This window comes from Actinomadura rayongensis, assembly GCF_009831215.1.
Classification (GTDB): domain Bacteria; phylum Actinomycetota; class Actinomycetes; order Streptosporangiales; family Streptosporangiaceae; genus Spirillospora; species Spirillospora rayongensis.
In genome coordinates this window covers 284,336-342,006 of the sequence record NZ_WUTW01000001.1, presented here as the reverse complement: position 1 = coordinate 342,006, position 57,671 = coordinate 284,336, and the positions used below count along the sequence as shown (strand labels likewise).

49 protein-coding genes (2 of these 49 running past the window's edge) are annotated in these 57,671 nt (G+C 73.3%); 18 read left to right on the top strand and 31 right to left on the bottom strand.

Translation table 11 applies throughout. The features are described 5' to 3' along the window. The 7 genes from GQ466_RS32570 to GQ466_RS01595 all read right to left on the bottom strand — a co-directional run. Positions 1–3,494 carry the 5' portion of a CDP-glycerol glycerophosphotransferase family protein gene (locus tag GQ466_RS32570; protein ID WP_161100979.1) on the bottom strand. The gene continues 1 nt to the left of window position 1, outside the view, so the window shows 3,494 of its 3,495 coding nt (coding positions 1–3,494); its start codon is at positions 3,492–3,494; its stop codon straddles the left edge of the window (only 2 of its three bases are visible, at positions 1–2). 211 nt (positions 3,495–3,705) lie between these two features. Beyond that, positions 3,706–7,209 carry a bifunctional glycosyltransferase/CDP-glycerol:glycerophosphate glycerophosphotransferase gene (locus tag GQ466_RS01620; RefSeq protein ID WP_161100978.1) on the bottom strand — a complete coding sequence of 1,168 codons (3,504 nt, stop codon included), beginning with the start codon at positions 7,207–7,209 and terminating at the stop codon, positions 3,706–3,708. A 223-nt stretch (positions 7,210–7,432) separates the two neighbouring features. Continuing rightward, a complete protein-coding gene (locus tag GQ466_RS01615) occupies positions 7,433–8,332 on the bottom strand; it encodes a hydrogen peroxide-inducible genes activator (RefSeq protein WP_202419920.1) in 900 nt (299 codons plus the stop codon). A gap of 83 nt (positions 8,333–8,415) precedes the next feature. Next, positions 8,416–9,042, bottom strand: coding sequence for a sulfotransferase family protein (locus GQ466_RS01610; protein WP_161100977.1), 627 nt, complete (start codon positions 9,040–9,042; stop codon positions 8,416–8,418). 147 nt (positions 9,043–9,189) lie between these two features. Further along, positions 9,190–9,612, bottom strand: a complete 423-nt coding sequence (locus GQ466_RS01605; protein ID WP_161100976.1) for a nitroreductase family deazaflavin-dependent oxidoreductase — start codon at positions 9,610–9,612, stop codon at positions 9,190–9,192. A gap of 15 nt (positions 9,613–9,627) precedes the next feature. Further along, on the bottom strand, positions 9,628–10,176 hold the full coding sequence (locus GQ466_RS01600) for a TetR/AcrR family transcriptional regulator (protein ID WP_161100975.1): 549 nt from the start codon (positions 10,174–10,176) through the stop codon (positions 9,628–9,630). Between the two features lie 14 nt (positions 10,177–10,190). After that, a complete protein-coding gene (locus tag GQ466_RS01595) occupies positions 10,191–11,033 on the bottom strand; it encodes an SDR family NAD(P)-dependent oxidoreductase (protein WP_161100974.1) in 843 nt (280 codons plus the stop codon). Positions 11,034–11,163: 130 nt separating this feature from the next. Between GQ466_RS01595 and GQ466_RS01590 the strand changes: the two genes are divergently transcribed. Then, positions 11,164–12,120 carry a hypothetical protein gene (locus GQ466_RS01590; RefSeq protein ID WP_161100973.1) on the top strand — a complete coding sequence of 319 codons (957 nt, stop codon included), beginning with the start codon at positions 11,164–11,166 and terminating at the stop codon, positions 12,118–12,120. On the opposite strand, the gene GQ466_RS01585 is transcribed toward GQ466_RS01590, so the two are convergent. Together GQ466_RS01585 and GQ466_RS01580 are read right to left on the bottom strand one after the other, a co-directional pair. Further along, a complete protein-coding gene (locus tag GQ466_RS01585; protein ID WP_337193271.1) occupies positions 12,092–12,823 on the bottom strand; it encodes a FadR/GntR family transcriptional regulator in 732 nt (243 codons plus the stop codon). The two genes, GQ466_RS01590 and GQ466_RS01585, sit on opposite strands and share 29 nt — an antisense overlap. Before the next feature lie 76 nt (positions 12,824–12,899). Continuing rightward, complete coding sequence (locus GQ466_RS01580) at positions 12,900–13,481, bottom strand: EF-hand domain-containing protein (protein ID WP_161100972.1); 582 nt, start codon at positions 13,479–13,481, stop codon at positions 12,900–12,902. 224 nt (positions 13,482–13,705) lie between these two features. Here GQ466_RS01580 and GQ466_RS01575 point away from each other — a divergent pair, with 224 nt between their 5' ends. The 4 genes from GQ466_RS01575 to GQ466_RS01560 all read left to right on the top strand — a co-directional run bounded on the left by GQ466_RS01575 (position 13,706) and on the right by GQ466_RS01560 (position 17,231). Beyond that, positions 13,706–14,740 (top strand): alpha/beta hydrolase, encoded by a 1,035-nt coding sequence (locus GQ466_RS01575; protein WP_161100971.1) that lies wholly within the window; start codon positions 13,706–13,708, stop codon positions 14,738–14,740. 69 nt (positions 14,741–14,809) lie between these two features. Next, the gene (locus GQ466_RS32565) at positions 14,810–15,976 is read left to right on the top strand and encodes a histidine kinase (RefSeq protein ID WP_161100970.1); all 1,167 of its coding nucleotides are present in this window, start codon (positions 14,810–14,812) and stop codon (positions 15,974–15,976) included. After that, a complete protein-coding gene (locus tag GQ466_RS01565) occupies positions 15,973–16,623 on the top strand; it encodes a response regulator (protein WP_161100969.1) in 651 nt (216 codons plus the stop codon). Before GQ466_RS32565 ends, GQ466_RS01565 begins: the two co-directional genes overlap by 4 nt. A 98-nt stretch (positions 16,624–16,721) precedes the next feature. Further along, positions 16,722–17,231 carry a hypothetical protein gene (locus GQ466_RS01560; protein ID WP_161100968.1) on the top strand — a complete coding sequence of 170 codons (510 nt, stop codon included), beginning with the start codon at positions 16,722–16,724 and terminating at the stop codon, positions 17,229–17,231. On the opposite strand, the gene GQ466_RS01555 is transcribed toward GQ466_RS01560, so the two are convergent. Then, on the bottom strand, positions 17,198–19,903 hold the full coding sequence (locus GQ466_RS01555) for a LuxR C-terminal-related transcriptional regulator (protein WP_161100967.1): 2,706 nt from the start codon (positions 19,901–19,903) through the stop codon (positions 17,198–17,200). The two genes, GQ466_RS01560 and GQ466_RS01555, sit on opposite strands and share 34 nt — an antisense overlap. 98 nt (positions 19,904–20,001) lie before the next feature. Between GQ466_RS01555 and GQ466_RS01550 the strand changes: the two genes are divergently transcribed. Beyond that, the gene (locus tag GQ466_RS01550) at positions 20,002–20,442 is read left to right on the top strand and encodes an iron chaperone (RefSeq protein WP_161100966.1); all 441 of its coding nucleotides are present in this window, start codon (positions 20,002–20,004) and stop codon (positions 20,440–20,442) included. Positions 20,443–20,566: 124 nt separating this feature from the next. After that, positions 20,567–21,439: a poly(ethylene terephthalate) hydrolase family protein gene (locus tag GQ466_RS01545; protein WP_161100965.1), complete on the top strand. Its 873-nt coding sequence runs from the start codon at positions 20,567–20,569 to the stop codon at positions 21,437–21,439. Positions 21,440–21,535: 96 nt separating this feature from the next. Here GQ466_RS01545 and GQ466_RS01540 read toward each other — a convergent pair whose 3' ends face one another. Continuing rightward, entirely contained in the window at positions 21,536–22,327 is a 792-nt protein-coding gene (locus GQ466_RS01540) for a formylglycine-generating enzyme family protein (protein WP_202420079.1), read from the bottom strand. A 217-nt stretch (positions 22,328–22,544) separates the two neighbouring features. Between GQ466_RS01540 and GQ466_RS01535 the strand changes: the two genes are divergently transcribed. The 3 genes from GQ466_RS01535 to GQ466_RS01525 all read left to right on the top strand — a co-directional run bounded on the left by GQ466_RS01535 (position 22,545) and on the right by GQ466_RS01525 (position 25,936). Then, the gene (locus GQ466_RS01535; protein ID WP_202419919.1) at positions 22,545–24,425 is read left to right on the top strand and encodes a sulfatase-like hydrolase/transferase; all 1,881 of its coding nucleotides are present in this window, start codon (positions 22,545–22,547) and stop codon (positions 24,423–24,425) included. Positions 24,426–24,765: 340 nt separating this feature from the next. After that, complete coding sequence (locus GQ466_RS01530) at positions 24,766–25,320, top strand: redoxin domain-containing protein (protein ID WP_161100962.1); 555 nt, start codon at positions 24,766–24,768, stop codon at positions 25,318–25,320. A gap of 73 nt (positions 25,321–25,393) precedes the next feature. Continuing rightward, on the top strand, positions 25,394–25,936 hold the full coding sequence (locus tag GQ466_RS01525) for an alkylhydroperoxidase, AhpD family (protein ID WP_161100961.1): 543 nt from the start codon (positions 25,394–25,396) through the stop codon (positions 25,934–25,936). Positions 25,937–26,008: 72 nt separating this feature from the next. On the opposite strand, the gene guaA is transcribed toward GQ466_RS01525, so the two are convergent. Continuing rightward, positions 26,009–27,580: a glutamine-hydrolyzing GMP synthase gene (gene guaA / locus GQ466_RS01520; RefSeq protein WP_202419918.1), complete on the bottom strand. Its 1,572-nt coding sequence runs from the start codon at positions 27,578–27,580 to the stop codon at positions 26,009–26,011. A 201-nt stretch (positions 27,581–27,781) separates the two neighbouring features. Between guaA and GQ466_RS01515 the strand changes: the two genes are divergently transcribed. Further along, positions 27,782–28,681 carry a M43 family zinc metalloprotease gene (locus tag GQ466_RS01515; protein ID WP_161100960.1) on the top strand — a complete coding sequence of 300 codons (900 nt, stop codon included), beginning with the start codon at positions 27,782–27,784 and terminating at the stop codon, positions 28,679–28,681. 3 nt (positions 28,682–28,684) lie between these two features. Here GQ466_RS01515 and GQ466_RS01510 read toward each other — a convergent pair whose 3' ends face one another. After that, positions 28,685–30,430, bottom strand: coding sequence for a GMC oxidoreductase (locus tag GQ466_RS01510; protein ID WP_161100959.1), 1,746 nt, complete (start codon positions 30,428–30,430; stop codon positions 28,685–28,687). A gap of 5 nt (positions 30,431–30,435) precedes the next feature. After that, positions 30,436–32,016, bottom strand: a complete 1,581-nt coding sequence (locus GQ466_RS01505) for a succinic semialdehyde dehydrogenase (RefSeq protein WP_161100958.1) — start codon at positions 32,014–32,016, stop codon at positions 30,436–30,438. Positions 32,017–32,278: 262 nt separating this feature from the next. Between GQ466_RS01505 and GQ466_RS01500 the strand changes: the two genes are divergently transcribed. Further along, entirely contained in the window at positions 32,279–32,914 is a 636-nt protein-coding gene (locus tag GQ466_RS01500) for a TetR/AcrR family transcriptional regulator (RefSeq protein WP_161100957.1), read from the top strand. Positions 32,915–32,922: 8 nt separating this feature from the next. On the opposite strand, the gene GQ466_RS01495 is transcribed toward GQ466_RS01500, so the two are convergent. Further along, positions 32,923–34,233 carry an alpha/beta hydrolase gene (locus GQ466_RS01495; RefSeq protein ID WP_161100956.1) on the bottom strand — a complete coding sequence of 437 codons (1,311 nt, stop codon included), beginning with the start codon at positions 34,231–34,233 and terminating at the stop codon, positions 32,923–32,925. A gap of 85 nt (positions 34,234–34,318) precedes the next feature. Here GQ466_RS01495 and GQ466_RS01490 point away from each other — a divergent pair, with 85 nt between their 5' ends. After that, positions 34,319–34,756, top strand: coding sequence for a MarR family transcriptional regulator (locus tag GQ466_RS01490; RefSeq protein WP_161100955.1), 438 nt, complete (start codon positions 34,319–34,321; stop codon positions 34,754–34,756). A 209-nt stretch (positions 34,757–34,965) separates the two neighbouring features. On the opposite strand, the gene GQ466_RS01485 is transcribed toward GQ466_RS01490, so the two are convergent. Together GQ466_RS01485 and GQ466_RS01480 are read right to left on the bottom strand one after the other, a co-directional pair. Beyond that, positions 34,966–36,339 (bottom strand): phospholipase D-like domain-containing protein, encoded by a 1,374-nt coding sequence (locus tag GQ466_RS01485; protein ID WP_161100954.1) that lies wholly within the window; start codon positions 36,337–36,339, stop codon positions 34,966–34,968. A gap of 163 nt (positions 36,340–36,502) precedes the next feature. Next, positions 36,503–38,239 (bottom strand): glycerol-3-phosphate dehydrogenase/oxidase, encoded by a 1,737-nt coding sequence (locus GQ466_RS01480; RefSeq protein ID WP_161100953.1) that lies wholly within the window; start codon positions 38,237–38,239, stop codon positions 36,503–36,505. A 142-nt stretch (positions 38,240–38,381) separates the two neighbouring features. Here GQ466_RS01480 and GQ466_RS30570 point away from each other — a divergent pair, with 142 nt between their 5' ends. Then, positions 38,382–40,223 (top strand): protein kinase domain-containing protein, encoded by a 1,842-nt coding sequence (locus GQ466_RS30570; protein ID WP_202419917.1) that lies wholly within the window; start codon positions 38,382–38,384, stop codon positions 40,221–40,223. On the opposite strand, the gene GQ466_RS01470 is transcribed toward GQ466_RS30570, so the two are convergent. Further along, on the bottom strand, positions 40,220–41,323 hold the full coding sequence (locus GQ466_RS01470) for a GuaB3 family IMP dehydrogenase-related protein (RefSeq protein ID WP_161102327.1): 1,104 nt from the start codon (positions 41,321–41,323) through the stop codon (positions 40,220–40,222). The two genes, GQ466_RS30570 and GQ466_RS01470, sit on opposite strands and share 4 nt — an antisense overlap. A gap of 103 nt (positions 41,324–41,426) precedes the next feature. Further along, on the bottom strand, positions 41,427–42,926 hold the full coding sequence (gene guaB, locus GQ466_RS01465; RefSeq protein ID WP_161100952.1) for an IMP dehydrogenase: 1,500 nt from the start codon (positions 42,924–42,926) through the stop codon (positions 41,427–41,429). A 318-nt stretch (positions 42,927–43,244) separates the two neighbouring features. Here guaB and GQ466_RS01460 point away from each other — a divergent pair, with 318 nt between their 5' ends. Beyond that, entirely contained in the window at positions 43,245–43,634 is a 390-nt protein-coding gene (locus tag GQ466_RS01460) for a DUF5319 domain-containing protein (RefSeq protein ID WP_103564334.1), read from the top strand. Positions 43,635–43,804: 170 nt separating this feature from the next. Here GQ466_RS01460 and GQ466_RS01455 read toward each other — a convergent pair whose 3' ends face one another. The 4 genes from GQ466_RS01455 to groES all read right to left on the bottom strand — a co-directional run bounded on the left by GQ466_RS01455 (position 43,805) and on the right by groES (position 47,698). Further along, on the bottom strand, positions 43,805–44,692 hold the full coding sequence (locus GQ466_RS01455) for a hypothetical protein (RefSeq protein WP_161100951.1): 888 nt from the start codon (positions 44,690–44,692) through the stop codon (positions 43,805–43,807). Between the two features lie 83 nt (positions 44,693–44,775). Beyond that, a complete protein-coding gene (locus tag GQ466_RS01450; protein ID WP_272917930.1) occupies positions 44,776–45,366 on the bottom strand; it encodes a sigma-70 family RNA polymerase sigma factor in 591 nt (196 codons plus the stop codon). A 297-nt stretch (positions 45,367–45,663) separates the two neighbouring features. After that, positions 45,664–47,289, bottom strand: a complete 1,626-nt coding sequence (gene groL, locus GQ466_RS01445) for a chaperonin GroEL (protein WP_161100950.1) — start codon at positions 47,287–47,289, stop codon at positions 45,664–45,666. A 100-nt stretch (positions 47,290–47,389) separates the two neighbouring features. Further along, positions 47,390–47,698, bottom strand: coding sequence for a co-chaperone GroES (gene groES / locus GQ466_RS01440; protein WP_019632552.1), 309 nt, complete (start codon positions 47,696–47,698; stop codon positions 47,390–47,392). 200 nt (positions 47,699–47,898) lie between these two features. Here groES and GQ466_RS01435 point away from each other — a divergent pair, with 200 nt between their 5' ends. The 3 genes from GQ466_RS01435 (at position 47,899) to GQ466_RS01425 (ending at position 51,091) form a co-directional block, all read left to right on the top strand. Further along, on the top strand, positions 47,899–49,107 hold the full coding sequence (locus GQ466_RS01435; RefSeq protein ID WP_161100949.1) for a THUMP-like domain-containing protein: 1,209 nt from the start codon (positions 47,899–47,901) through the stop codon (positions 49,105–49,107). A 220-nt stretch (positions 49,108–49,327) separates the two neighbouring features. Next, on the top strand, positions 49,328–50,008 hold the full coding sequence (locus GQ466_RS01430; RefSeq protein WP_202419915.1) for a hypothetical protein: 681 nt from the start codon (positions 49,328–49,330) through the stop codon (positions 50,006–50,008). 156 nt (positions 50,009–50,164) lie between these two features. Next, positions 50,165–51,091, top strand: coding sequence for a phosphotransferase (locus GQ466_RS01425; protein WP_161100948.1), 927 nt, complete (start codon positions 50,165–50,167; stop codon positions 51,089–51,091). Here the strand turns inward: GQ466_RS01425 and tsaD are convergent. The 8 genes from tsaD to GQ466_RS01385 form a co-directional block, all read right to left on the bottom strand. After that, positions 51,081–52,118, bottom strand: coding sequence for a tRNA (adenosine(37)-N6)-threonylcarbamoyltransferase complex transferase subunit TsaD (gene tsaD, locus GQ466_RS01420; protein ID WP_161100947.1), 1,038 nt, complete (start codon positions 52,116–52,118; stop codon positions 51,081–51,083). The genes GQ466_RS01425 and tsaD overlap by 11 nt on opposite strands. Further along, positions 52,115–52,582 carry a ribosomal protein S18-alanine N-acetyltransferase gene (gene rimI / locus GQ466_RS01415; protein WP_161102325.1) on the bottom strand — a complete coding sequence of 156 codons (468 nt, stop codon included), beginning with the start codon at positions 52,580–52,582 and terminating at the stop codon, positions 52,115–52,117. The genes tsaD and rimI overlap by 4 nt, the downstream gene beginning before the upstream one ends. A gap of 17 nt (positions 52,583–52,599) precedes the next feature. Beyond that, complete coding sequence (tsaB, locus tag GQ466_RS01410) at positions 52,600–53,283, bottom strand: tRNA (adenosine(37)-N6)-threonylcarbamoyltransferase complex dimerization subunit type 1 TsaB (RefSeq protein ID WP_161100946.1); 684 nt, start codon at positions 53,281–53,283, stop codon at positions 52,600–52,602. A 42-nt stretch (positions 53,284–53,325) separates the two neighbouring features. Then, a complete protein-coding gene (locus GQ466_RS01405) occupies positions 53,326–54,228 on the bottom strand; it encodes a hypothetical protein (RefSeq protein ID WP_161100945.1) in 903 nt (300 codons plus the stop codon). 125 nt (positions 54,229–54,353) lie between these two features. Continuing rightward, on the bottom strand, positions 54,354–54,827 hold the full coding sequence (gene tsaE, locus GQ466_RS01400; protein ID WP_161102324.1) for a tRNA (adenosine(37)-N6)-threonylcarbamoyltransferase complex ATPase subunit type 1 TsaE: 474 nt from the start codon (positions 54,825–54,827) through the stop codon (positions 54,354–54,356). A 1-nt stretch (position 54,828) separates the two neighbouring features. Beyond that, the gene (locus tag GQ466_RS01395) at positions 54,829–55,920 is read right to left on the bottom strand and encodes an alpha/beta fold hydrolase (RefSeq protein ID WP_161100944.1); all 1,092 of its coding nucleotides are present in this window, start codon (positions 55,918–55,920) and stop codon (positions 54,829–54,831) included. After that, positions 55,913–57,043: an alanine racemase gene (gene alr / locus GQ466_RS01390; protein WP_161100943.1), complete on the bottom strand. Its 1,131-nt coding sequence runs from the start codon at positions 57,041–57,043 to the stop codon at positions 55,913–55,915. The genes GQ466_RS01395 and alr overlap by 8 nt, the downstream gene beginning before the upstream one ends. Before the next feature lie 57 nt (positions 57,044–57,100). Beyond that, positions 57,101–57,671, bottom strand: the end of a protein-coding gene (locus tag GQ466_RS01385; protein WP_161100942.1) for an NAD(P)H-hydrate dehydratase. Its footprint extends 902 nt past the window's final position; the window shows 571 of its 1,473 coding nt (coding positions 903–1,473); its start codon lies off the right edge, out of view; the stop codon is at positions 57,101–57,103.

Sequence of the window (57,671 nt, the reverse complement as noted above, 5' to 3'; positions counted from 1 at the left end):
CAGGCGGGGATCTCCACCTCCTCGCGGTCGGGGAGGACGCGGGCGAGGACGCGCGCGGCGGCCCGCCCGTCGTCGGACGGGCAGAAGCGGCGGCGGAACGCCCGGTAGGCCGGGGCGGAGCGGCGCGCCACCGCGTCCAGGTCCCGCAGCGCGTCGATCACCTCGTCGGACGTGTCGAGCAGCGGCCCCGGCGCGACCTCGGCGAGGTCGAAGTAGAAGCCGCGCACGTGGTCGCGGTAGCGCTCCAGGTCGTAGGTGTAGAACAGCATCGGCTTGCCCGTCACCGCGAAGTCGAACATCGAGGACGAGTAGTCCGTCACGAGCACGTCCGCGACGAGGTACAGCTCCGCGATGTCCGGATAGTCCGACACGTCGATGACGAACGGGTTCTCGCCCGGCTTCGGCTTGTCGGTGACGAGGTAGTGCGTCCGCAGCAGCAGCACATGGTCGTCGCCGAGCGCGGCGGACGCCCGGTCGAGGTCCAGTTCGAGCTGGAACGCGCGCTTGCCGATCGCGAAGTGGAAGTCGTCGCGCCACGTCGGCGCGTACATCACCACCTTCTTGCCGGCCGGGATCCCGAGGCGTTCGCGCACGCGCAGCGCGATCGCGTGCCGCTCCGGACGGTTCAGCAGGTCGTTGCGCGGATGGCCCGTGTCGAGCACCGGGCCGTCGTACCGGAACGCGCTGCGCAGGAACGGCACGACGTACGGGGTCTGCGCGAGCAGCAGGTCCCACTGGGGGACGTCGCGGCGCATCCAGTCCGCGCCCTCGGTCCGCTTGTAGGGCATCGCGCGCAGGTCGTAGCCGACCTTCTTCAGCGGCGTCCCGTGCCAGCACTGCACGTACGTCTGGCCCTCGCGCTTGTCGAACCAGTCGGGCTGGCGCCAGTTCCCGACGACGAGCCGCGCCCGCGCCAGCGCCTCGTAGTGCTCCCGGCTCCCCGACAGGACGGTCCGCGCGCCGTCCGGCGGCGGGAACTGCCCGTCCGCCGTGACCCAGACGCACTCGAAGCCAGGATCGCTGCGGCGCAGCTCCTCGAAGATCGCGCGCGGGTTGTCGGAGAACTGCCGTCCGTTGAAGCTGTCGAACACCGCCAGGTCGAGCAGGGGACGGGTGCGGTAGCGCGGGTAGTCGGCCGTCCGGAGCCGGGCCTGCGCGTGGCCGCCGCGCTCGGCGACGGGGAGCCCGACCTTGACGCGGAGCTGGAGCCGGTCCTCCTTGGCGGCGTGCGGCTCGATCTCGTGGAACCCCACGACGCGCGGCACGGGCAGCCCGCTCGCCGCGTCGCGGGCCACCACGACCGGGGTCTCGTCCAGGCCGAACGGGCACAGAATGTTCCACCGCCCCTTGCCGAGCGGAAGCTCGACCCCGAACCGCGGCATCCGGGACGGCCGGAACGCCGCCGTGAACCGATCCCCGCGCCACCGCACCGGCACGCGGTGCTGCTGCCCGGACCGTTCGCGCCGCACGACGAACGCGGCCGGACGCTCGGCGCCCGCGAACGTCCCGGTCAGGACGAGCCGGTCGTCGTCCTCCCACGCGACGCGCGTGACGACCGGCGCGGCGGGCCGGACCACCGCGCACAGTTCACCGCCCCGGGTGCGGGTCACGACGGCCTCGGTGCGGTCGCGGCCGGAGATCCGGTGGCAGGCGTCGGCGGTGGCGTCCACGTCGTCCAGATGGAGCGCGAGGCCGCCGCTCAGCGTGAACGTCCAGGTCAGGACGGGTGCGGCGTCGGCGGGGGCGAGGTCGGCCAGCGGCACCCGCGCCCAGAACGACCAGCCGCCGCCGGGCTGCGCGGCGACCTCCGCCGGGACCTTCACCGACGTCCCGGCACCGGCGCGCGCGACGAGCCGCAGTCCCTCGGCGGGCTCGCGGGCGAGCAGGCCCTCGATCTCCAGCGCGTCCCCGGCGCGGCGGTGCGCGGTGACCAGCGCGTCCGGACGGCGGACGCGCAGCCGGAACCCGCCGGTGCCGAGCGCCCACACCCGCGTGCCGTCGGGCAGGGCGACCGGGACGGGCCAGCGGTGCCGGGCCGAGCGCGGCGCCTGCACCCCCGCGCGCCGCCGCACGCCCCGCGCGGACACCTCGGCGGCGAGCCGCCAGTCCACCTGGCGGCGGCGGCCGAGGACCTTGAGGTCGGCCGGGTCGATCTCGGCGACGAAGCCCGTCCCGTCGCAGGAGACCGCCGCCTGCGCCGACGCGGCCGTGACGTCGGGCCGGGTCACGCGGGTGATCGGGACGCGCCGCAGCCCGAGCTTGTCCTGCGCGACGAGCCACAGCCGCAGCCGCATGTCGCCCGGGGACGCCGCGCCGATCCGGTCGACGTAGGCGTGACCCTCGACGCGCAGCCGCCCGTCCGCCCAGGTCACCGCGTCGACGCGGGCGACGGCGCGCAGTTCGTCGGTGACGTCGTAGAGCCCGGCGGGCAGGTCGCGGCCGGCGTCGTCGAAGAACGGGTAGCCCGCGTACCAGCGGGGCCGCAGCCCGCCGCGCTTGACGACGGGCGCGCTCTTGGGCCCGCCGTCGCGGACGAACGCCAGCACCTCCAGCAGGTCGTCCAGGCGGCGGTGTTCCAGCAGGTGGAGCTGGAGGCGCAGCAGCGCGGGCAGTTTCTCCCGGACGGCCGCGCCGGTGCGCCGGACGGCGTCGGATCCGAGTTCGACCAGGGCCGCGCGGTCGTCGTCGGGGACGCGCGGCAGCCCTTCCAACAGGACCCGGACGTCCACGTCGATCAGCGAGTGCTCGTCGAAGGCGGGCAGCAGGGCGGGCGCGCCGCGTTCGATGCGCTCCCGCAGCGCGAGGGCCATGCCCACGCGCTGGGCGAAGTTCTCACGGTCGAACCGGCCCTCGGTGATCGAGCCGGACCGTTTGCGCCATCGGTACACGACGTCATCCAACACGTCGATGCCGGACGCGGCCAGATGCGCGCCGAGCGCGACCGGCACGTCCTCGTAGAGCCCGTCGGGGAAGGTGAGGCCCTGGTCGTCCCAGAACCCGCGCCGGAACACCTTGTTCCAGACGCAGCGGTCCCGTACGAGCAGCGGACGCTCCCCGAACCTGACCCCGGCGCCCGGACGGGAGAACACCCCGTCGTGCATCCAGGACCGCCAGGCGCGCTCGCCGTCGATCCGCTCGACCCCGCCGGTCGCGAGGTCGGAGCCGCTGCGCTCCAGCGAGCCGACCATGCGCCGGTAGGCGTGCGGCGGGACGACGTCGTCGGCGTCGGCGAACGCCAGGTAGCGGCCGGTGGCGCGGCGGATCCCGGCGTTGCGCGCGGGGCCGGGGCCCTGGTGGCGCTCGTGGACGACGCGGAACCGGTCGTCGCCCGCGGCGAACCGGCGCGCGATGGCGGCCGAGCCGTCGGACGAGCCGTCGTCCACGACGATGACCTCCAGGTCGCGCAGGGTCTGCCCCGCGAGCGAGCCCAGGCACGCGCGGACGTGCTCCTCGACATTGTGCACGGGCACGACGACGCTGAGTTTCGGGGACACTTCGCAAACCTCCCGTCGGGCCGCCGGGTCGGGGGTCTCCCGACGGCGCTGACGATGCTAACGGCACGTGACGAGCCGAGCGCAAGTTGCGACGAACTTGTGGATAACTTCGTCCGCGCAGACGCCGAGGGCGCGCCCGCCGATGGCGGACGCGCCCTCTCTGACCTGCGTTTTCCGTTCGTTGGTGCCCGTCGGCCGCCCGCGCGGCGGCTCAGCGGCTGAGCAGGTAGTCCACGACCCGCTCGGCGGCGTGCCCGTCGTCGAACGGGCAGAAGTCCTTCGCGAACAGCGCGAGCTGGTCGGCGGACTCCGCCGCCACCGCGTCGAACTCCCGGAGCGCCTCGATCACCTCGTCCGACGTCCGCAGGATCGGCCCGGGAGCGTGCTCGACGATGTCGAGCGTGAATCCCCGGATGTCGTTGCGGTAGGCCTCCAGGTCCGGCGTGAACAGCATGATCGGCTTGCCGAGACCCGCGTAGTCGCACATGGCGGACGAGTAATCGGTGATCATCGCGTCGGACGCGATGAACAGTTCCGTGATGTCGGGATAATCGGTGACGTCCACCACGAACGAGTTGAGCCCGGACGGAAGCTGCGCGTTCAGCATGTGGTGCATGCGCAACAGCAGCACCGTGTCGTGGCCGAGGGCCGCGGCGGCGCGCTCGATGTCCAGGCCGAGCTGGTGGCGCGCCAATCCCTCGCCGGTGCTGCGCAGATTGTCGCGCCACGTCGGCGCGAACAGCACGGCGCGCTTCCACGGGGGAATTCCCAGTTCCTCGCGGAGCCGGGTCCGGATCGCCTCCGCGCCGGGCTGATGGGCAATGTCGTTGCGCGGATATCCGCTTTCGAGAATTTCGCCGTCATACCGGAACGCCCGCCGCATGACCTTGGTGGACATCGGGTTCTGGCTGAGCAGCAGCCCCCAGCGGGAGATGTCGTCGGCCAGTTCCCGCTGCCGCTGGTCGCGCCGCTCCATCTTGTCCCAGAGCATGTCGAAGCCGATCGTCTTGATCGGCGTTCCGTGCCAGGTCTGGACGTAGAGCTGGCCGTCGCGCGGCCGGTAGCACGTCGGCTGCGCGGCGTTGTTGACGACGAACCGCGCGGCGGCGGTCAGTTCGTAGTACTCGCGGGAGAAGCGCTGGACGGTCCGGCCGCCGTCCGGGACGTTGAAATGCCGCTCGCCCTTCACCCACACGAGTTCGTACCCGGTGTCGCGGCGCCGGAACTCCTCGTAAATGGCCTTCGGATTGCAGGAGTACTGCCAGCCGAAGTAGCTCTCGAACGTCACGAGATCGCGCACGGGATTGCGGCGGAACGCCGGGTACTCGCGCTCCTGGAGCATCCGGCGGGCGTACGGGCCGCGTTCGTCGTCGGGCCGCGCGACCTGCGAGGACAGGTACAGGCCGAGACCGCGCGACGGCCACATCCGGTAACGGAACCCGTTGTGGTCCGCATAGTTCGGCAGCGCGTCGAAACACGAGCGCCCCGCGAGCAGCGCGACGCGGGAGCCCGTTCCGTCGAGCGCCCACATGTCCCAGCGGCCGGTGTGCATCGCGACGAGTTCCGCGTGATGCCGCATGAAGCCCGGCCGGAAGGCGATCTCGAAACGCTCGCCGTCCCAGGCGATCGGCACCTCGTAGCGCTCGCCGCCGCGCCGCCGGCGCAGGACCAGCGTCTCGGGGCGCGCGACGTACGCCGCGTCGCCGGCGAAGACGCCCGTCAGCACCAGTTCGTCGTCGCGCCACACGACGTCGCTGACGAGAAGCTGCGGAATTCCGACCGTGAGCGTGAAATTGCCGAAGCGGGTGCGGCCGATCACGACCGCCTTGTCCGCCCAGCTGTAGGCGGTCTCGGTGAAGTCGTCGGGCACCGAGAGACGGACGCGCTTTCCGCGCACCCGCAGCGAAAGGTCGTGGTTCAGGTTCTCCACCGCGTCGTCCGCGCGGGCGCCGATCAGTTCGAGCGGAACCGCCAGCGAGAACGGCGTCCGGCCGTCGGCCGCCGCGCCGTAGGACAGCGGGAGTTCGTGCTCGGTCCCGCGTTCGCGGCAGGCCACCAGGGCGATGTCGGCGTTCTCGGTGTTGCCGCGGACCCACCCGGTGAAGACGATGGACTCGTCGGTCCACGTCTGCCCGGTCACCATTGCCACGGGCCGCCGGAACCGCACCCGCACGCCGTTCTCCCCGGCGCGCACGCACTGGACGCGAACGCCGCCGGGAAGGTCCCGATAGCGCGGCCACTGCGCGGCCGGGCCGTTCTCCATGATGCGGCCCGAACGCACCAATCGGTCGCGGCCGGAACCGACGCGCACCTTCGCGTGCAACTGCCAGTCGGCGTCCGCGCCCTTGTGGCCGTTCTTGAGTTCGGCCGGGTCGAGTTCGATGACGAATCCGGAACCGTCATAGCAGGCGCTCGCCTGCTTGGACAGCGCGGTGACCTCGGGAACGGCGACGCGCCGCAGCGCGGGCCGGTGTTCGCGGCCCGACTTGACGTGCCGGAGCCACACCGTGATCTCGTCGTCGAGACTCATGTCGATGCCGGGAACATAGGCGTGGCCGGTGATGCGCAGCTTGTCCCCGACCCACGTAATCGTGTCGGCCTGGGCGTGGAAACCGAGTTCGTCGGTCACGTCGTAGACGGATTCGGGAATGGCGCGCTCGGGGTCGTCGCGGAAGGGGTAACCGGCGTACCAGCGCTTGCGCAGCAGGCCGCGCGAGACGGTCGGAACGGCGGGCAGGCCGGTGCGCTCGTATTCGTGGACGACGGCCAGGTCGTCGCCGCGCCCGGCGAGCAGCAGGTGGTACTTGAGCCGCTGGAGCGCCGGAAGGCGGTCCACCAGGCCCGGCCGCATCGTGCCGACGTACGCGCCGATCTGCTCGCAGAGGCGCGCGCGGTATTCGTCGTCGCCGTTCTCGACCGCGTCGATGAAAATCATCAGATCGTCGTCGAGCGTGGCGAGGTCGTAGACGTCCTTCAGCTCCGGCGACTCCTTCGCCAGGAACCGGGAGACCTTGGCGCAGGACTCGATGCGGCTCTGCAGGTTCGACGCCTCGGTGCGCCGCTGCGTGATCGACAGCTCGCCGCCCTCGCGCTGGCGGTAGCTGTAGACGATGTCCCGCAGGACGTCCACCGACCGCGCCTGGACGTGGGCCGGAATCGTCACGGGAATGTCCTCGTACGCCCCGGGCGGGAACGCGTAGGAATACCGGTCCCAGAAGGAGCGGCGGAAGACCTTGTTCCACGCCGTCCGGTCGCGCAGGAGCAGGTGGTCGCGGCTCACATGCGTCCGGGCGCGCGCGGTGCGGAACGTGTCCTGGAGGAACTTCGCGGGCAGCACGCGCTCGGAGTCGAAGCGCTCGACGCCGCCGCAGCAGAGGTCCGACCCGGTCTCCTCCAGCGAATTGACCATCTTCTCGTAGGCGTAGGACGGCACCCGGTCGTCGCTGTCCACGAAGGCGAGATATTCGCCGGTCGCGTGCTCCGTGCCGGTGTTGCGCGCCGGACCGAGCCCGCCGTTCTCCTTGCGGACGAGCCGGAAGCGCGGGTCCCGGTCCGCGAACGCCTGGGCGATCCGTGCGCTGCCGTCGGGGGACCCGTCGTCCACCATGATCACCTCAAGGTCGCGCAGCGTCTGCGCGGCGATCGACTCGAGGCATTCAGCCAGGTAGTCCTCCACGTTGTACATGGGGACCACGACGCTGAGCTTGGTGGACATTCGTACCCTCCAGAAGGTCCTCGGCGGGGGGACGGCCACGCGACCGGGCCGTGCGGAGGTCCGTTCCGGGCGCCGGCGGGGACGCGGCGGCACACACGACGACACAGGGACGACGCGCAGCGAATGACAGGAGATTACCCGACCTTTGGCCACAACCGTGAGCAGACGGCACCTTTGACAACACTCGGGAAATACGCAGCAAACGATCGTGACGTGCCGTGATTCACCCGGGCACGCGCACCTCCGGGATCTGCGCGGCGACCGCCGCGCGCACCGCGCCGGCGAGCACGCCGAACTCGTCCGCGCGCGGCGACGTCGAGCGGAACGCCAGGCCGACGCGCCGGTAGGGGGCCGGGGCGGCGAAGCGGTGCGGGACGAGGCCGGGCGCCGCGCGGGTCTCGACGGCGAGCGCCGTCTCCGGGACGAGCGTGACGCCGAACCCGCCCGACACGAGCTGCACCAGCGTCGCGAGGCTCGTCGCGTAGGTCGAGGCGGCGGCGCGGGCGCCCGCCTCCCGGCACACGTCCAGCGCCTGGTCGCGCAGGCAGTGGCCCTCGTTGAGCAGGATGACGTCCAGGTCGGCGAGCGCGGAGCGGGGCAGCGGCCCGGCGGGCAGCGCGGCGGCGCCGGACGCGACGAGCACGAAGTCCTCGTCGTAGAGGGTGAGTTCCGTCACGCCGGTCGCGGGGACGGGCAGCGCGAGCAGCACGACGTCCAGGCGCCCGGCGAGCAGTTCGGCGACGATCTGCTCGGTCTGCTCCTCGTGGACCGACAGCTCCAGGTCGGGGTAGTCGGCGGCCAGGCGCGGCAGGACGATCGGCAGCAGGTACGGCGCGACGGTCGGGATGACGCCGACGCGCAGCGGGCCGACGAGCGGGCCCCGGACGGCGTTCACCTCCTCCTCCAGCCGGTCCAGCTCGGCCATGATCGACTCGGCGCGGCGGGCGGCGCGCTCCCCCGCCGGCGTCAGCAGGACGCGCCGCGTGGTGCGTTCCACGAGCCGGGTGTCGAGCGTCTCCTCCAGCGCGGCGACGGCCCCCGACAGGGCGGGTTGGCTCATCCGCAGCGCGGCGGCGGCGTCGCGGAAGTGCAGGTGCTCGGCGAGGGCGAGGAACGCGCGCAACTGGGCGATCGTGGGCCTGCTGATAACCGTCTCCTATGGGACGCCGGGGTACCGATCACTTTCACGGTACCCGGCGTCCGTTTTCAGGAGCCCTCGGCCATCCCGGCGACCCGGGCGAGGATCGCGGCGCGGTCGTTGAGGTGCGGATACGGCTCCTCGGGGATGGGCAGACCGAGGAACGAACACAGCGGCTCCCACCCGTCCCCGGCGCGGTAGACGAGCAGGCGGTCTTTCGGGACCTCCCTCTTCACGGTCTCGTTGCTGCGCAGGAACACCTCGATGGCGTAGTCGCGGTCCTCGAAACGACCGCCGAAGACGCCGTCCCAGACGACCGCGTTCACCAGCGTGTAGGCGTCGTCGCCGACCGCGCCCGGCTTCTCCCGCGAGATGCGGTAGATCGTGTTGAGCGTGCTCTCGTACCAGGCGTCCGGGTCGCGCTCGGTGAGGACGATCTTCGCCGCCGGGTGGCGCGCCGCCAGCTCGCGCCAGAACCGGGCGGCGGGCCAGTCGACGGTGGAGCGGTAGCCGCGCAGCAGGGCGTCCCAGTCGGCGGGGCCGCCGAGCGCCGCGCGGGTCCAGCCCGCGATCTGGCCGGGTCGCTCCAGCACCTCGGTCATGTGGTGGCAGGGGCCGAGCCCGAGGGTCTCCAGCGCGGCCTTGAGCGAGGCCGTGCCCGTCCTGCCGAAGCCTGCGCCGATCACGTTGAGCATGGGAGCTCCCGATTCCGGAATTGCGTTCCATCACGGACGGGCCCCACGTAATCACCCGGGAAAAGTCTTCCGACATCACCAGTCAGCCACATTTACAAAACGCTTGAAGTCGATCGTGAATGTCGGTTGAGTCGGCAAAATAGGGAATTACTCCAGGACCAGGATGGGGATCTCCCGGGGTGCCGCATTCGCGCGATACGTCGGGAAATCAGGCCATATTGCGTCCGCGATCGCCCACAGGCGTTCTTTTTCGTCGCCCTCCGCCTCGCGCGCCCGGACGTGCCGGACGGTCGGGCCGTCCTGGACGCGCGCCTCCGGGTCGGCCTTCAGGTTGCGGTACCAGGCCGGGTGGACGTCCGCGCCGCCGTACGACGCCACCACCACGTACGCTCCGGCATGCTCGATCCGGAGCAGCGGCGTCTTGCGCAGCTTGCCGGTCGCGGCGCCCCGGCTGGTCAGGATGACGACCGGACGGCCCTCCAGCGTCCCGCCCTCCGCGCCGTCCGTGGCCTCGTAGAGCGCCACCTGCTCGCGGACGGACGGGAACGGGCTCGGTGCGTAGTCGGACATGGCTCCTCCGGGGGTTCAGGAGCGTCCGGACGCTCCGATCAGGTCGGTGACGAGGAATTCCAGCAGGTCGAGGCGGTCACCGGTCGTCCTCGGCTGGACGAGCAGGCCCTCCACGAACACGATGACGGTCGTCGTGACGCGGTCGAGCCGGTCCGCCGCGACGTGCGGCGCGAGCAGCGCCCGCAGCCGCGTGCACAGCCCCTCCTGGAACGCCGCCTCCAGCTCGGCGGCGGCCGGGGAGTGCCGCGCGCGCTCGTGCAGGGCGTGGGTGAGGGGTTGCAGCGCGGTGAGCCGTTCGACGGCCCACCGCAGCCGGGCCATGACGTCGCCGTCGGCGGGCGGCGTGCCGAGGTCGGCGACGTAGATGTCGGCGAGGGCGGCGGCGAACAGATCGTCCTTGGTCGCGAAGTACCAGGTGACGGCGGTCCGCGCGAGGCCCAGCTCCTTGGCGACCGCGCTGTGCGACAGCGCCGGGTAGCCGCCCGCGCGCAGCAGGCCGACGGCGGCCTCCCGGATCTCGGCGATCTTGGCGTCCCGGTCGACGTCGTGTCTGTTGCGCGGCATGCCCGGACGGTATCTCAGCGGCTGCGCTCCCACGCGTCCTTGGCGTCCCGGACGAGCGGGTGGTCGGGGCCGACGACCAGGTCGCCCGTCGTCCCGGCCCGCTCCCGCGCGGCCGTCGCGAGCGCCGCCCGGGTGCCCACCGGATCGTCGTAGGCGCCCGCGACGGCGGACGGGTACAGGACGCGGTCGTGCCCGTCCCGCACCGCCGTGACGATCTCCGCCGCCAGGTCCTCCGGCGTGCCCGTGCCGAACAGGCCGTCCAGCAGTTCCACGAAGCCGGGCAACAGCAGGCTCGCACCGAGCGCCGCCGTTTCGACCGGGCCCGGAATGACCTCGACGACACCGACGCCGGTGCCGTCCAGTTCCATCCGCAGCGTCTCGGTCGCCTGCGCCAGCGCGGCCTTCGCGGCGGCGCTGTGCCCGAGGCCCGGCCACGCCACGACCTGCCGGATCGACGTCACGTTGACGACCGCGCCGGCGCCGCGCGCGACCATGCCGGGGACGAGCGCGGCGATCAGCGCGAGCGGCGCCCACAGGTCGACCTCGAACATCTGCCGCGCCTCGCGCCGGTCGCCGACCGCCCACACCGCTCCCCCGGCCTCGCTCCCGGCGTTGTTGACGAGGACGTCGATCGTCCCGGCCGCGGCGGCGACGCGCTCCACCGCGCCGGGCTCGGCGAGGTCGGCGACGAGGACGGTCGCGGCGCCGTCCAGCAGGTCCTCCAGCACGGCCAGCCGCTCGCGGCGCCGCGCCACCGCCACGACCTCGGCGCCCGCCGCCGCGAACGCCCGCGCGGCCTCCCAGCCGATGCCGCTCGACGCGCCCGTCACGAGCACGCGTCGTCCCTTGATCTCCATGAGCCCTCCTCTTGTCGTTGCGACAAGACCGTACTCCCAGTCTTGTCACTATGACAAGAGAACTTTGGTCGGCGGACGGTCGACCAAAGGCCGAAGCGGACGCCCGGGCGCGATCCGTAGCGTCCGGAACATGAGACGCGCGCTGCCCGCGATCGGGCTGTTCTTCCTCGCCCCGGCCGTCGGCGAGCTGCTGCTCGGCGCGACGTCGCTCGACGCGATCGCGCTGCTGCCCGTCATGGCGCTGCTCTACGGGGGCGGGGCGCTGCTCATCCGGGAGAGCGTGCGCCGGACCGGACGCGGCTGGTGGTCGATCCTGCTGCTCGGCGCGGCGTACGCGCTGGTCGAGGAGGGGCTGCTCGACCAGATGCTGTTCAACACGCACTACTCCGACCACTACGACATGGTGTCGGTGACGTACGTGCCGTTCCTCGGGACCGGGGCGTACGGGCTGCTGTCGACCTTGGCAGTCCATGCCGTCTGGAGCATCACGGTACCGATCGCGCTCGTTGAGGCATTGGTACCGAGCCGCGCACGGGAGCCGTGGCTCGGGGGTCTCGGCCTGCCGGTGGTCGTCGCGCTGTTCCTACTGGGGACGGTGGTCGTGGGGTGGGGCACCTACGAAGAGCAACATTTCATGGCGTCGGCCTCGCGGCTGATCGGTACGTCGCTGGCCATCGTCGGGCTCATCGTCGCCGCCTTCCGCATCCGGCGGCCCGGGCCGGGGCGCGCGGGCCGTACGGCGCCGCGTCCGCTGGTCGCCGGGGTTGCGTCTTTGGCGTTGACCGCTGCGTTCATGGCGGTCCTGCAGCCGAACTGGTGGGGCGTCGTCTGCGCGCTGTCGATCGCCGCGACGGCCGTCGCGCTCGGCGTCCACTGGTCCCGCGCGCACGGCTGGGACCGGCGGCACGTCCTCGCCCTCGCGGCGGGCGCGACGCTCACCTACGCGGGCGTCGGCTTCACCCAGCCGCCCGATTCGGGGTCGTCCGGGCCGGTGAACCTGGTCGGGCACATCGTGTTCGCCGCCGGGGCGGTGGCGCTGCTGTGGGTCGCCGCGCGGCTCAGTTCCCGGTGTTATGCGCCGCGATGAGCGCGAGGGCGCGGTCGCGGTCGCGGGCGTCCAGGGCGTCCACCAGATCGGCGTGCAGGCGGTGCCGCTCGGCGATGTAGTCGGGCAGCGGACGGTCGGCGGACGGCAGCACCGACAGCGTGTGCGTCTCGATGACCTCCAGCAGCCCGTGGTAGAGCGACGCCAGCAGCCGGTTCGGGCTGATCGCGGCGATCCGGGCGTGCAGCCGCCAGTTGGCGTGGACGAACGCGACCGGGTCGCTCGACTTCGCCGCGTCCGCCATGACGTCCAGGTGCTCGCGCAGCCCGGCGATGTCGGCGGGCGAGGCGTGCCACAGGGCGTCCTCGATGAGCAGCGGGTCGAGGGCGTCGCGGATGCGGATGGCCTCGGCGACGTCGGCGGTGTCGGCGTCCAGCGCGAGGACGGAGTTGCCGAGCCGCACCATCGGCGACTGCTCCGCCGCGAACAGCCCCCCGCCCGGCCCCGGCCGCACCGCCACCAGGCCGCGCGCCTGCAGCAGCCGCAGCGTCTCGTTGAACGTGCCGACCGAGACGCCGAGCCGCGTCCGCAGCTCCTCCTTCGTGCCGAGCCGCTCGCCCGGACGCGCCGCCGCCACGAGGTCCGCGACGCGCTCGGCGGCCTGCTGGGCGCGTCCGGCCGGACTCGACCGGTCCCAGTCGGCACGCCGCAGCGCGGGGCCGCCGGCCTCGTCGTCGTACCTCACGGGCGCCTCCTCGAAATGATTATGACGAATAGCATCCCATTCGTCGGCGCCCGCGGCAACGCTCCCCCGGCGCCCGCTAGGCCGGGGGCGGGCCGAACATCCAGTTGCCGGGGGCGTCCGGGTCGGTGCCCGTGTAGTAGTCCAGGACGCACCGGGTCAGCTCGGCGTGGTCGATCGCGCCGTCGCCGTCCAGGTCGAGCCGGGCGAACGCCGCCGTGATCTGCTCGTCGGGCAGGCCCGGGGCGTGGCCGTGGATGAAAGCCGTGTACTCCGGCAGGCTGATCGTGCCCGAGCCGTCGCGGTCGGCCACGGCCAGCACCGCGTCGGCCAGCTCGCCGAGCGTGCGCCGGGCCAGGTCGGCGTCCCGGGTCAGGGCGGTGCAGGCGGTGATGAACTCGTCCCGGGCGAGCCGTCCGTCGCCGTCGGCGTCCAGCGGCGCGTGCAGGCGCCGCCAGATGTTGACGTAGGCGTCGATCATGTCCTGCTCGGCGGCGCCGCCCGGCTCGTGCCCGAGCGCGCTCGCGGCGCGGCGGCCCATCTGGACGTGGTCGGCCTCGGTGAAGGCGCCGTCGCCGTCGGCGTCCAGCCAGCGGAAGGCCGCCTCGAACTTGGCCAGCACGAACGGATCCACGTCGGCCCACGCGGCGTTGTCGGGCATCGTCGTTCCTCTCCCACGGCGGCACTGAACAGGCGAACAGTACGGACGGGAACGAAGCGAACGCGGACCGTGCCCCCCATTTCCACCCCCAAACTCACCCGCCCGTCACATTCCACCCGGCGCGGCCGGTCCCCCGCGCGGGGGACCCTCGTCCCTCCGGCCTGGGACGACTTGGCGGGGCGGGTTCTCTAGCTTTCGAGGTTCCCGGCCTTGAGGAGCCTTCGATGCCTCGCGTTCTGTCCACGCTGACCGTGGCGGCGTGTCTCGTTCTCGGGTTCGCGGTGGCGCCCGCGCGCGCCGAGAGCTATGTGCCCGCCGACGACGGCGGGCGGATCGTGGACGTGCGGAAGGTGGACGACCAGACCCTCGACCTGACGATCGATACGCCGCTGGTGGATACGTCCAAGCCCCGGATCAGGCTGTACACGCCCGCCGGATGGAGCCGCGACGCGGACCGGACGTGGCCGATCGTCTACGCGTACGGCGGCGGGCCGGGCGACTACACCGAATGGGCCGGCGCGGAGGGCTTTCCGGAGACGGCCAAGCGCAGCGGCGCGCTCGTCGCCCTCGTGGACGGCGGAAAGCGGCAGGGATTCACCGACTGGTACAACGGCGGGAAAGGCGGGAATCCGCGCTGGGAGACCTTCCACACCACCGAGGTCCCGCAATTGCTGGAGCGGAATTTCCGGGCGTCGCAGAAGCGGGCCGCGATGGGGATCTCGTCCGGCGGCCAAGGGGCGATCACCTACGCCGCACGGCATCCCGGGCTGTTCGCGTACGTTTCCTGCTTCAGCGGTGTCCTGCACCTGACCGGCGCGGGCGTTCCGCTGGCGTTGATGTTCACCGATTACGCCACGCCCGAGCCGACCGTCCCCGACCCGCTCGCCAAATGGGGGAACCCGGTCTTCGACGCGAAGAACTGGGCCGACCACGACCCGTACGTCCGGGCCGAGGGGCTGCGCGGCACCGGCCTGTTCCTCTCGGCGGGCGACGGCACGCAGGGCCCGCTGGACGACGACCTCGCCACCGACGTCGCGCGCGACGGGTTGCTGAACGGCGTCCAGCTCTACCTCGCCGGCGCGGCGGGCGAGGCGGTCGTCGGCGCCACGACGCGCGACCTCGCCGAACGGCTCGCCCGGCTCGCAATCCCCGCCACGACCGATCTCTACGGGCCCGGATTCCACCAGTGGGAGTACTGGATCCGCGAGTACAAGAAGGCGTGGCCGCTGATGATGAACGCGATCGGCGCGCACCCGTGAGCAGCGAACGAGGCCGCTTTGTCACTGCCGCGCGGAGGATTCCCGCCGCCGTTCTGCCACATTGGCGTGGTGGACGAGAACAGCAGGGCGAGAACCTGGCAGACGTGGTCGATGGCCGGGGCGTGCCTGGCCGTGGACCTGTTCGCGCTCGTCTTCATCAACGCGGCCGGGGCCGGCGGCTGGCGCGTCGCGGTGCTCGTCCTGAGCACCGCGGTCGCCGATCTCGCGCTCGCCGGGCCGCCGAAGCACGCCGAACTCGTCGCGGTCCTGCGGGCGGGCGTGGTCGTGCTCGTCCCGCTGCTGCTGCGGCAGCCGTACCTGTTCGAGATCCCGATCACGCCGGGGCAGATGGTCGCCGGCTACCGCGCCGGCGCCTGGCTGCCGTTCCCCGCCGCGCTGCGGGCGCTCGGGGCGCTGGCCGGGGCGGTCCTCGGCTACGCCCTGGTCCGCGGCGGCTGGTGGCTCGACCATCTCTGGGCGGCCGGGTTCATCGCGCTCGGCATCGCGTTCGTTCCGTGGATGGTGGGACGGTCCAACACGTCCCAGCTGGCGCACCTGTCGCGGCTGGAGCTGATGGCCGAGCGCCGCGCCGCCGCCGTGGCGCGCGCGGTCGCCGAGGAGCGCAGCGCCATCGCCCGTGACCTGCACGACGTCATCTCCCACCACGTCAGCGCGATCAGCATGCACGCGGGCGTCGCGCGGATGGAGCTGGCCGGCGGCCCCGGGTCGGCCGCGCGGCGCTCGGTGTCGCAGGTGGAGGCCGCGAGCCGGTCCGCGATGGCCGACCTGCGGCGGCTGCTGGACGTCCTGCACGGCCAGGACCCCTCGCCCGACCGGCGCCAGCCCGGCCTCGGCGACATCGACGAGCTGCTGGACCGGGTGCGCGCCGCCGGGCCGCCGGTCCATCTGACGGTCGCGGGCGACCTCGGCCGGCTGCCCGCGGCGCTGGACCTCGCCGCGTACCGGATCCTCCAGGAGGCCCTGACCAACGCGCTCCGGCACGGCGACGGCGGACAGGTCACCGTCGCGCTCGGCCGCGCGGACGGCGACCTCGCCCTGGACGTCGCCAACACGCTCGGCGCCCCGCCCCGCCGGGACTGCGCGTCCCCCGGCCGGGGGCTGGCCGGGGTGCGCCAGCGCGTCGCCCTGCACGGCGGCGCGTTCCGGTGCGGGCCGTCCGCCGACGGACGCGGCTGGCGGCTCGCCGTGCGGCTCCCGGTGGAGGACGAGGCATGACGCTGCGGATCCTGCTCGCCGACGACCACGCGATGTTCCGCTCCGGCATGCGGGCCGCGCTGGAGACCCAGCCGGACCTGGAGTGCGTCGCCGAGGCCGCCGACGGACGCGCGGCGGTCGCCCGGACGGCCGAGTTACGGCCCGACGTCGCCGTCCTCGACATCCGGATGCCGAAGCTGGACGGTCTCGCCGCCGCCCGCGCGATCCTGTCCGCGCCGGGGAACGTCACGCGCGTGCTCGTCCTGACGACGTACGACCTCGACGACTACGTCCGCCAGGCGCTCCAGGCGGGCGTCGGGTTCGTGCTCAAGAGCCTGCCGCCGGAGGAACTGGTCCAGGCCGTCCGGGTCGTGGCGCGCGGGGACGCGCTGATCGACCCGTCGGTGACGCGGCGGCTGGCCGGGCGCCTCGCCGCCGGGATCGCGCCCGCCGCACGTCCGCGCGAGCTGTCCCGGCTGACGGCCCGCGAGGGCGAGGTGCTGCTGCTGATCGCCGACGGGCTCAGCAACGGGGAGATCGCCGCGACGCTCGGCGTCGGCGAGGAGACCGTCAAGACGCACGTGTCCCGGGTGTTCGCCAAGCTGGGCCTGCGGGACCGGCTCCAGGCGGTCGTGTACGCCCATCGGCATCGCCTCGTGGAGCACTGAGTACGCCGGACGAGGTAGGCGCGAAGCCGCTCGGGGGCGGATGCCGGCGGGGGCGCCGTCCGGGGACGCTGGCGGTCACCCGATCCGAGGAGCCGGCCATGAAGCTCTCCCGTCCCGCGCGGCGCGCGCTGCTCGTCCTGCACCTGGTGTCGGCGGGCGCGTGGATCGGCATCGACGTGATGGTCGCCGTGCTGGTCCTGACGGGCCGGTTCGCCGCCGACGTCGCGCTCCGCAGCCTCGCCTACCGCGCGCTGGCGGCGTTCGTGACGCTCCCGATGCTCGTCTCCGGGCTGGTGTGCCTCGCGACGGGCGTGGTGCTCGGCCTCGGCACGAAATGGGGGCTCGTGCGCTACTGGTGGGTGGCGGTCAAGCTCGTGCTGAACGTCGTCCTGTGCGCGCTCATCCTCGTCGTGCTCCAGCCGGGCATGGACGAGGTCGGGGCCTACGGCGAGGACCTGCTGACCGGGAACCCGCCGGCCGGCCGGGTGAGCGACCTGTTCTTCCCGCCCGCCGTGTCGCTCACCTGCCTGACGTTCGCGACCGTCCTGTCCGTCGCCAAGCCGTGGGGGCGCCGTCAGCGGACGCCGAGGCCCGCGAAGGCCGCCTGACCTGCGGCGGCGTGCTCGCCCCCGGCCAGGGTCAGCGTGCGCGCCGCCTGGTACGGACAGCCCGCCGCAGTGAACGCCCGCGCGGCGGCGAGCAGGCGCGGGACGTCCCCGTCCAGCAGCGCCGCCGCCCGCTCCACCTGGGCCGACGCGACCGGGTTCCCGGCGACGGTGGCGCGGGCGGACGCGACGCGCGCCGAGGCGTCCGGATGCCCGGCCAGCACCGCAGCCTCCGCCCGCACCGCCACGTACCAGTGCAGCCAGACCCAGCAGACCCACTTCCAGACCTCGTCCGGCTCCGGCGCGACGCGGTCGAGCGCGGCTTCGGCGTCCCCCCGGTGGAGCAGGACGACGGCGTCGCAGATCGCGCCGTAGCCGAGGTCGTGCTGGGGGGCGGTGTCGGCCCGCCGGACGATCGCGAGCCAGTCCGTCCGGGCGTCCTCGTCGCCGCGCAGGCCGTGGACCATCGCGACCGACGCGGCCGTCGCGCCCAGGGTCAGCGAGCGGGGGCGTCCGCTGCGCTCCCACGCGTCCCGGAACCGCGCGGCCCCGGCGAGCACCGCGCCGGTGTCGCCCGCGAACGCGTCCGCGACGAGCAGCCAGGACGTGGCGTGGTGGCCCGCCTCGGCCAGCAGCGGATGCCCGGCGAGCCGCCGTCCGTGCCGGCGGGCCTCGGCCAGCGCGCCCACGCCGAGCGCGGTCCCGGCGGCGACGGTGAGGGCGTCGATCAGCTCGTGCGTCCCGGCGGGCGTGGCGGGGACCGCCGCGAGGACGTCGAGGCGCCGCCGGGCCGCGTCCGCGACGGCGAACGCGTCGCCGGTCCAGCTCAGCGCGCCCGACAGCGCGTCCAGCGCGGCGGACTCGGCCAGCGGGTCCCCGGCGAGCGCGACGGCCCGTTCGGCGGACGCGACCGTCTCCCGCGCGGTGAGGCCGGTGTCGCCCTGGAGCGCTCCGAACGCGTCGGCGAGCACGGCCGCCTCCGCCAGCGCGACGGCCGCGTCGGCGTCGCCCGCCAGGTCGCGGGCCTCGGTGAGCAGGGCGGACGCCTCGTCCCCGGACGGCAGGCGCGTGAACGACGTGGAGAACCGGTACGCGGCGGTCACGGCGACCGCGAGATCCCGGCCGGCGGCGGCGGTGTCCCCGGCGCGGCGGGCGGCGTCGGCGGCGGCGCGGTGCAGCCGGAACACGTCGTCCCCGATCCGGCGGCACCCGGCGACGGCGGCGGCCTGCCGCAGGGCCGCCGCGCCGGACGCGTCGTCCGGCGCGAGCCCGGCCGCCTGCTCGAACCGCTGCTGCGCCTCGCCGAGCAGGGTGCGCTCGAACGTCAGCCCGGCCAGGGACAGCGCGAGGCGGTGGGCGTCCGCGCGGCGCTCCGGACGGCCGGCGGCCCAGGCGAGGGCGGCCCGCAGGTCCGGCGCGACCTCGTCGAACCGGTCGGACGTGACGGCCGAGCACCACGCCAGATGCCGGTCCCGGACGTCGGTCAGCTCGCCCGCGTCGGCGAGCCGTTCCGTCCCGTACTGCCGGACGGTCTCCAGCGCGCGGTACCGCGTCCCGGTCGCGGACGGCGTCGCCGCGAGCAGGCTCTGCTCGGCAAGGCGGCCGAGCCCGTCGGCGACGGCCGCCGCGTCCAGTCCCGCGACCTCGGCGGCGTCGCCGGGCGTGAACGGCGCGACGAACACCGCGACGCGGCGCAGCAGCGCCCGGTCGGCCGGGTCCAGGAGGTCGTGGCTCCAGTCCAGGACGGCGCGCACCGATCGGTGCCGGTCGTTCGCGCGGGATCCGCCGGTGAGGATCCGGAGCTGGTCGTCGAGTCCGGCGGTGAGACCGTCCAGGCCGAGCGTGGGCCAGCGGGCGGCGGCCAGCTCGATCGCGAGCGCCATGCCGTCCAGCCGGTCGCACAGCGCCGCGATCCGGTCGCGGACCATCGGGTCGGGCGTCCAGCCGACCGCCGCCGCCCGCTCCACGAACAGCGTCGCCGCCTCCGACGCGTCGCCGCCCTCCCGCGACAGCGGCGGGACGGCGTAGACGCGCTCGAACGGCACGAGCAGCCGGGCGCGGCTCGTCACCAGCGCCCTGACCCGCGGGCACGCCGTCAGCAGCCGCTCCAGGAACGGCGCGGCGCCGGCGCGCACCTGCTCGCAGTTGTCGAGGACGAGCAGCGCCCGCCGGTCCGCCAGCGCGGCGAGGACGGCGTCCTCCACGTCGTGCCCGAGCTGCTCGCCGACGCCCACGGCCGCCGCGACCGCCGCCCCGACCCGGCCGGGATCGGTCACCGGGACGAGGTCGGCGAACCAGACGCCGTCCGGGAACTCGTCCGCCACGTCCGCCGCGACCGCGAGCGCGAGGCGGGTCTTGCCCACGCCGCCCGGCCCGGCCATCGTCACCTGCCGGTGTTCGCGGACGGCCGCCGCCAGCTCCGCGCGCTCGCGGACCCGGCCGACGAACGTCGTCAGCGGCACCGGCAGCGCGGGCGCCGGGCGGGACCGCTCGGCGGCGCGGCGGGACAGCGCGCGGCGGTCCGGGACGTCCAGCTTGCGCAGCAGCGACGACACGTGCGACTCGACCGTGCGGACGGAGATGGTCAGGCGCGCGGCGATCTCGGCGTTGCTCCGGTGCTCGCCGAGCAGCGCCAGCACTTCGGCTTCCCTGGCCGAGACCACCGGTGAGGACACCGGCCCATTATCCGTGGTGTTTTCCGTGGTCGGCACGGATGCGACGTTCGTCCGGTCCGGGCGATGCTGGGATCACCCGGACGACGAAGGAGTGACCGATGAGCGTGAAGTACGAGGGATTCAGCGCCGAGGAGCGGGCCGCGATGAAGGAGCACGCCCGCGAGCAGAAGCAGGCGGCCCGCCGCGCCACGCGCGCGGACAAGGCCGAGCAGGCGGCGCAGGACGTGCTGGCGAAGATCGCCGAGATGGACGGCGCCGACCGCGCCTCTGCCGAGCGCGTCCACGCCGTGATCACCGCGTCCGCGCCGGGCCTGGAACCGAGGCTCTGGTACGGGATGCCCGCCTACGCCCTGGACGGGAAGGTCGTCTGCTTCTTCCAGAGCGCGGCCAAGTTCAAGGCCCGGTACGCGACGCTCGGCTTCAACGATCCGGCGAAGCTGGACGACGGCGCGATGTGGCCGACCGCCTTCGCCCTCACCGAGGTGACGCCCGAGGTGGAGGCCCGGATCGCCGACCTGGTGACCCGCGCGATCGCCTGACCCACCGACGCGCCGCGGCCCCTGCGACGGGGGCCGCGGCGCTTCGTCGTCCCGAGAAGGCGCACGGCGCGGAGATCACCTCCTTTGGGCTATTCTCTACTTTTCCTACCTAGAAAGGTCACTTATGAGATCCGTCTTCCACCGGCTCGCGGCCCTGCTCGCGCTGAGCGTCGCGGCCGTCCTCGCGCCGGGGGTCTCGCACGCCGCCACCGGGTCCTACGAGCGCGGACCCGCCCCCACGCTGTCCGGCATCCGCGCCGCGCTCGGCCCGTTCTCCTTCTCCACCGTCACGGTCACGGCCGCCCAGGCGGGCGGCGCGTTCGGCGGCGGGACGATCTACTACCCCGACGACACGAGCCAGGGGACGTTCGGCGGGGTCGCCGCCGTCCCGGGCTACCAGAGCGCGGAGAAGGCCGTCGCCTGGCTGGGGCCGCGCCTGGCGTCGCAGGGGTTCGTGGTGATCACGATCGCGACCAACAACCTCACCGACCAGCCCACCGCGCGCGGCAAGCAGCTCCTCGCGGCGTTGGACTACCTGACCGGCCAGTCCCCCGCCGCCGTCCGGCAGCGCCTGGACCCCAACCGCCTCGCCGTGACCGGGCACTCGATGGGCGGCGGCGGGACGCTCTACGCCGCCTGGACGCGTCCGAGCCTCAAGGCCGCGATCCCGCTCGCGCCGTGGCACACCATCAAGAACTGGTCCGGCATCAGCGTTCCCACCCTCGTCCAGGGCGGGACGCAGGACACCACCGCGCCGGTCGGGACCTACGCCCAGCCGATCTACCAGAGCCTCACCGGCGCCCGCGAGCGCGCCTACGCCGAGATCGCCGACGCCGCGCATGGGACGTTCGTCCGCGAGAACCCGCTGATCGGCGAACTTGAGGTCGCCTGGCTGAAGCGCTTCGTCGACGACGACACCCGCTACGAGCAGTTCCTCTGCCCCGCTCCCACCGACCCCGAACTCACCGAGTACCGCGACTCCTGCCCGTCCTCCTGACGCCGTCCCGCGCGGCGGCGCACAACGACGGAACGCCCGAACCGGCATCCGCCGGCGCCGCCGCGCCCGACCGGCCCGCAGTGCGGGGCGGCGCCGTCAGTCGGCGGCGCAGCGGAAGCCGGTGTTGCCGCTGGACGAGTCCGGCGTGTTCTTCGTTCGCGCCGAGACCCGGTAGCGGTTGCAGTAGGAGTCGTGGCAGAGGTAGGAGCCGCCGCGCATGACGCGCGTGTCTCCCTCGGCCCACCAGTCGGCGTTCCATTCCCACACGTTCCCGACGACGTTGTAGAGGCCGTAGGCGTTGGGACGGTACGCGTCCACCGGCGCGGTACCCACATGGCCGTCCTCGGCGGTGTTGACGTGCGGGAACTCGCCCTGCCAGATATTGCAGCGCCAGTGGCCGCGCGGAGTCAGTTCGTCGCCCCAGGGGTAGCGGGCCTGGTCGAGGCCGCCGCGCGCGGCGTACTCCCATTCGGCCTCGGTCGGGAGGCGGCGTCCGGCCCACGCGGCGTAGGCGACGGCGTCGTTCCAGGAGACGTGGACGACCGGGTGCCGCTCGCGGCCCTGGATCGTGCTGCCCGGCCCTTCGGGCGCGCGCCAGGTCGCGCCGGGGACGCCGCGCCACCAGGGCGTGCCGGCGGGCGCCGGGAACGCGTCGGCCGTCCCGGGCGGCAGTAGGCCCGCGAAGACGTACGACCAGCCGAACTTTTCGGCGTCGGTGACGTGGCCGGTGGCCTTCACGAACGCGGCGAACCGGGCGTTGGACACCGCGTGGGCGTCGATGAGGAAGGGCTCCACGGCGACCTCGCGGACGGGGCCTTCGCCGTCGCCGGGGTTGGCCGTTTCGTCCTCGTTGCCCATCCGGAACGTGCCGCCGGGCAGCCGGAGCATCCCCTTGAGACCGGGCGGACGGGGCGCGGGGCCGTCCGCGCCACGGCGCGGCGGGACGGTCGGCACAGGCAGCGCATCGGGTGCGGCGGTCGGGCGCGCCGCCGCGCAGCAGGGAGACTCGGCGGTCATGGTCAATTCCTACCTGGACGGTTGACAATCGTCCGAAATCTACCCCATGATCGCGGCCGTCTCCCCCTTCGATGCCCTGGAGTCTGCTTTGAGTGGTTTTGAGCCGTCCCGCCGGACCGTGCTCGCGGCCGGTGCCGGCGGCGCACTGGCGGCGGCCCTCGCCCCCCGCCCCGCCGCCGCGGCCCCGGCGCCGCGCCCGAACATCCTGTGGCTGATCAGCGAGGACAACAACCCCTACATCGGCGCCTACGGCGACCCGGTGGCGCGCACCCCGACCATCGACCGGCTCGCGCGCGAGGGCGTCCGCTACGAGAACGCGTTCTCCGCCGCGCCCGTCTGCGCGCCGTCGCGGTTCGCGCTCGTCACCGGCCTGCCCGCCGAGAGCTACGGCCCCGCCGAGCACATGCGCGCCACCGGCGAACTCCCGGCCGACACCCGGACGGTCCCCGAATATCTGCGCGCGGCCGGCTACTACGCCACCAACAACTCCAAGACCGACTACAACTCGACGATCAAACCGAAGCAGGTCTGGGACGAGACGAGCGCGACCGCGCACTGGCGGAACCGCCCGGCCGACACGCCGTTCTACTCGGTCTTCACCTACATGACGACCCACGAGTCGCAGATCTTCGACGCCGGGCCCGGGCGGACGCGCCCCGAGGACGTCCGCGTCCCGGCCTACGTGCCCGACGTCCCCGCCATTCGGGAAGACCGCGCCCGCTACTACGACCTCATCGAGAAAATGGACGGGCAACTGGCCGCCCGTCTCGCCGAACTGGAAGCCGACGGGCTCGCCGAGGACACCATCGTGTTCTACTTCGGCGACAACGGCGGCATTCTCCCGCGCAGCAAGCGGTTCTGCTACGACAGCGGCCTGCGCACACCGCTGATCGTCCGCTACCCGCGCCAATGGGCGCACCTGGCCCCCGCACGCGCCGGATCGGTCGTCACCGCACCCATCACGGTGTCCCTGGACCTGCCCCCGACCGTCCTGGAACTGGCGGGCCTGCGGGCGCCGGACCACATGACGGGCACGTCCCTCGCCGCCCGCCGCCGTCCGGCGTACGCGTTCGGAATGCGCAACAGAATGGGCGAGCAGTACGACATGGTGCGGACCGTTCGCGACGAACGATTCCGCTACATCCGCAACTACGCCCCGCACCGCCCCAACGGCCAGCACCAGGCGTACGCATGGCAGCAAAAGGGCTACCAGGCGTGGGAGCAGGCCCACCTGGACGGAAAACTCACACCCGTCCAAGAACGCTTCTGGCGCGAAAAGCCCGCCGAAGAACTCTACGACCTCCGCACCGACCCGGACGAAATCCACAACCTGATCGACAACCCGAAGCACCGAGCCCACCTGAACCGCCTGCGCCGCGCACTGGACGACCATCTCCTGAGCGTCAACGACAACGGCTTCATCCCCGAAGGCTCACCGCTGGAAGGCTACGAAGCGAGCCGCACCCCCGGCGCCTACCCCCTGCCCCGAATACTCGACATCGCCGGAACCGCGATCCGCCGCAATCCGCACGACGTCCCACGCCTCACCCGCGCCCTCACTGACAACAACGAAGTCATCCGCTACTGGGCCGCGTCCGGCCTGCTCATGCAAAAGGGCAAAGCCGCCGCACCAGCCGCCGACGACCTCACCCAAATCCTCACCACCGACCCGTCACCCCACGTCCGGATCGTCGCCGCCGAAACCCTCGCCCGCCTAGGCGACAACACCGAACAGGCAATCTCCTACCTGGCAGGCACATTGGACGAGACCACCGCCGTCCCGATCCGCCTCCAAGCCCTCAGCGCCCTGACGTCCCTGGGCGAAACGGCACGCCCCGCGCTGCCCGCCATCCAGCGCGCCGCACGCTCCAAGAACGGCAACGTCCACGACGCCGCCCTCTACCTGAGCCTCGTCCTGACCGGCGAATACACCCCCGCCACCCCGATCTTCGGCGGATCCCCCGAATGAGACCGCGCCACCGACACCGATCCGAACGCGCGGTATATGGCGGTTTGCGGCTACACTCCGGGGTCGCTGCGGCTGCCCGCCGCGAGGGTGAGGTTGGTCATACCCTGCGGACGTCGGGGCCGGGTGCCCGGCCGGAGACCGCGCCGGGCTGGGGATCCGCCCGCTTGATAGGGAAAGCCTATCGGGGCCATGAGCCGGATTGATTTCTCTTTTCAACGCCCGTGCGGCACTCTGACGACATCGGCCGCCGTGCGTCACACCGGCCCCGGCGGCCCTCCGTGTCCCATGCGGCCCGCACGCTGCGGGGCCGACGTCCACACTCGCAACCAAAGGAGTCTGCGTGCTTACGATCGGTGACCAGTTCCCCGAGTACGAGCTGACCGCCTGCGTCTCGCTGGACCCGGACAACGCGTTCGAGACCATCAACCACAAGTCCCACCAGGGCAAGTGGCGGGTCGTCTTCTTCTGGCCCAAGGACTTCACGTTCGTCTGTCCGACGGAGATCGCGGAGTTCGGCCGGCTCAACGAGGAGTTCGCCGACCGCGACGCCCAGGTGCTCGGCGCGTCCGTGGACAACGAGTTCGTCCACTTCGCGTGGCGCAAGGACCACCCGGACCTGCGCGAGCTGCCGTTCCCGATGCTGTCGGACCTCAACCGCGAGCTGGCGTCCGCGCTCGGCATCCTCACGCCGGACGGCGTCGCGCAGCGCGCCACGTTCATCGTGGACCCCGACAACGAGATCCAGTTCGTCATGGTGACGGCCGGGTCGGTCGGCCGGAACGTCACCGAGGTCCTGCGGGTCCTCGACGCGCTCCAGTCCGACGAGCTGTGCCCCTGCAACTGGAACAAGGGCGAGGACACCCTCGACGCCGCCAAGCTCATGGCCGGCGTCTGATCCGCCCGCAGCATCCGACGACGGCCGGCCGCGGCGAGAGCGCGGCCGGCCGTCCCGCCGAAAGGACGAGAGAGTGAGCGTCGACGCGCTGAAGTCGGCCCTGCCCGGCTACGCGAAGGACACCAAGCTGAACCTCGGTTCGGTGACCTCCACGTCCGCCCTGTCGGACCAGCAGCTCTGGGGCACGGTCCTCGCGACCGCCCTCGCCAGCCGCAACCCCCAGGTCATCCGCGAGCTGGCCGAGGAGGCGGGCGACTACCTGTCCGCCGAGGCGTTCGAGGCGGCCAAGGGCGCCGCGTCGATCATGGCGATGAACAACATCTACTACCGGTCGACGCACCTGATCGGCGACGAGACGTACGCGACGCTGCCCGCGAAGCTGCGCATGTCGATCATCGGCAAGCCCGGGGTGGACAAGATCGACTTCGAGCTGTGGTGCCTGGCGGTGTCGGCCGTGAACGGCTGCGGCCGGTGCCTGGAGTCGCACGAGAAGGTGCTGCGCGACGGCGGGCTGTCGCGCGAGCTGATCCAGGAGGCGCTGCGGATCGCGGCGGTCGTCCACGCCACCGCCGTCACGCTGGAGGGCGAGGCCGCGCTGGCCCCCGCCACCGTCTGACGGAACGATCGAAAAGGCCCGGCCGGGACGACCCGGCCGGGCCTTTCACGTGCTCAGCGGGAAGGCTGAGCGTCACTCCCACTCGATGGTGCCCGGCGGCTTGCTGGTGACGTCGAGCGTGACGCGGTTGATCTCGCGGACCTCGTTGGTGATGCGGGTCGATATGCGCTGCAGGAGGTCGAAGGGCAGCCGCGCCCAGTCGGCCGTCATGGCGTCCTCGCTGGTCACGGGGCGCAGGACGACGGGGTGTCCGTAGGTGCGTCCGTCGCCCTGCACGCCCACCGAGCGGACGTCGGCGAGCAGCACGACCGGGAACTGCCAGACGTCGCGGTCGAGCCCGGCGCGGGTCAGTTCCTCGCGGGCGATGGCGTCGGCGTCGCGCAGGATCTCCAGCCGCTCGCGGGTCACCGCGCCGATGATGCGGATGCCGAGGCCGGGGCCGGGGAACGGCTGCCGCCAGACGATCTCGGCGGGCAGGCCGAGCTGCTCGCCGACGGCGCGGACCTCGTCCTTGAACAGGGTCCGCAGCGGCTCGACGAGCCGGAACTGCAGGTCCTCGGGCAGGCCGCCGACGTTGTGGTGCGACTTGATGTTGGCCGCGCCGGTGCCGCCGCCGGACTCCACCACGTCGGGGTAGAGCGTTCCCTGGACGAGGAACTCGACGGGTTCGGCGGCGTCCTCGCCCACGATCTCGCGGGCCGCCGCCTCGAACACCCGGATGAACTCGCGGCCGATGATCTTCCGCTTGGTCTCGGGGTCGGTGACGCCGTCGAGGGCGTCGAGGAAGCGGTCCTGGGCGTCCACGACGTGCAGGTTCACGCCCGTCGCGGCGACGAAGTCCTTCTCGACCTGCTCGGCCTCGCCCTTGCGCAGCAGCCCGTGGTCCACGAAGACGCAGGTGAGCTGGTCGCCGATGGCGCGCTGGACGAGCGCCGCCGCGACCGCCGAGTCCACCCCGCCGGACAGGCCGCAGATCGCCCGCTTGCTGCCGATCTGCTCCTGGACGGCCGCGACGGACTCGTCCACGATGTTCACCATCGTCCAGTTCGGCCGGCAGCCCGCGCCCTCGTACAGGAAGCGCCGCAGCACCTCCATGCCGTGCTCGGTGTGCAGCACCTCGGGGTGGAACTGGACGCCGAACAGCCCGCGCTCCCGGTCCTCCATGCCCGCGACCGGCGTCACGTCGGTGCGCGCGGTGACGGTGAAGCCCGACGGCGCGGCGCTCACGAAGTCGCGGTGGGACATCCAGACGGCCTGTTCGCCGGGCGTCCCCTCGAACAGCAGGCCGGGGGCGGTGACGGCGATGGTCGCGCCGCCGTACTCGGCGACGTCGGAATTGGCGACCGTCCCGCCGAGCGCCTGCGCCATCACCTGGTGGCCGTAGCAGATCCCGAGCGTCGGGACGCCGAGGTCGAACAGCCCCGCCGGGGCGGCCGGGGCGCCCGGCTCGTAGACCGACGCGGGCCCGCCGGACAGGATGATCGCCTTCGGCCGCTTCGCCAGCATCTCGGCGGCGGGCATCGTGGACGGGACGATCTCGCTGAACACCTGGCACTCCCGGACGCGCCGGGCGATGAGCTGGGCGTACTGCGCGCCGAAGTCGACGACGAGAACGGTGTCAAAGGTCTGGTCTGCGGCCACCAAGACGCCTTTCGGGAACAGGTCGGGATCCGGCGGAAACCCCAGTGTAGAGGGCGCTGCCTGCGGTAACGCGCCCGGACGCCGGGACCGGACGCGCCGCGACGGGACGCGCCGAATGCGAGCGCCCGGGGGTTCCGCTCTGATACCTGTTGACAACAGTGCGTGTCCGTCCCGTCTTCCGACCTGCCTGAATAGAGGAGCCCCGTGAAGCTCGTCGCCGTCGCCGCCGCCGTCCTGTCCGCCGCGTTCGCCGCGTCCGGCGCGGCCCCGCCCCGCGCGCAGGAGCCCACGGCGGAGGCGCGCTGCGCGGGCGCGGCGCTGCGCGTGCGATCGGGCACACCGCCGGGCGTGGAGCGCAACGAGCTGACGCCGGGGCAGGCCGCGGCCGTCGAGCGCGCGCTGACCCGGCTGACGCGGAGCCTCGGCGAACGGCGCGCGGCGCCGACGATCCCGGTCTATTTCCACGTCCTGCACGCGGGGAAGCGCGGGAACGTGTCGGACGCGGCGATCCGGCGGCAGATCGCCGCGATGAACGCCGCGTACGGCGGGAGCAAGGGCGGCGCGGACACCGGCGTCCGGTTCACGCTGAAGAACATCACTCGGTCGAACAACGCGCGGTGGTACGCCGACCCGCAGGGGTACGAGGAGGCGTACAAGCCGAAGTTGCACGTCGGCGGGGCGCGGACGCTGAACCTCTACACCGCCGACACCGGGACGGACCTGCTCGGTTTCTCCACCTTCCCGTGGAAGTACGCCTCGGCGCCCAAGCTGGACGGCGTCCTGGTGCATCCGGGCACGCTGCCGGGCGGCTCGCTGACTCACTACAACCTGGGTTACAGCGCCGTCCATGAGACCGGGCACTGGCTCGGGCTGTACCACACGTTCCAGGACGGGTGCGGTTCCCAGGGCGACCGCGTGGCCGACACGCCGCCGGAGGCCGAGGCGACGAACGGGTGCCCGTCCGGCAAGGACACGTGCGCGGGCGACGGCGCCGACCCGATCCACAACTTCATGGACTACGCCTACGACGGCTGCATGCACGAGTTCACGGCGGGCCAGGGCGCGCGGATCGCGAAGGTCTGGGCGGCCTACCGCGCCGGGTAGCCGCTAGGACACCTCGACGATCGGGAGGCGCAGGGCGGCCGGGGCCCGCTCGGGGACGGCCGGGTTCTTCGGCGCGACCGCCGCGACCCGCCGGTAGGGGGCGCCGAGCGCGGGACGCGGGTCGTCCTCGCCCTTGTTCGGCCACAGCGACATCGCCCGCTCGGCCTGCGCGGTGATCGTCAGCGACGGGTTCACGCCGAGGTTCGCCGACACCGCCGACCCGTCCACGACGTGCAGCCCCTCGTGCCCGTAGACGCGGTGGTAGGGGTCGATGACGCCGTGTTCGGGCGCGTCGCCGATCGGGCAGCCGCCGAGGAAGTGCGCGGTCAGCGGGACGTCGAACAGGTCGCCCCAGCCGCCGCCCGCCATGCCGCCGGTCTCCTCGGCGAGCAGCCGCGCGGCGTCGTGGCCGTCGGGGATCCACGTCGGGTTGGGCTCGCCGTGCCCGGCCGCCGCGCGGACGTCCCAGCCGAACGGCCCGCGTTTGGGCGTGAGCGTGATCGAGTTGTCGCGGGACTGCATGACGAGCGCGATGACCGTCCGCTCCGACCACGTCCGGACGTCGAGGAGCTGCACCAGGTCGCCGGGCCGCCGCGCGACCTGCCCGAGGAACTTGGCCCAGCGCGGCCGGTGCTTCTCGCCGGGCCGGTCGCCGTCCACGAGCAGCGTCTGGAGCAGCGCCATGAGGTTGGAGCCCTTGCCGTACCGGACGGGCTCGATGTGCGTGTCCTCGGTCGGGTGGAACGACGAGGTGATCGCGACGCCGCGCGAGTAGTCCGGGCCGGGGACGCCGTTGCGGCGGCCCGCGCCGAGGACGGCCTCGGAGTTCGTGCGGGTCAGCTCGCCGAGCCTCGGCGACAGCTTCGGCAGCCGTCCGGTGGAGCGCAGCTTGTGCAGGAGCTTCTGCGTCCCGTAGGTGCCCGCCGCGAACACGACATTTTGCGCGGTGAAGCTCTTGCGGTTGCGTCCGAACGAGCCGGTGCGGACGATGTCGACCCGGTAGCCGCCGCCGTCCAGCGGCGTGACGGCCGTGACGCGGCTGAGCGGCATGATCCGCGCGCCCGCCTTCTCCGCCAGGTACAGGTAGTTCTCGGTGAGCATGTTCTTGGCGCCGTGCCGGCAGCCGACCATGCACTCGCCGCACTCGGTGCAGCCGCGCCGGCGCGGCCCGGCGCCGCCGAAGTACGGGTCGTCGCTCTCGACGCCCGGACCGTCGCCGAAGTGGACGCCGACCGGGGTCCGGACGAACGTGTCGCCCTTGCCCATCCGCTCGGCGACGTTGCGCATCGCCTCGTCCGCGGCGGTGATCGTCGGGTTCTGGACGACCCCGAGCATCCGCCGCGCCTGGTCGTAGTACGGCGCCAGCTCGGCCTTCCAGTCCGTGATGTGCGCCCACTGCCGGTCCTTGAAGAACGGGTCCGGCGGGACGTACAGCGTGTTGGCGTAGTTCAGCGACCCGCCGCCGACGCCCGCCCCGGCCAGCACCATGACCCGGCTGGACTTCGCGCCCCGGATCAGGTGGATGCGCTGCATCCCGGTGAGGCCGAACGCGGGCGCCCAGATGTAGCGGGCCACCCGCCAGTTGGTCTTCGGCATCTCGGGGTAGCGGGCGCCGGGGGGCGCGTCCGGGCCCGCGTCGAAGCGGCGGCCCGCCTCGATCACGCCGACCTTGTAGCCCTTCTCGGTCAGGCGCAGCGCGGTCACGCTGCCGCCGAACCCCGAGCCGACGACCAGAACGTCGAAATCCATGCGCCCTACTTGATCCTCAGCGTCTTCATCAGCTTCACCCCGCGCGCCATCAGCCCGGCGAACGTCGCGTAGCTCATCGAGCCCGGCGGTTCCAGGTCCATGTAGTGCTGGCTCGCGACGGTCTGGACCTCGGTGAACTTCAGCAGGCCCTCCGTCCCGTGCCGCCGTCCGACGCCGGACTGCTTGAACCCGCCCATCGGCGCGTCGTAGGACGCGTAGGCGGCGCCGTAGCCGTCGTTGACGTTGACCGTCCCGGCCTGGAGGCGGGCGGCGAGGCGGCGGCCGTGCGCGACGTCCTTCGTCCAGACCGACGCGTTCAGGCCGTACTCGGTGTCGTTGGCGCGGGCGACGACCTCGTCCTCGTCCCGGAACTTGTAGACCGCGACGACCGGCCCGAACGTCTCGTTGGCGCACAGGTCCATCGCGCCGGTGACGTCGGCGAGGACGGTCGGCTCGTAGAACAGCGGGCCGATGTCGGGCCGCGCCTTGCCGCCCGCCAGCACCGTCGCGCCCTCGCGGACGGCCTGCTCGACGTGCGCGGTGACCGCTTCGAGCTGGCGCGGGTAGGTGAGCGAGCCCATCTCGGCGGAGTAGTCCAGCGCGCTGCCGAGCTTCATGTTCTGCGCCAGCTCGGCGAAACGTGGGACGAACCGGTCGTAGATGTCCTCGTGGACGTAGAGCCGCTCGATCGAGATGCACAGCTGGCCCGCGTTGGTGAAGCAGGCGCGCAGCGCGCCCCGGGCGGTGCGCTCGACGTCGGCGTCCGCGAGGACGATCATCGGGTTCTTGCCGCCGAGTTCCAGCGAGTAGTTCACCAGGCGCGGCGCGACCTTGGCCGCGATCGCCTTCCCGCCCCGGGTGGAGCCGGTGAACGACACGTAGTCGGCGTTGTCGATGAGCGGGTCGCCGATCTCGGCGGGGTCGCCGACGACGATCTGCCACAGGTCGCGCGGCAGGCCCAGCTCGATGAGCAGGTCCAGGATCCACAGGCTCGTCAGGCACGTCTGGGTGTCGGGCTTGTGGATCACCGCGTTGCCCGCCATGAGCGCGGGCGCGATGTCGCTGGTGCCGAGCACGAGCGGGTAGTTCCACGGCGAGATGAGGCCGACGACGCCCTTCGGGTGGCGCAGCTCGCGGACGCGCGTGAGGCCCGGCACCATGCCCTGGCGGCGGTGCGGCTTCAGCAGCTTCGGCGCCCGGCGGGCGTAGTAGAGCGAGCAGAGGGCGACGTCCAGGAACTCTTCGAGGGCGTGGCGGCGCGCCTTGCCCGTTTCGAGCTGCAGGACGTCCAGGATCTCCTCGCGGCGTTCCACGATGGCGTCGGCGAGGCGCAGGAAGGGCTTGGCGCGCTGCGCGGGCGTCAGCTCGGCCCAGGCGCGCTGCGCCTTGCGGGCGCGCTCGTGGGCGAGGCGGACGTCGTCCGCGCTGGAGACCGGCACCGTGGCCAGCGGCTCGCCGGTGAAGGGGGTGGGAATCGTCACGGTCTCGGCACCGCCGGAGGCGACGTGCGAGGCCAGCCGCTCGACGACGCTCTGGGGGAGCCTGTGCTCTGTCACGCCTTTGGCGAGGCCCGTCGAAGATGCCATGAAGGCAGAGTATGACCAGGTGACCATAGGACGCTACCCACAGGTAACGAGTTACTTTCCGTCAGTTATCGGGTTCTTTCCGTGGCGACAGTTGCGGAACGTTCCACCATGACCGAGTTGGGCAACCCACCGCTTGACCCGCCGGTCAGGGTGTAAGCACGGGACGGAGCAACGCCAGGCGCCGCCGCCGCGCCGCGCCGCCGGACGTCCCCCGCCCGCCCGTCCGGCCGGAGCACCGGCGGCCGACAGGAGGGACCGCAGCATGATCGACGCCCCGAACGGCCGTCCGCGCGCCGCCGCGCCGACCGCCCGCGGACGGGGCCGGGCGCCCCGCGCGGCCGGCCCTCCCGGCACCGCCCGCCGCGACCGCCGCGAGGAGACCCGCACGGCGCTGCTCGCGGCGGCCGGCCGACTGTGGGCCGAGCACGGCATCCACGGCGCGTCGCTGGACGACATCGCGGCGGCGGCGGGCCTGACCAAGGGCGCGGTCTACTCCAACTTCACGGGCAAGACCGATCTCGTCCTCGCGCTGATGGAACGGTGTACCGACGCGTCCGCGACCGCGCTCCGGAACGCCCTGCCACTGTGCGCCCGCTTCACCGAGGACGCGCACCACTGCGACGACGACTGCACCGACGGCCGTCTCCTCGCCCTGCTCCTGGTGGAGTTCTGGCTCTACGGGATGCGCGACCACGCGGCGGGCTGGCGCGTAGCCGACTGGTGGGCCGAACACCGCACCCGCCTCGCCGCGGGCCTCCCCGGCGACGGCCCGGCCGGCGACGCCCCCGCCCGCGCCGCCCTCGCCGTGGCCCTGGACATCGGCCTGGCCTTCCAGCACCTCATGGACCCCGACCGCGTCCCCGCCGACCTCTACAACCGAGCCGTCCGCCTCCTCTAACTTCACGCTCACGAACCCACGGCCACCGTTCGGCCGTCGGCTGCCGCCAGGGCATGGACCCAGTCGAAGATCACTTCGTGGGCGTGCGCGAGGGCGCCGTTCTGGCAGTGCAGGTGCCCGCCGTCCCGCTCGGTGAACGTGTGGACGCTTGCCGAGCGGGCGCCGGTCAGCCGCGCCGCGAAGTCATGGCCGAGCGCGGGGTCGTAGAAGTGCTCGCGCTCGGCCAGCAGGACGAGGGTGTCGGCCGCGATCCGTGCGGCCCACGGCCCGTCGTCGTAGGCGCGCATCGCCCGGACCAGCTCGGGGAGCGTCGCGGCCCCGAACGTCCAGCACCCGTTGGCGATCCCCCACCGGGCCTGCGCGTCGAAGCGCGCGTAGAGCGGGACGGCCCGCCGCATCCACCACGGCATCCGCTGGAACGCACCGCGCAGCGGCTTCGGGACGTTGTGCAGGAACGCCGTCAGCATCCCCGGGAAGTAGTCGTAAAGCACGATCCCCCGGTAGCGCGGCTCGAACGCGGCGGCCCGCGCCAGCAGATGGCCGCCGAAACTGATCCCCACACCGACGAGCGGCCGTGACCCGGTCCGCTCCGTCAGCCAGTCCAGGACGGCGCCCGTCGGCCGCTCCCACTCGGCGGTGAACGGCAGCCCGTGCTCGCGCAGCGCCGCGCCCTGCCCCGGGCCGGTGAACATGAGCACGTCATACCCACGCCGGGCCGCCGCCCCGCCGAGCATGAAGTACAGCTCCTCCAGCGTGGAGTCGAAGCCGCCCTGCACGACGAGCACAGGCCGCCCACCAGCCTCCGCACGCAACTCCAACCCCGCCATGCCAACGTCCGCCGCACGCAAGGACAGCCGCTCCACCTCGACGTCCGCCGCGCGCAGCCCCTTCAGCTCGGCGTCCGGCGCGCGCAGGAACAGCCCCTCCAGTTCGGCGCCCTCGTACGGGATGGTCACGCGCTCGATGTCGGCGCCGAGGTCGGCCAGCCCGGCGTCGAACCAGGCGCGGGCCGCCGCGAACGCCGTGCCGCGCCGGGCGTCGGACGGGTCGAGGAAGAACTCGGCCTGGCGGACGTAGTTGCTCGCGCGCAGCAGCGCCGCGCCGCGTGAGACGGGCTCGCGGCAGGCGCGCCCGCGTGCGGCCGTGCGGTCCGCCGCCGCCGACCACTCCCGGAACCAGGACTCGGCGTTCCCGCGCCGCACCCGCGCCATGACGACGGCGACCTCGCCGAAGTCGCCGCCGTCGTACGCGGCCGTCCAGAGCCCGCGCAGCGCCTCGAAGTCGAAGGCCGGGGTCCGGGAGAACCTGATCCGCCGCATGCCGCCTCCATTTATGTGTCATGACACATATCTACGAGCGCCGAGCATATGCATGTCATGACACACATCGCAATAGACTCCGTCCGTGGAGCCCGTACTCGAACTGCTGTCCGCCGTGAAGATCGCGCAGCGGGAGCTGGACCGCCGCTTCAACCGGCTACTGCGCCCGCTCGGCGTCACGGCCGTCCAGGCCGAGGCGCTGCTGATCATCGCGGACGAACAGCCGGTCTCCATCGCGGCCCTCGGCGCGCGGATGGCCGCCGAGCGCGGCCATCCGAGCCGTCTCGCCGACCGGCTAGCCGCCGCCGGCTGGGTCCGGCGCACACCGGCGCCGGACGACGGACGACAGACCGACCTGACCCTCACCCTGGAGGGTCAGGAGATCGTCCGCCGGATCGTGGTCGTCCGGCAGCCGTTCCTCGACTGGGCAGGCCGGACGTTCGCCGAGGCGGGCCTCGACGACGCCCTGCCCGCGATCCGCCGCATCCTCGACCTCGTCCGCTCCCTGCCCGAGCCCGACTGACCCGCCACCACGAGCACACCACCAAGCCCAACCACCCCAGCGGAACACACCGCGCCAACCCGCCAGCACGCAAACCGAGCGGTCAGCACGCAAGCCGAACAGCCAGCGCGCGAGCCGAGCCGCATACGCGCGGCACGACCCGTCACGCGCAAACCGAACCGCCGGCGTCCAGCTGACCTTCAGCCCAGCCGACCCAGCAGGGCTGGGCGTCAGCGGGTGGGGAGGGTGGTGGGGCCGTCGTCGGGCTGTTCGGTGAGGGGCGGCAGAGTGGCTTCGGGGGCCGGGCGGTCCTCGGGGGGTGTTGCCGCGCGGGGGCCTACGGACGGCACCGGGTTGTCGTCGTCCAGGGTGCCGTTCGGGACGATCTGCGGCTGGACGAGCTTGCCGACCGCCAGTTCGCCGTCCGCCGACTTGAAGACCTTGTCGAAGTTCGCGACGTACGCGGCGTAGGTCTTGGCGTCGTCCAGCGTGAGGACGGCCTCGTCGTTGCGCTTGAGCGCGTCGTAGGTGTAGCTGTGGCTGCCCGTCAGGACGAGCTTGCGGTGCCGTCCGCCGTACGTCCCGTCGATCAGCAGGTACTTGGAGTGCGCCGGGTGCGAGCTGCTGGAGCGGAAGAACCGCACCTTGGCGCCGCTGCGCTCCAGGACCTTCTCGACGTCCTCGCCGAGGCTGCCGCTGGCGATCCGCACGTCGCAGCCCTGCCCGTCCAGCCAGGCGAGCGCGTCCGCGACGCCCTTGCGGGTGAACAGGCCGCTGGACAGGCTGACCTTCGTGCCCGGCGTGCAGGTCACCATCTGCAGCGTCGCGACGATCGGGTCCGGCTGGGTCGACTTGGGATAGAAGCTCACCGACCGGGACCCCGACTTGATCGTCCGCCAGTAGTTCGGGTCGGCCTTCTTACGAGCCAGGTCGTAGAAGTACGTCCGGTACGCATTGTGCAGCGTCGTATCGGTCATCGTGTAAGCGTCGTTGTACTGGTTGTACATACCGCCCGTGGCATTGCCGGACGTCTGCACCACGACGTTCTTCGAGTCGTACGTCTTCGAGAAGACGTAGAACTTGTTGTGGTTCTTCGCCCACTGGCCGGATGCGGACGTCCGCGCGATGCAGCCCTCGTTCTTCGGGCACACCGTGATCCACGACCCCTTGGACATGTCCGTCCCGAGGTTCTTCTTCAGCAGCGCGTAGTTCTCCGGCCGCTTGCTCAGGCTGTCGTTGTCCAGGACGATCCGGACCTTCACCCCGCGCTTGTGCGCGTTCACCAGCGCGTTCGTCATACCGGTCGTCTGGAGCCGGAACAGCGCGACGTCGATCTCGGCGCCCTTCGGCGTCTTGCGGATCAGCCGCTTGATGTAGAGGTCGAGCGACCCGGCCTGGTCGGTGTTCCCGGTCGGGTTGTTGAACAGCGGCCCCTGGGGGACGTACGTCCGCTTGACGGTCCACGGCGTCGTCGCGGGCTTCAGCGACATCGGCCTCGGCTTGACCGGCACGGCCGCCGAAGCGCCGCCCGCGGCGGCCAACTCCAGCACCATCAGGCCGGCCCCGGCCAGCAGTCCTCCGGCGACGATGGACAACCCCCGCACGCGCGACCCCTTCGCTCGGTATCAGTACGTCTCGTCCCCCGACAAGGAGACGGACGTTACCACCGATAGCGCCGCAAGACAGTTCGGGTCCCATATTTCACACGAGACCATGACTCAGCGGGAAAACTCGGGTAACCCGGACACAGACCGCGACCGGGGAACGTCAGAGCGTCGGGACGATGTCGGGCGCGCCGCGCCGGGACGCGGACGCCTCGTGGTCCCCGTCCTGCGACTGGGACGCGCGCTCGGCCTCGATCCGCTTGCGGTAGTACTCGATCTCCCGGTCCCGCTGCTCGGCCGACCAGCCGAGGACGGGCGCGACCAGGTCCGCCGCCTCCTCCGCCACGCCGACGCCCCGGTCCCACGTCTCGATGGAGATCCGCGTCCGCCGCGCGAGGACGTCGTTCAGGTGCCGCGCCCCCTCGTGCGACGCCGCGTAGACGATCTCCGCGCGCAGGTAGTCGTCCGCGCCGGTCAGCGGACGGCCGAGGTCGGGCCGCTCGGCGACCATCGCGAGCAGGTCGTCCACGAGCGTCCCGTAGCGGCGCAGCAGGTGCTCGATCCGCGCGACGTGCAGGCCCGAGCGCGCGGCGAGCCGGTGCCGCGCGTTCCACATCGCCGGAAAGCCCTCGCCGCCGACCAGCGCGACCCGGTCGGTGCAGGACTCGGCGACCTTGCCGTCCAGGCCGTGCGCCACCGCGTCGATCGCGTCCTTGGCCATCACCCGGTACGTCGTGTACTTGCCGCCCGCGACGAGCACCAGCCCCGGCACCGGATGCGCGACGACGTGCTCGCGGGAGAGCTGCGACGTCTCCTCCCGCTCCCCGCGCAACAGCGGGCGCAGCCCCGCGTAGACGCCCTCGACGTCGTCGTGCGTCAGCGGCGTGTTGAGCACCGCGTTCACGTGCTCCAGGACGTAGTCGATGTCGGCGCGGGACGCGGCCGGGTGCGCGAGGTCCAGGTCCCAGGCCGTGTCGGTCGTCCCGATGATCCAGTGGCGGCCCCACGGGATGACGAACAGCACGGACTTCTCGGTGCGCAGCAGGATCCCGGTCGCCGAGTGGATCCGGTCCTTCGGGACGACGAGGTGGATCCCCTTCGACGCCTTCACGTGGATCCGCCCGCGTCCCCCGACGAGCTGCTGGATCTCGTCCGTCCACACCCCGGTCGCGTTGACGACCTGCTTGGCGCGCACCTCGCTCACCGCGTCGCTCTCCAGGTCGCGGATCCGCAGGCCGGTGACGCGCTCGCCCTCGCGCAGGAACCCGACGCACTGGGTGCGGGACGCGATCCGCGCGCCGAACTGCGCCGCCGTCCGCAGCGCGGTCATGACGAAGCGGGCGTCGTCCACCTGGGCGTCCCAGAGCTGGATCGCGCCGGTGAACGCGTCCTTGCGCAGCGACGGCGCCAGCTTCAGCGCGCCGCGCCGCGTCAGGTGCCGGTGGTGCGGGACGCCGCGCGTGCTGCCCATCTGGAACGCCAGCGCGTCGTACAGCGCGACCCCCGCGCCGAAGTAGCCGCGTTCCCACACGCGGTGCGTCGTCGGCAGCAGGAACGGCACCGGACGCACCAGGTGCGGCGCGATCCGCTGGAGCAGCAGGCCGCGTTCGGTCAGCGCCTCCCGGACGAGGTCGAAGTTGAACTGCTCCAGATACCGCAGCCCGCCGTGGATCAGCTTGGACGACCGCGAGGACGTCCCGGACGCGAAGTCCCGCGCCTCCACGACCGCGACCGACAGCCCGCGCGTCGCCGCGTCCAGGGCCGCGCCCGCGCCGACGATCCCGGCGCCGACCACGACGACGTCGAACTCCTCGCCGCTCGCCATCCGGTCCAGCGCCATCGCCCGTTCGGCGGGTCCGAGCCGCGCGCTGCCCAGCCCGGTCACCGGTGATCCCGTCATCGTGATGTCTCCCCGTAGGCGTCACTCGGCCCGGTACCTACCCAGCGGTAGGTAGGCGTCCACCTTCCGCGCAGTGGACAATTCACCACGTTCGGCGGACGTGACGGCCATGATGACAGCCGTCGGTGAACGAAGGAGCGGCATGACGGACTGGCGGATCCCCGAGTTCGACGAGGTGCGCGAACTGGGCCGGGGCGCGCAGGGACGCGTCGTCCTCGCCCGCCACGCCGGGGACGGCACACCCGTCGCGATCAAGTACCTGACCGCCGCGGCCACCGCCGGGGACCGCGAGGGCTTCCGCCACGAGGCGCGGATGCTCGGCCGCGTCACCAGCCCGCACGTCACGCGCCTGTACCGGCTCGTGGAGAACGAGCAGGGCGCGGCGCTCGTCATGGAGGCCGTGGACGGCGCGTCTCTGCGCGAGATCCTCGCCCGGCACGGCGCGCTGGAGCCCGAGGCGGCGCTGACCGTCCTCAAGGGGTCGCTGCTCGGGCTCGCCGCCGCGCACGCCGTCGGGGTCGTCCACCGCGACTACAAGCCCGCGAACGTCATGGTGCTCGCGGACGGACGCAGCAAGCTCATCGACTTCGGCATCGCCACGCCGTCCGGGGCCGCGTCGGGGTCGGGCACGCCGTTCTACATGGCGCCCGAGCAGTGGAACCGGAAGCCCGCGAGCCCGGCGACGGACGTGTACGCCGCGACCTGCGTGTTCTACGAGTGCGTCACCGGGCACCGGCCGTTCGAGGCGTCGGGGGCGGCGCTGATGGCGCAGCACGGGACCGCGCCGGTGCCGCTGGCGGACGTCCCCGAGCCGCTGCGCCCGCTCGTCGAGCACGGCATGGCCAAGGAGGCGGCGCGGCGTCCGCCGGGCGCGGCGGCGTTCGTCGCGGAGCTGGAGGACGCGGCCCGGCGCGCCTACGGGGCGGACTGGGAGCAGCGCGGGCTGCGCGCCGCCGCCGTGGCCGCCGCCGCGCTCGCCGCCCTGTTCCCGCTCGCCGCCGCGGGCCTGTCCGCGCCGGGCGCCGCCGCGGCGGCGGGCTCGGCGGGCGCCGCAGGTTCCGCCGGCGCGGGCGCGGCCGGCGCGGGCTCAGCGGGCGCGGGCGCCGCCGGTTCGGCGGGCGGCGGGGCCGTGCAGACGGGCGCGGGCTTCCTCGCCAAGGCGGGCGGCGTGAAGGCGGTCGCGGCCGTCGTCGGCGCGGCGGCCGTGGCGGGCGGCGGCATCGCGGCCTACGAGACGGCCAAGTCCGACCCGCCGCCGCCCCGCCCGATCGCGCTCCAGGTCGCGTCCACGTCCCTGGTGAACAACCAGAACGGCCTGGTCGTGGACAAGGCCCAGTACGTGACCGTCAGCAACGTGAAGGACCCGGCCGTCGCCCGCAAGGTGAACGCCGCGCTGCACAAGCCCGTGGACGACGCCATCGCCCGCTACGCCCAGCACGCGAACGCGCCGGGGCAGGGACCCGACTTCATCGCCCAGCAGCGCACCTATCCCACCAACGACCCGAGGCGGATGATCCTGCGCATCACCACGGAGATCGGCGTGCGCGGCCCGAAGCTCCTGTCCGTCGGCTACATGGTCGCCAACCCGGTCAACGCGGGCGGCGGCCACATCTACGACCCCATCGTGGTCACCGTGGACCTGACCACCGGCAGGACGCTGTCCGCCAAGGACGTGCTGCTCCCGAGCACCCTGACGAAAGCGGGCCTCACCCGACTGTCACCGCTGGTGCCGCCGATCCCGTCCAGCACGCCGGACTACCCCGAACCGGGCCACTGCGTCCCGTCCCTGGCTCAGGACTACGCCGGCGGCAACGTCCCCGAGAACGTCCTGACCGGACTGCCCGTCCTGCTGACCAGGACGGGCGTGCGCTTCGGCTTCGCCAACTCCGGCGAGTGCGGCTACCACCTGTGGAGCGACCCGGTCGCCTACCCCAAGGTCGGCCCGTACCTGCGGCCCGGCGTCCAGGCCAAGGCCACCGCCTAACGCGGCGCGACGACGACCTGGACGCGCTGGAACTCCTTCAGCTCGGTGTACCCGGACGTCGCCATCGCGCGGCGCAGCGAGCCGATCAGGTTCATCGAGCCGTCGGCCACGCGGGACGGGCCGTGCAGGATCTGGTCCATCGTGCCGATCGTGCCGAGGTCGAGCCGGGTGCCGCGCGGGACGTCCGGGTGGTGCGCCTCGCTGCCCCAGTGGTAGCCGCGTCCGGGCGCCTCGGTGGCGCGCGCGAACGGTGAGCCGACCATGACGGCGTCGGAGCCGCACGCGAACGCCTTGGCGATGTCGCCGCTGTTGGTCATGCCGCCGTCGGCGATGACGTGGACGTACCGGCCGCCGGACTCGTCCATGTAGTCGCGGCGGGCGGCGGCGACGTCCGCGACGGCCGTCGCCATCGGCACCGCCACGCCGAGCACCGTGCGCGTCGTGTGGCCCGACCCGCCGCCGAACCCGACGAGGACGCCAGCAGCGCCCGTCCGCATGAGGTGCAGCGCGGCCGTGTACGTCGAGCAGCCGCCGACGATCACCGGGACGTCCAGGTCGTAGATGAACTGCTTGAGGTTCAGCGGCTCGGCGCGCGACGACACGTGCTCGGCCGACACGGTCGTCCCCCGGATGACGAAGATGTCCACGCCCGCGTCGATGACGGCCTTGTGGAACTGCGCCGTGCGCTGCGGCGACAGCGCCGCCGCGACCGTCACGCCCGCCGACCGGATCTCCTCGATGCGCCGCCCGATCAGCTCCTCGCGGATCGGCGCCGCGTAGATCTCCTGGAGCCGCTGGGTGGCGCGGGTGTCGTCCAGCGACGCGATCTCGGCGAGCAGCGGCTCGGGGTTCTCGTACCGCGTCCACAGCCCTTCGAGGTCGAGGACGCCGAGCCCGCCGTGCCGTCCCACGGCGATCGCGGTGGCCGGGCTGACGACGCTGTCCATCGGCGCGACGAGGATCGGCATCTCGAACCGGTAGGCGTCGATCTGCCAGGCGACGCTGACCTCCTCCGGGTCGCGCGTGCGCCGGGACGGCACGATGCCGATGTCGTCGAACCGGTACGCCCGGCGTCCGCTCTTGCCGCGCCCGATCTCCACCTCAGCAGCCACTGCCCTCTATCCCTCTTCCCGTGCGGGGGTCCCGGGCGGAGCCATTCCCGCCCGGCGGCCGATCCAAAGGCCCCGCAGAGCCTATGTCAGGTCAGCGGCCCTGGTAATTGGGGGCCTCGACCGTCATCTGGATGTCGTGCGGGTGGCTCTCCTTGAGGCCCGCGGACGTGATCTGCATGAGCTGGCCGCGCCGCTGGAGTTCGGGGATCGTCCGGGTGCCCGCGTACCACATCGACTGGTGCAGGCCGCCGACGAGCTGGTGCGCGACGTTGGACAGCGGGCCCCGGTAGGGCACCTGGCCCTCGACGCCCTCGGGGATCAGCTTCTCCTCGGCCTCCACGCCGGCCTGGGCGTAGCGGTCCTTGGAGAAGGACGAGCCGCCGCGCTCGCGGTTGCGCATCGCGCCGAGCGACCCCATGCCGCGGTACGACTTGTACTGCTTGCCGTGGACGAAGATCAGCTCGCCGGGCGACTCCTCCACCCCGGCGAGCAGGCTGCCGAGCATGACGGTGTCCGCGCCCGCGACGATCGCCTTGGCGATGTCGCCGGAGTACTGCAGGCCGCCGTCGCCGATGATCGGGACGCCGCCCTCCCGGCCCGCCCGGGACGCCTCGGCGATCGCGGTGATCTGCGGCACGCCCACCCCGGCGACGACGCGCGTGGTGCAGATGGAGCCGGGGCCGACGCCGACCTTGACCGCGTCCGCGCCCGCCTCGACCAGCGACTTCGCGCCCGCGTAGGTCGCGACGTTGCCGCCGACGACCTGGACGCCGCTGTTGGCCTTGATCGCCGCGATCGTGTCGGCGACGCCCTTGGAGTGGCCCTGCGCGACGTCCACGATGATCACGTCGGTGCCCGCCTCGACGAGCGCGGCGGCGCGGCGCAGCGCGTCCTCGCCGACGCCCACCGCGGCGGCGACGAGCAGCCGTCCGTCGGCGTCCTTGGTGGCGAGGGGATATTGCTCGCTCTTGGTGAAGTCCTTGACGGTGATGAGGCCGCGCAGCCGTCCGTCGGCGTCCACCAGCGGCAGCTTCTCGATCTTGTGCCCGGCCAGCAGCCGGAACGCCTCCTCGCGGGACACGTCCACCGGCGCGGTGATCAGCGGCATCGCGGTCATGACCTCGCGCACCGGACGGTTCAGATCCGTCTCGAACCGCATGTCCCGGTTGGTCACGATCCCGACGAGCACGCCCCGCACGTCGGTGACCGGTACGCCCGAGATGCGGTACCGGGCGCAGAGTTCCTCGACGTCGGCGAGCGTCGCGTCGGGCAGGCACGTCACCGGATTGGTGATCATCCCGGCCTCGGAGCGCTTGACGCGGTCGGCGTGCGCGGCCTGCTCCTCGATCGACATGTTGCGGTGCAGCACGCCGATCCCGCCCTGGCGCGCCATCGCGACGGCGGTGCGCGCCTCGGTGACGGTGTCCATCGCGGCCGACGCCAGCGGGATCCGCAGCTCGATCTCGCGCGTCAGCCGGGTCGTGGTGTCGGCCTCGCCGGGCTGCAGGTCGGAGTAGCCGGGCAGCAGCAGGACGTCGTCGAACGTCAGACCCGGCGGGAGGATCGGGTTGGGCTCGGCTGGCGTGTTCATGACGACCTTCCCGTAGGCGGCGATGGGGTGGTGCCTCGCGGCGACCCGGCACTTCGCGGGAGAGCGATGCGCGGCGGCGGGCATCGGGCCAGGTCACGGCGGCTACCCACATCGTAGGACGTTCCCGGCGACTCGGCCCCGCGTTCGCCGAGGCGTCCGAGTGGCCTTCACGACACCGGGAAAGCCCGTTTCGGAGGGCAACGCAGCCCCCGGAACGCGCATTCCCGGCGTCCCGGACCGGACGATCCGAAAATCGTTCGCGTCCGGAAACACGCCGGGGGGTGCGCCGGGAGGGGTCGGTCGGGTTAGCGTGGTGGGGTGCATGACGACGCTCCGCCCGACCCGTTCGCCGGCGACCCGGAGGACCCGGCCGCCTCGCTCGGCGATCCCGGCGGCGACACCGCCCCGCTCAGCCTGACCGAGCGGGAGGACGTCCTCGCCGACCTCGCCGACCTTGAGGTGTTCCGCGCCCTGCTGGAACCCCTCGGCGTGCGGGGCCTCACCGTGGAGTGCGGCGACTGCGGCAAGACCCACTACATCGACTGGGAGCTCCTGCACGGCAACCTGCGCCACCTGCTGGACCGCGGCCTGCCCCGCGTCCACGAGCCCGCCCTGTCGCCCGACCCCGTCGACTACGTGAGCTGGGAGTACGCGCGCGGCTACGTCGACGGCGTGATCGACAGCGAAGAGGGCCGCGACACCCCCTGACGCGCCCCGGCCCAGCGCGGCTGGGCGTCGGCGCGCCCCGACCCGGCCGGGCCCGGCCCGCCCGACACGACGCCACCCGTCCCGGCGCGGCACGACCCCGCGCGACACGACCCGCCGCGCCCGGCCGACGCGGCGCGCTGGGGGTCGGCGCGGCCGGGTCGGGCGGGCGGTCAGGGGAACTCGGGCAGGCCCAGGCCGCGCTGGAGCTGGCGGCGCAGGTCGTCGACCGTCCCGATCGGGTCGCGCACCAGGGGCGGCGGCTCGACGCGGTGGTCGCGCTTGCGGGACGGGCGCGGGTTCAGCAGCCCGTCCAGGCCGTCGCGCAGGCCGCCGACCGGGTCGGGCGCCTGCTGCCTGGGGTTCGGCCGGGCGGGCTTGCGCGGCAGGGTCCGCGGCGGCCGGTCCGGCTCCGGCGGCACCCCCAGCTTGATGGTCCCGGCGACGCTGTCGCCGGGGGCCGCGCCCGCTTCCGTCCGGCGCGGCGCCTCGCCCGTGATGACGGGCACGAAGCCGTGCTGCAGCGTGAGCCGTCCGGCCGCCGCCGCAACGCCCGTGCTCGCCAGCAGGGTCGTCGCGACGCCGAACGCCACGATCGCGCTCGGTCCGCCGCGCCGCCGCCGGCGCAGGTCCACCGGTTCCACGACCGCCGGATCGCGCGCCCGGTCGCCGTCGTCGGCCGCGCCCGCGCCGTCGGGGGACGGCCCGTCCGCGTCCGGCCGCCCGGACGGCACCGCGCCGTCGCGCTGCGGGTCCGGCAGCGGCCCGAGGACGTCCAGCGGGTCCGCGCCCGGCTCGGCGTCCGCGAACAGCTCGGGGAACACCTCCTGGACGCTCGGCGCCTGCGCGGACGCGTCCACCACGGACGGATCGACCACGGACGGGTCCGGCACGGCCTGCAGCGGCGCCTGGCCGGTCACGTCGGCGACGAGGGCGCCGAGCAGCCGCACGGCGGGGTCGTCGAAGGCCGCGAGATCGCCCGCGGACCCGCCGGCGAGCGCGTCGAGCAGGGCGTCGGTGCGCGCCATCTCGGCCGCCTCGGTGCCGGCGAGCTGGATCACGACGCCGCCGGGCGCACGACGCGCGCCCGGGAATCCGGAACTCGGGGGCTCGGGCGGATCCGGGGCGCCAGGGCTCCGTCCCGTCAAGCGATCGACTCCTCTCTGGCCATCGCCCGCAGCCGGGTGAGCGCCCGATGCTGGGCCACCCGTACCGCCCCCGCGGACATGCCCAGAACATTACCGGTCTCTTCCGCCGACAGCCCGGCCACCACCCGCAGCAGGATCAGCTCCCGCTGGTGCTCGGGCAGCCGGGTCAGCAGGTCACGGGCCCGTTCGACCTCGATGTGGCGCACCACCGTCTCTTCCGGACCCGGCCGTTCGTCGGGGCCGTCGGGGAGGTCGGCGGTGGGCACGGCGGCGCGGACGGCGCTGCGCATCGCGTCGGCGATCTTGTGCGCGGCGATGCCGAAGACGAACGACGCGAAGGGCCGTCCCATGTCCCGGTACCTGGGCAGAGCCGACAGGACGGCGATGCACACTTCCTGCGCCACGTCGTCGGCGATGTGGTACTGGCCGGAGATCCGGCCGAGGCGCGCGCGGCAGTACCGGACGATCATCGGCCGGACCTGGCCGATCAGCGCCTCGATCGCGCCCTCGTCGCCCTCGACGGCCAGCCGTGTCAGGGCGCGCATGTCCGCCTCGTCGGCGCGGTGCTCGGCGGCGGCGCGCAGCAGCCGGACGCGCGCCGCGCCCCGGGGCGGAGGAACCGGCGGCCCCCCCGAGGGCCCGGTGACGCTCGTGGACGTGGTCCCGGCGATGCATCCCTCGGTCACATGGATGATGATGCCCAGCCGGGAGGGACCTGTCGCCCCGCTCGTCGACAACGGAATGGTCACAGTGCCGCGGAAGAATACTAAAAATCACGCATAGTCGCCGCCCCGCGCCGCACTGTGCGGAACGGCGGGCCGAAAACGACGGGGCCTCCGCCCGAAAAGCGGAGACCCCGTTCCTGAACCCGGTTCAGAACCTGGTCAGTGGCCGTGCCCGTGCCCGTGGCCGTGACCGCCGGCGGCCTCGTCGGCCTCCTCCGGCTTCTCGACGACGAGCGCCTCGGTGGTGAGCAGCATCCCGGCGATCGACGCGGCGTTGGTGACGGCCGAGCGCGTCACCTTCACCGGGTCGATGACGCCCTGCGCCACGAGGTCGCCGTACTCGCCGGTCGCGGCGTTGAAGCCGTGGCCCGCGTCCAGCTCGCGGACCTTGGAGACCACGACGTAGCCCTCCTGACCCGCGTTCTCGGAGATCCAGCGCAGCGGCTCGACCAGCGCGCGGCGCAGGGCCTCCGCGCCGGTGGCCTCGTCGCCCGACAGCCCGAGCGCGTCGAAGTCGGCCGTGGCCACGTGGACCAGCGCCGAGCCGCCGCCCGAGACGATGCCCTCCTCGATGGCCGCGCGGGTCGCCGAGATGGCGTCCTCCAGGCGGTGCTTCTTCTCCTTCAGCTCGACCTCGGTGGCCGCGCCGACGCGGAGCACGCACACGCCGCCCGACAGCTTGGCGAGCCGCTCCTGGAGCTTCTCGCGGTCCCAGTCGGAGTCGCTGTTCTCGATCTCGACCTTGATCTGCGCGACCCGGCCGTGGATGTCGTCGGCCGAACCGGCGCCGTCCACGATCGTGGTGGCGTCCTTGGTGACCGTGACGCGCCGGGCGCGGCCCAGGTGCTCCAGGTCGACGCTGTCGAGCTTGAGGCCGATCTGCTCGGAGATGACCTGGCCGCCGGTCAGGACGGCCATGTCGCCGAGCATCGCCTTGCGGCGGTCGCCGAAGCCGGGCGCCTTCACCGCGATGGACGTGAACGTCCCGCGGATCTTGTTGGCGACCAGCAGCGCCAGGGCCTCGCCCTCGACGTCCTCGGCCACGACCAGCAGCGGCTTCTTGGTCTGGGCGACCTTCTCCGCGATCGGCAGGAACTCCTGCACGTTGGAGATCTTGCCGTCGACGATGAGCACGTAGGCGTCCTCCAGGACGCCCTCCATGCGCTCGGTGTCGGTCACCATCTGCGGCGACAGGTAGCCCTTGTCGAACTGGAGGCCCTCGGTGAACTCCAGTTCGAGGCCCATCGTGTGGGCCTCCTCCACCGTGATGACGCCGTCCTTGCCGACCTTGTCGAACGCCTCGGCGATCAGCTCGCCGATCTTGGCGTCCTGCGCGGAGATCGTCGCGACGTGCGCGATCTCGCTCTTCTCGCCGACCTCGCGGGCCGTCTTGAGGAGCTGGTCGGAGACGTACTGGGCCGCCGCGTCGATGCCGCGCTTCAGGCTCAGCGGGGACGCGCCGGCCGCGACGTTGCGCAGGCCCTCGCGGACCAGCGCCTGCGCCAGGACGGTCGCGGTCGTCGTGCCGTCGCCGGCGACGTCGTTGGTCTTGGTCGCGACCTCCTTGGCGAGCTGGGCGCCCAGGTTCTCGTACGGGTCCTCCAGCTCGACCTCGCGCGCGATCGTCACACCGTCGTTGGTGATCGTCGGCGCGCCGAACTTCTTGTCGATGACGACGTTGCGGCCACGCGGGCCGATCGTCACCTTGACGGCGTCCGCGAGGGCGTTGACGCCGCGCTCCAGCGCCCGCCGCGCGTCCTCGTCGAATTCCAGGATCTTCGCCATGAGGGAAACTCCACCTCTCCGTGTTCTGTGCCGCTACGCGAGCCGCCCCGGGCGCGCCCCTCGCGGGACGGGACCGGGGCGGCTGGTCACGGCGCGGTGACTACTTCTCGATGACCGCGAGGACGTCGCGGGCGGAGAGGACGAGGTACTCCTCGCCGTTGTACTTGACCTCGGTGCCGCCGTACTTGCTGTACAGCACGACCTCGCCGACCTTGACGTCGACCGGGACGCGCTCGCCCTTGTCGTCGACCCGGCCCGGGCCCACGGCGATGACGGTGCCCTCCTGGGGCTTCTCCTTGGCGGTGTCCGGAATGACCAGGCCGGAGGCCGTGGTGGTCTCGGCCTCGAGCGGCTGGACGACGATGCGGTCCTCGAGCGGCTTGAGAACAACCTTGGTGGCGGTCGTCACGATCTGACCTCCCCTTTGCTTGCGTGCCGGCAAGCGAGCCGGCGTCAACGTTGACAGAGAGGCGACCCTGGACCGGCCTGCCGTCGCGGGTGCCAGACCGACCTTGTCGCTGTGCTTGGCACTCTACCGTGGAGAGTGCCAGGCATGAAAACTATGGGTCCTTCCCGGACGCGTCAACATCCCCACTACGTTCCTGTGGCATGGACATCGAAGGTTTCCGTGCGCTTCGCTCGGACGTCGGACGGGACGTCCTGGCCGCGGCCTCGAACGCCGACGTGTCCGAATCCGGCCTGCTCGCCACGGCCGCCAAGCTCCGCGAGCTGTACCCGGCCGAACTGGTGTCCGCCGCGCTGACGCAGGTCCGGCTGCGCGAGCGGGCGCGGGCCAAGTTCGGCGCCGACGCCGACCGCATGTTCTTCACCCCGGACGGCCTGGAGCAGTCGACGCGCGCGGCCGTCGCCGTCCACCGGGCGCGCCGGTTCGCGGCGGTGCCCGGGCCGGTGCTGGACCTCGGCTGCGGCATCGGCGCGGACCTGCTGTACCGCGCCCGCGCCGGGATCGCCGGGACGGGCGTCGAACGCGACCCGCTGACCGCCGAGGTGGCCCGCGCGAACCTGGCCGCGTTCGGCGTCGCCGCGGCCGTCGTGACCGGGGACGCGACGCGCGCCGACCCGTCCGGCTTCGGCGCGGTGTTCGCCGACCCGGCGCGCCGGACGGCCCGGGGCCGCGTCTTCGATCCGCGCTCCTACGAACCGCCGCTGGACACCGTCCTGGAGCTGGCGGCGCGCGTCCCGGCGGCGTGCGTGAAGGTCGCGCCGGGCATTCCGCACGACGCGGTGCCGGACGGCGCGGAGGCCGAGTGGATCTCGGTCGGCGGCGAGGTGAAGGAAGCCGCGCTGTGGCTCGGCGGCCTGGCGGGCGGGACGGCGCGGCGGGCGACGCTGCTGCCGTCCGGCGCGACGCTGACCCCCGATCCCGCGCTCGGCGAGCCTTCGCAACGCGATTTCGGCCGCTTTCTCTACGAACCGGACGGCGCGGTGATCCGGGCGGGGCTCGTCGCGGAGGTCGCGGCGCTGGTCGGCGGCGGGCTCGCCGATCCGCGCATCGCCTACGTCACGTCCGACGAGGAGCACGCGACGCCGTTCGCGGCGGGCTACGCGATCGAGGACGTCCTGCCGTTCTCGCTCAAGCGGCTGCGCGCCGAGCTGCGGCGGCGCGGCGCCGGGGCGCTGACGCTCAAGAAGCGCGGCTCGGCCGTGGACGTGGACCGGCTGCGCCGCGACCTCGGCTTCGCCCGCCGCGCGCCGCGCGGGGCCGCGCCGGTGACGGTCGTGCTGACGCGGGTCGGGGACGCGCCGGTCGCGCTGATCGCCGCGCCGCTCGCGCCGGGACCCGCCGGGACGGCCTGACCCGCCCGCATCGAGGCCGAAGATCTTCGTGACCGTCCGGCGGGCCAAGCCGGGCCGGGCGGCGCGCCATGCCCGCGCAAATCCTTCCGCGCGTTCCGGTGGGGCGGTTCATGAATTCCGGGGCGGCGGCGGGAAACGGTTCCGGACGTCCCGGGAATGCGGTTCGGCCCGTCCCTACAGTGGGCCGCGCAGCCATTTCCGGCGCACGAAGGAGCAGCGGGTGGAAACCGATCACGCCGTCCCGCGCACGGCGGGCCAGCCGGTCGCGGACCGGATGCGGGAGCTGCTCGCCCGCACGGCGCGCGACCAGGTGTACGAGCAGCGGTCGCACGGCCAGGTGCTGGACGAGTTCCGGCAGCGGCTCGAAGGCATGGAATGGCTGCTGCGCGAAGTGCGGGACCGGGAGCTGGCCGCGCTCGCCGCGCAGGTCGAGGACGGGCTCGGCCGCGTGGACGAGGCCGCGCAGCGCGTCACGGACCTGGCGCGGCGCGTGGACCGGCTCCAGGGCGGCATGGAGGCGTCGTCGGTCCGCTTCAACCGGCTGGACAAGGCGCTCGCCGAGCAGGGCCACCGGGGCGACCGGCTGGAGCACGCCGTCGGCGAGGTGTCTGCGGCGGTCGACCGGTCCCTCGGCGATCTGGCGGGACGCGTCGAGAAGGGCCTGGACGCGGTGGCCGGGCGGCTGGAGGGCGTCGCCGGGCGCCTGGACGGCCTGGACGGGCGCCTCGCCGGGCTCACCGGCCGGCTCGACGGCGTGGACGGCCGGTTCACCGGGCTGGAGGCCACCGTCCGGGCGTCGGGCGACCCGACGGACGTCGTGCAGCGGCTCGCCGCGCTGGAGGAGACGGTCATCACGTTGGCCGAGGCGCTGCTGCGTCCGCGGCCCGACGGAAGGGAGTAACCGGGCAATTCAGCCGTCAAGTCCTGATTTCTCCGCTTTAATCCCCCGGCCATGACCGGCTTCGTCAGTCATTCACCGACGTGACGTGCTGCTCGTGACGTTCCGTCTTCGCAAAATCACTCCCCATGCCCGCCCGAATCCGTTTTGATGGTTCTCGTGACCCACTCGGACCCGTCCCGTCGCCCGCCGGGCAGGCGCACGCTCCGCTGGATCGAGGAATGCTGCGGTCTCGGCTCGACGGTGCGCGTGCTCCGGCCGCTGCCCGGCGGCGGGCACGTCAACCACGCGGTCGTCGTGGAGACGGGCGCGGGCTCGGTGCGCACGCTCGTCCTGCGCCGCTGGCCGCGTCCCGCCGACGAGGACGCGCACGCCATCGCCGCCGAGTTCTCCCCCGAGCGGGAGATCGCCGCGCTGACGCTGCTGGCGGGCAACGGAGTGGCCGCGCCGCCGCTCGTCGCCGCCGACCCGTCCGGCGCCTACACCGACGCGCCCGCGCTGCTGCTGGAGCGGCTGCCGGGCCACCCGCCCCGCCCGACCTCGAACGACCTGCCGGTCGTGCTGATCCAGACGGCGGCGGCGCTGCTGCCGATCCACGCGGTGCGCGGCGCGTCGTCCATGCCGCACTACGTCCCGCGCATCGCCGCCGAGGACGCCGCGCCGCCCCCGCGCGCGACGCGTCCGGACGTCTGGGAGCGCGCCGCCGAGATCGCGGCGGGCCGCGCCCCCGACGCGCCCGCGCGGTTCATCCACTGCGACTACCAGCCCGACAACACGCTCTGGGCGTTCGGCGCGCTGAGCGGCGTCGTGGACTGGTCGGAGGTGTCGTGCGGCCCGGCGGCGGTGGACGTCGCGGTGATGCGGCTGCACCTCGGGCTGCGCTACGGCCTGCCCGTCGCCGACCATTTCGTGGAGATCTTCGACCAGGTGTCGGGCGGGTACGTCCACGACCCGTACTGGGACGTCCGGGTCGCGCTGGACGCCCTGCCCTGCGGCGCCGACGTCCTGGACGAGGCGCACGTCATGCTGCACGAGGCGTTCCTCGGCGCGGCCCTCGCCCGGCTCGGCGCCGCCGCTACAGGCTGACGGTCTCGATCGGCAGGCTGGAGTCGGCGGGCAGGTCCAGCGCGGACGGCGCCAGCCCCGCCCCGACCAGCTCCGCGCCGAGCGCCGCGACCATCGCGCCGTTGTCGGTGCACAGCTTCGGCCGGGGGATCCGCAGCCGCACGCCCGCCGCGTCGCAGCGCTCCTGCGCCAGCGCCCGCAGCCGCGAGTTCGCCGCGACGCCGCCGCCGATCACGAGGTCCCGGACGCCGTTGTCCCGGCACACCTTGATCGCCTTGTGGGTGAGGACGTCCACGACGGCCTCCTGGAACGACGCGGCGACGTCGGCGACCGGCACCGGCTCCCCCGCCCGCTCGCGCGCCTCGACCCACCGCGCGACGGCCGTCTTCAGGCCGGAGAACGAGAAGTCGTAGGTGCCGTCGGCGTACTTGCCGCGCGGGAAAGTGATCGCGGCCGGGTCGCCCTCGCGGGCGGCGCGGTCGATGAGCGGGCCGCCGGGGAAGCCGAGGTCCAGCACGCGGGCGACCTTGTCGAACGCCTCGCCGGCCGCGTCGTCCACGGTCGCGCCGAGGGACCGGACGTCCGTCGCGACGTCCGGGACGAGCAGCAGCGACGAGTGCCCGCCCGACACCAGCAGCGCCACGCACGGTTTGGGCAGCCGGCCGTGTTCGAGCTGGTCGACCGCGACGTGCGCGGCGAGGTGGTGGACGCCGTACAGCGGCCGGCCGAGCGACAGCGCGTACGCCTTCGCGGCGGCGACCCCGACCATCAGCGCGCCGGGCAGCCCGGGCCCGGCGGTGACGGCAAACGCGTCCACGTCGGCGAGCGTCAGCCCCGCCCCGCGCAGCGCCCGCTCCACCGTCGGCGTCATCGCCTCCAGATGGGCGCGCGACGCGACCTCCGGGACGACGCCGCCGAACCGCGAGTGCTGCTCGACGCTGGAGGCGATCGACTCGCCGAGCAGCGTCGTCCCCCGGACGATCCCGACCCCGGTCTCGTCGCAGGACGTCTCGATGCCGAGCACGATCGGCTCCGAGTCGATGATCATGTTCCCCTCCGGCTGAACCCGACCGGCCCGCGCCGTCCCGCGCGGCGGCTCATCACGACGGCGTCCACGCCCGACGGCTGGTAGTACCCCCGCCGCAGCCCGATCCGCCGGAACCCGAACCGCTCATAGAGCCGCTGCGCGGGCGCGTTGTCCGCACGAACCTCAAGAAAAACGGCCTCGCACTCCCGCCGCTCGGCCTCGTCCAGCAGCGCTGTAAGCAACGCGGCCCCGATCCCCGCACCCCGCTGATCCGCCCGCACCCCGATCGTCTGCACGTCCCCCTGCCCGCCCGCCGCAGCAAGCCCGGCATACCCGACGATCTCCCCACCGACCTCGGCGACGAGGTAGTGCCGCGTCTCCGGCTGCCCGTCCAGCTCCGCCCGCAGCATCGCCGCCGACCACGCGTCCTCGGGAAACACCTCTTCCTCCAGCGCATGCACAGCGAACACATCCGCCTCCCGCATCCCCCGCAGAACAACGCTCACCGGGGGGTGACCTTCTTGCGGGGGCCGGGGGCGACGGCGTCGGGGCGGCGCAGGTAGAGCGGTTCGGGGGGCAGGAGTTCGGGGCCGGGGCGGCCGGACAGGCGCGTGATCACCAGGTCGGCGAGCGCCGTCGCGGACGGGCGCAGCGGGTCCGGCGCGGACGCGCCCGCGAGCACGTCCGAGTAGAGGACCGCGCCCTCGCCGAGCACGGGGAGGCCGTCGGGGGCGCCGTCCAGGACGTCGGCGGCGGGGCCGACGGACGGGCCGGTCACGCGGACGCCCGCCGACGCGTACCGCGCCCAGTAGACCTCTTTGCGGCGCGCGTCGGTGGCGACGGCGAACGGGGTCGTCCGGCCGGACGCCCAGGCGATCACGTCGAGCGTGCACACGCCGTGCACCGGCACGTGCAGCGCCTCGCCGAGCGACCGCGCGGTGACGAGCCCTACGCGCAGCCCGGTGTAGGGGCCGGGGCCGACGCCGACCGCGATCGCGCCGAGGTCGGCGGGCGCCGCGCCCGCCTCGGCCAGCACCCGCTGGACGGCCGGGGTCAGCAGCTCGGTGTGGCGGCGGGCGTCCACGGCCTCGGCCGACGCGCGGGCGCGGACCGCCGCGCCCGGAACCCACTCGTAGAGCGCGACGGTGACCGCCGCGGTGGCGGTGTCGAAAGCCAGGACCAGCACGAAGGGACAGCGTAGCCGAGCGGGGACGCGGGCCGTCCGCGCTCAGCGGGCGCCGAGTTCGCCGATCGCGGCGCGGGCGGCCTGCTCGGCGCCGGACACGACCTGCGCGGTGGCCAGCGGACGGCCCCGGTCGGTCCCGCCGTAGCGGACGGTCACGAGCACGTTCCCGACCCGGACGTTCGTCACCGCCGACGCCGACCCGTCCCCGGAGTCCTGGCTGGTGACGACGTAGTTGTCCTCGCCGAGCCCCCGGATCCGCGATGTGCCGGTGAGCCGCTGCCCGTCGACCAGGGAGCGGCCGGACTCGTCGGCCGTCCGCTCGGCCCGGAGCGTGGCGGCGGCCCGCGAGGCCGCCGAACCCCCGCCGGACGGGGCGATCGCGCGCAGCTCCACGGTCAGCAGGCGCTTGCGGTCGCCGGTGTAGACGCCCCAGACGCACTGGTTCTGCCGGTCGCTGGCCTGGTAGTTGTCGGCGGGCGTGCGGTCCGCGCCGGGCGCGAGCCGGCCCGCGAGGTCGGCCGGGAACACCGTGCAGGCGTCGGGCACGTCGGCGCGGTCGGCCCGGGCGAGCGGCGTGCGGGCGGCCACGCTGTCGCCGCCGACCCGGCCGTCGTCCAGGACGTGCGCGCCGGTCAGCAGAACGATCGCGGCGCCCGCGCAGGCGGCGATGCCGACCGCGACCCCGGCGATGACCGCGCCGCGCCCGCCGCGCCGCTGCCGACGGCGGCCCGCGACCCGGTGGCCGCCCGTGCCGGTGCGCCGCGTCTGCCGGGACGAGCGCGCCGCGTGCCGGGAGCCGCCCGTCGCCCGCGACGGGGACGACGGCGTGTGGTGAGGGCCGGACTCCTGCGCGCCGTACGGCCGTCCGTACGGACCGGAATCACCCGCGCCCTGGGGGCGCCGATCGTCCGCGCCGGAGTAGCCGCCGCGCTGGCCGCCGTTCACGCGTCCTCGCTCCCGCCGAGCAGCAAATCCTGCGATTTGTGCAGTCCAGCCATGTTCCGGCAAAGAGTACGACATGGACGGGAAACCTCATCACCCCGCGATGACAAGAATGCCCGGCGGATTTGTCACCCCGCGACGAAGAGACCCGCCCAGCGCTCCCCGACACCGGTCAGCCGGACCACACGCGCCTCGTCCGTCCCGGCGGGCCCGCGCTCGATCGTCACCTCCAGCCGGTCCTCGGCGAGCCCCTCGGCCAGCCCCTCGCCCCACTCCACGACCGTGACGGCGTCGGCGAGGGACGCGTCGAGGTCCAGGTCGTCCAGCTCGGCGACGCCGCCGAGGCGGTAGGCGTCGGCGTGGACGAGCGCGGGACCGTCCCCGAGCGACGGGTGCACCCGCGCGATCACGAACGTCGGCGACGTGATCGGCCCCCGCACGTTCAGCCCCTCGCCTATCCCCTGGGTGAGAGTCGTCTTGCCCGCGCCGAGGTCGCCGGTCAGGACGAGCAGGTCGCCCGCCCGCAGCAGCCCGGCCAGCCGGATCCCGAACGCCCGCATGTCGGCGGCGGTCGGGACCGCCACGACCTCCGTCACGTCCATCTCACGCACTCCGCTCCTTCGGCTCGGCGAGCAGCCGCTCGGCCAGCCGCCGCACCGCGCCGGTCACCGCGCCCGGGTACTCCAGCGGCAGCACGTGCCCGGCCTCCTCGATCTCGATCAGTTCCGCGTCCAGCGCCGCCGCGACCGCCCGGCCGTGCGCGGCGGGGGTGAACCGGTCCGCCCCGGCGACGAGCACCACCGCAGGACGGCCCGCGACGACCGGCAGCGCCGCCGTCTTGTCGTGGTCCATCAGCGTCGGGTAGAACTCGGCGATCACGTCGATCGGCGTGTTGCGGATCATCTGCTCCACGAAGTCCACCACGGACGGGCTGACGTACCGGTCCGCGAACGCCATCTTGCGCGTCACGAAGAACGCCAGGTCGGCGCCCGCGCCGCGCACCCGGTCCACGAGGTCGGCGCGGCGGCCGAGGCCGCGCAGCGTGCCCGGCGTGATCGGCCGCAGCAGCTTCGCCAGCACCAGCGGCAGCCCGAGCGTCATCTCCTTCAGGTCGCCCGCCGAGGTGTTGACCAGCACGACGCCCGCGACCAGCTCGGCGAACATCGCGGGATGCGCGGCGGCCAGGGCCATGATCGTCATCGTGCCCATCGAGTGCCCGACGAGCAGCACCCGGCTCCCGGACGACGGGACGGTCGCCGCGAGCACGGCCGCCAGGTCCTCGCCGGTCTGGTCGATCGTGGCCGACAGCGGGTCCGCGCGGCCCGACCGGCCGTGGCTGCGCTGGTCCCAGTAGACGAACCGGACGCCGTCGCCGAGCTGGCGCGGCAGGTCCCGCCGCTGGTAGTGCCAGGTGTGCAGGTTCAGGCAGTAGCCGTGGCAGAACACGATCGTGAGCGGCGCGTCGTCGGGGCCCTCGGCCTCGACGTGCAGCGGCAGCCCGTCCGGCGCGAGCACCGGCACCGGCGTGCCGCGCCGCAGGCCGAACTCCTCGGCCGCGTCCGGGTCGGGACGCAGCCGCACCCGGCCGACCGCGAGCCGCCGCAGCCCCACCGCGGCGCCGATCCCGGCGGCGCCGACGGCGCCGGCCACGCCGAGTCTCCGGCGGCGGCTCCCCGCCGCGCGCTTGCTAGCCATCGGTCCCTCCGACGTAGACACGGGGCACCCGGATCCCGACGCGGGTGACGATCTCGTACGAGATGGTGCCGAGCGCGTCCGCCCAGTCCTGCGCGGTCGGCTCGCCCCGATCGCCGGGTCCGAACAGGACCACCTCGTCGCCCGCCTCCAGGACATCGTCCCCGAGGTCGATGACGAACTGGTCCATGCACACGCGTCCGGCGATGCGGCGGCGGCGCCCGGCGGCGAGGACTTCCAGCAGGTTGGAGCCGTGCCGGGGCACGCCGTCGCCGTATCCGGCCGGGACGACCGCGAGATTCGTCTCACGCTCGGTCACGAAAGTATGGCCGTAGGACACCCCTGAGCCCGCCGGGACGCGCTTCACGAGCGCAGCCTCGGCCGTCAGCGTCATCGCGGGCCGCAACCCGAACCCGCCGCGCGCCGGAATCGGCGACAGTCCGTAGATCGCGATGCCCGGCCGGACGACGTCGAACCGCGCCTCCGGCAGCGTCAGCGTCGCCGCCGAGTTCGCCAGGTGCCGCACCAGCCGCCGCCCGGCCGCCTTCTCGGCGTGCCCGGCCATGTCGGTGAACGCGGTGAGCTGCCGGGCGATCGACGGGTGCCCCGGCTCGTCCGCGCAGGCGAAGTGCGACATCACGCCGACGACCTCGACCGTCCCCGCCGCCTCGGCCGCGAGCACCGCGTCGACCAGCGCGGCCCAGCCCTCCGGACCGGTGCCGCCGCGCGTCATGCCCGTGTCGGCCTTGAGGTGGACGCGGGCGGGACGGCCCGCGCGGGGCGCGGCGGCGGCCAGCTCGTCCAGCATCCACGCGGCGCCGACGACGAGGTCGACGTCCGCCGCGACCGCCTCGGCGTACGGCTCGCCCGGCACGCTCAGCCCGACCAGCACCGGCACGCCCGTCACCCCGGCGGCGCGCAGCGCCAGCGCCTCGGCGACCTTCGCGACGCCGAGCCAGGTCGCGCCGCCCGCCAGCGCCGCCCGCGCCACCGGGACGAGGCCGTGCCCGTACGCCTCGGCCTTGACCATCGCCATCACCTCGGCGCCCGCCGCGCGCTCGCGCAGCAGCGCCACGTTGCCGCGGACGGCGCCGAGGTCCACGCGCGCCTGTGCAGGACTGCTCATGGTCCCCAGTGTGCCGTCCGTACGGCCATGTCAAGACATGAAGGGGTTACCGTGTCGTCAGTCGAGGGTGCGGAACGCGTCCGGGAGAGCCCGCAGCACGTCCTCCGCGCTGATCGGCGCCTCCCGGCCCTCCCGCCCGGACGCCAGCCGCGCCGCGAGCCCGTGCAGGTACGCGCCCGCCGCCGCGGCCTCCAGCGCCGCCATCCCGCCCGCCAGCAGCGCGCCGACCAGGCCGGACAGGACGTCGCCGGTCCCGGCGGTCGCCAGCCACGCCGTTCCGGTCGGGTTGACGCGGACGGGCCGGTCCAGCTCGGCGACCAGCGTCGTCGACCCCTTGAGCAGCACGGTCGCGCCGAGTTCCTCGGCGGCGCGACGGGCGTGCTCCAGCCGCCGCGCCTCGATCGCGTCGCGGTCCACGCGCAGCAGCCGCGCCAGCTCGCCCGCGTGCGGGGTGAGGACGGTCGGCGCGTCCCGGCACAGCAGCTCGCGGCGCAGCTTGTCCGAGCGGGACACGGCGTTGAGGCCGTCGGCGTCCACGAGCACCGGGACGTCGGCCGTCAGGACCGCTCCCACCAGCGCCTCGGCCCGCTCCCCCGTCCCGAGGCCCGGCCCGACGACCCACGCCTGG

Bases quoted from the DNA above. Each gene is read 5' to 3' on its own strand.
- GQ466_RS01620 (WP_161100978.1), bottom strand. From the start codon at position 7,209: ATGTCCACCAAGCTCAGCGTCGTGGTCCCCATGTACAACGTGGAGGAC.
- GQ466_RS01610 (WP_161100977.1), bottom strand. From the start codon at position 9,042: ATGCTCAACGTGATCGGCGCAGGCTTCGGCAGGACGGGCACGGCCTCG.
- GQ466_RS01605 (WP_161100976.1), bottom strand. From the start codon at position 9,612: ATGTCCGACTACGCACCGAGCCCGTTCCCGTCCGTCCGCGAGCAGGTG.
- GQ466_RS01600 (WP_161100975.1), bottom strand. From the start codon at position 10,176: ATGCCGCGCAACAGACACGACGTCGACCGGGACGCCAAGATCGCCGAG.
- GQ466_RS01595 (WP_161100974.1), bottom strand. From the start codon at position 11,033: ATGGAGATCAAGGGACGACGCGTGCTCGTGACGGGCGCGTCGAGCGGC.
- GQ466_RS01590 (WP_161100973.1), top strand. From the start codon at position 11,164: ATGAGACGCGCGCTGCCCGCGATCGGGCTGTTCTTCCTCGCCCCGGCC.
- GQ466_RS01580 (WP_161100972.1), bottom strand. From the start codon at position 13,481: ATGCCCGACAACGCCGCGTGGGCCGACGTGGATCCGTTCGTGCTGGCC.
- GQ466_RS01575 (WP_161100971.1), top strand. From the start codon at position 13,706: ATGCCTCGCGTTCTGTCCACGCTGACCGTGGCGGCGTGTCTCGTTCTC.
- GQ466_RS01565 (WP_161100969.1), top strand. From the start codon at position 15,973: ATGACGCTGCGGATCCTGCTCGCCGACGACCACGCGATGTTCCGCTCC.
- GQ466_RS01560 (WP_161100968.1), top strand. From the start codon at position 16,722: ATGAAGCTCTCCCGTCCCGCGCGGCGCGCGCTGCTCGTCCTGCACCTG.
- GQ466_RS01550 (WP_161100966.1), top strand. From the start codon at position 20,002: ATGAGCGTGAAGTACGAGGGATTCAGCGCCGAGGAGCGGGCCGCGATG.
- GQ466_RS01545 (WP_161100965.1), top strand. From the start codon at position 20,567: ATGAGATCCGTCTTCCACCGGCTCGCGGCCCTGCTCGCGCTGAGCGTC.
- GQ466_RS01540 (WP_202420079.1), bottom strand. From the start codon at position 22,327: ATGCTCCGGCTGCCCGGCGGCACGTTCCGGATGGGCAACGAGGACGAA.
- GQ466_RS01510 (WP_161100959.1), bottom strand. From the start codon at position 30,430: ATGGATTTCGACGTTCTGGTCGTCGGCTCGGGGTTCGGCGGCAGCGTG.
- GQ466_RS01505 (WP_161100958.1), bottom strand. From the start codon at position 32,016: ATGGCATCTTCGACGGGCCTCGCCAAAGGCGTGACAGAGCACAGGCTC.
- GQ466_RS01500 (WP_161100957.1), top strand. From the start codon at position 32,279: ATGATCGACGCCCCGAACGGCCGTCCGCGCGCCGCCGCGCCGACCGCC.
- GQ466_RS01495 (WP_161100956.1), bottom strand. From the start codon at position 34,233: ATGCGGCGGATCAGGTTCTCCCGGACCCCGGCCTTCGACTTCGAGGCG.
- GQ466_RS01480 (WP_161100953.1), bottom strand. From the start codon at position 38,239: ATGACGGGATCACCGGTGACCGGGCTGGGCAGCGCGCGGCTCGGACCC.
- GQ466_RS30570 (WP_202419917.1), top strand. From the start codon at position 38,382: ATGACGGACTGGCGGATCCCCGAGTTCGACGAGGTGCGCGAACTGGGC.
- guaB (WP_161100952.1), bottom strand. From the start codon at position 42,926: ATGAACACGCCAGCCGAGCCCAACCCGATCCTCCCGCCGGGTCTGACG.
- groL (WP_161100950.1), bottom strand. From the start codon at position 47,289: ATGGCGAAGATCCTGGAATTCGACGAGGACGCGCGGCGGGCGCTGGAG.
- GQ466_RS01435 (WP_161100949.1), top strand. From the start codon at position 47,899: ATGGACATCGAAGGTTTCCGTGCGCTTCGCTCGGACGTCGGACGGGAC.
- tsaD (WP_161100947.1), bottom strand. From the start codon at position 52,118: ATGATCATCGACTCGGAGCCGATCGTGCTCGGCATCGAGACGTCCTGC.
- rimI (WP_161102325.1), bottom strand. From the start codon at position 52,582: ATGCGGGAGGCGGATGTGTTCGCTGTGCATGCGCTGGAGGAAGAGGTG.
- tsaE (WP_161102324.1), bottom strand. From the start codon at position 54,827: ATGGACGTGACGGAGGTCGTGGCGGTCCCGACCGCCGCCGACATGCGG.
- GQ466_RS01395 (WP_161100944.1), bottom strand. From the start codon at position 55,920: ATGGCTAGCAAGCGCGCGGCGGGGAGCCGCCGCCGGAGACTCGGCGTG.
- alr (WP_161100943.1), bottom strand. From the start codon at position 57,043: ATGAGCAGTCCTGCACAGGCGCGCGTGGACCTCGGCGCCGTCCGCGGC.